The organism is Ruegeria sp. BH8 (genome assembly GCF_056538065.1).
Map to the genome: position 1 here is coordinate 339,051 of NZ_JBQFSP010000001.1, position 57,671 is coordinate 396,721.

Below are 57,671 nucleotides of genomic sequence, written 5' to 3' on the forward strand. Positions count from 1 at the left end.
CGACGATCCTTGTGGTTCTGTCGATTGCGTTACTGACCACGGTTGAGTTGCTGCGTCGTCGGTCCGAACGTTTGCGGGGGCTTTCACCCGCTTGACGGAGCATTCTGTCTGATCTAACGATTCTCGTGTTCATCTCCGCTGCGATGGCGTCGCGGCGTTTAAGGGGATGATCGGCTCTCGGACCCCGAGACCGCCTGTCCTGAACGCCGGGACATGTGGCCGGGATTTGTCGCCCGGCAAAGATGAGAGACCAAGTGATGACCGACACAACAAAACGCCCCGAATTCTTTACCTGTCACAATGGTGACAAAGCGCCTTTGCCGTTCAGCAAGGGTGAGTATGATCGCCGTCTCAGCAGGCTTCGCAGCATTATGGCCGCACGTGATATTCCTGCGGTTCTGCTGACATCAATGCAAAATATCGCCTACTACTCGGGCTTTCTGTATTGTTCCTTTGGCCGTCCGTATGGCTGCGTGGTCACCCAAGAGGCCTGCACCACCGTTTCGGCCAACATCGACGCCGGGCAACCGTGGCGCCGGTCAGTCGAAGACAACGTGATTTATACTGACTGGAAGCGCGACAACTATTGGCGTGCGGTTGCAAGTCTGATCGGCAACGCCAAGCGGATCGGCATTGAAGGCGACCACATGACGCTGGCCGCCCGCGACACCGCCCTGCGGATGCTGGGTACCCCCGAGCTGGTTGACATCGCGCCGGATACAATGACCGCGCGCATGGTCAAATCCGCTGAAGAGATTGAATTGATCAAGGGTGGGGCTCGCACCGCGGATGTTGGCGGGGCGGCGATCCATGCCGCCATCCGTGAAGGCGCAACTGAGATCGAGATTGCCATGGCGGGCCGTGACGCAATGGAAGAGGAAATCGCGCGCGCTTATCCAGACGCCGAATATCGCGACACCTGGGTTTGGTTCCAGTCCGGGCTGAACACCGATGGCGCACATAACCCGGTTACAAAACGCGCTCTGCAAAAAGGCGATATCCTGTCGCTGAACACTTTCCCGATGATCTCAGGCTATTACACCGCGCTGGAACGTACCCTGTTTCTGGGCGAGCCGGACGCTGACAACCTGCGCCTTTGGAAGGCCAATGTGGCGGCCCATGAACTGGGCCTGAGCCTGATCAAACCCGGTGCGACCTGTTCAGGCATCACCGCCGAGATCAACCGTTTCTTTGCCGATGAGGGGCTGCTGCAATACCGCTCGTTCGGGTATGGCCACTCGTTCGGCATTCTCAGCCACTATTACGGGCGCGAGGCCGGTCTGGAACTGCGCGAGGATATCGACACCGTGCTGGAACCTGGCATGGTCGTTTCAATCGAGCCCATGCTGTGGATCCCCGAAGGGCAACCCGGTGCAGGGGGCTACCGCGAGCATGATATTCTGGTGGTTGGCGAAGATGGGGCCGAAAACATTACCGGCTTCCCATATGGGCCCGGCCACAACATCATCGGTGCCTGATACAAAGAAAGGGGAATATACGTTCCCCCTTCATTTTTCGCGACCGGCGCGTTCGTGAAAGATGAAACCCAGGAAATTCAACAATAGCTGCGCAGCCAGAATCTGCGTGCTTTCGCTGGGGTCATAGGCTGGTGCCACTTCGACAAGGTCGATGCCGACGACATTGCCGCGTTTAGCGAGGCCTTGAAGGATTTCCAGTACGTCATAATACAGAAATCCGCCATGGCTGGGTGTCCCGGTCCCCGCCGCGATAGAGGGGCAAAAGGCGTCGATATCTATTGTCACATAGTACCGAGCACCTTCAGGAATGCGTTCAAGAACGCCCCCGGTTCCCAGCTTTCTCACCTGACGCACGGACAGGATGTCTGATCCACGTGCGCGTGCGTCCTCGTATCCTTCCTTGGCGGTTGACGAGACGTTCCGAATGCCCAACTGGGTCATCCCCGAGACATAGTCTTTCTCGATCGCCCGTCGCATGGGGTTGCCGTGGCCATTGGTGACACCGTGACGCTCGTCCACGAAATCCAGATGCGCATCGATTTGAACCACGTGGATCGGGCCATTTTGTGCACAATCATATTCAAACGCGGAAATGCAGGGAATATTGACAGAGTGATCGCCGCCGATCACAAGCGGCAGCGCCCCGGCGAACAGAATTTTGCGAACACCATAGGCGATGTTTTCGTGGCTGACCTCGGTCTTTGTGTGGACGATATCTGCATCCCCCAAATCCACGATGCGCACGGAACTGTCCAGATAGGTAGCATCGTCTTCGTGGTCATAAGCACCGGCATGTCCAAAACTGAACAGGGTCGAAGCCTCGCGCACGGCCCGAGGGCCGAATCTTGCCCCGGCGCGCCATTGGGTGCCGAAATCAAAGGGGGCACCTAGGACACAAACATCCGCATCAATTTTGTCCCAATCCTCGACATACGGAGATTTTCCAAAGGTCGATATTCCAACGAAAGGTAGGTTCAGTCGTCCTGACGCATATCCATGATCCTGCATTATCAATCCTTTCGTTGGTCATGCCGCCTTGCGTGCAATTGAACATGAGAAGGCGGTGCAATGAAATTAATTTTCTTCGATCAAACCATGTCTGGCGTTCAGACAGGTCTGATCCGGTGCATTCTTTCCGTTTAGCTGTTGGTCGTTTCGCCACAAACGAAAATTCAGAGGGGCAAGCTGTGGTCCCGCAAAATCGTTCACGGCAGCGCGTGATTTTGCGAGCGATACACAGGCCCGGCGAAACGCTGTTGTCATGGGCGCAGGTGTTCTATTTCCGACGGCTCATACATTACACCTGCCGCACAAGTTGCGAGCCGGGCGCAATCGTTGGCGGTGCACTGTTCAGGGCGTCACGCGCGAAACCGGCGGCAGCTTTGTATTTGGCCATGAAACTGGCCCTTTCAGCCAAGGGAATGACCGTTTCAATATCGTCGAACACACCGGCACAGCGGTCGTTGACCAAATTCAACAGGCCAAAAGGCCCGGCACCCCGATTGCGAAGGACAAGGTCTGACACCGGACCGCACAGCGTGTCATCATAAGCCACCAGCGCGGTTGAACCCACGCCATGCTTGAGCAAGCTGGCCCCCAAAACGCGGGCGTCCATGATCGCCTGGCTGGCCCCATTCGAACCGGTGGGGTACATCGGATGGGCGGCGTCTCCGATCAAGGCAACCGGCCCGTCAACCCACGTTTCAACCGGATCGCGGTCGATCATCGGGTTTTCGTATGTCACACCCGCACCGCGGATCAGAGCTGGAACATCCAGCCAGTCATAGGTCCATCCGTCAAAATGGTGCGCAAAATCCTTGGCCTCAACCTGCCGGAACCATCCGGTTGCCGCATGCGCGGCCGGGTCATCGTGGGTGACTTCGGCAATCCAGTTTATCAGCGCCAAGCCGGTTTCGGGGTCGGGGTGCGAGATCGGGTAGATCACCATTCGTTTCTTATGCGTACCCAGTCCGACAAAGGAGGAACCCGTGCGCACAGGCTTTGCCAGTGTTGTGCCGCGCCACATGACGGCACCTCCCCAATGGATCGGAGGTTGGCTTGGATGCATTTGGGCGCGGATGGCTGAATGGATACCGTCGGCACCGATCAGAATGGCACCGGTTTCGCGGTTAGCCCCCTCGTCAGTTTGCAGCCGCACTGTAACCGTCCCGTCCGCATTGATCTGGTACCCAGTGGCCCGAGCGCCAAGGCGTACGGCATCCGGGCCTGCGCGTTCGACAAACCGCTTGTAAAGCGCCATGTGAAACGCGCCGCGATGCACCGCGTATTGCGGCCAGTTGTAACCGGCAAAAGTTCCGCGCGGTTCCGAATAAATCTCATGCCCATTCAAACCAACAAGCGCCCATTCCCGCGCTGGGACGCCGAACCCGTCCAAGTCCCGAGCCGTGAAACCCAGATCGTACAACTCACGCACTGCGTTGGGTTGCAGGTTTATCCCAACACCCAGCGGGCGCGGGTGCCGAACGCTTTCAAAGACGGTGCAGTCGATGCCAATCTGATGCAGTGTCAGCGCCAGCGACAACCCGGCAATACCACCGCCCGCGATCAGCACTTTTGGATCTGTCATGTTGCCTGCCTTTCTGTCCGACTGGCGATGGGTATTGGTTGTCGATAATCCGTGCGTGTGGATCAAGCCTCAACCGCAAATGCGTTTGATCCGTTCCGGAGATGGGTGGAGGCTCGCGGCGTTGCGCAGCCGCGCCCGCAAGCAGATCAGAGCGGTATCAATCGTCGTTTGCATGAACCCATGCGCCATCGCCGCGCTGTCACCATGTTTCAGCTTTCTGCGAGCGGATTGCCAAGTGTCCAGTGCGTCCGAAATCGCATTGCATGTCCAATGCTCGGCTTCTTGTGAAACAAATTCGGCAAAGGCGTCGCCCGCAGGCCCTGCGGCCAGACGTGTTGCCAGCATACGCGCGTGTATGCCGTTGGCCCCTTCGTAAATCGAGGTAATTCGGGCGTCACGATAGGTCTGCTCCAGCCGGTATTCGCGCAAATAGCCATAGCCGCCCAGAACCTGCATACCCAATTCGGCGGCCTTGATACCGGCGTCGGAGCAATAGACCTTGGCGACCGGGGTCAGAAAATCGACCAGGTCAGGCGATGTGCCCCGTTCCATGGTGACAAATGCAAGATGTGCAAGACTGCGGCTACTGACCGCCAGCCAATCGATTTGATCCAGCATGCGGCGGATGTCGGCATGTTGATCCAGTGTTGCCGGTTGACCGTCGGGATTGCGTCCCTGTACCCTTTCACTGGCATAAGTACTGGCAATGTCATAAGCCCGCGCGGCGTGCGCGACGCCCTGTAGGGCGACATCAAGCCGGGCGTGGTTCATCATGGTGAACATGGCCATCAGACCTTCACCCTCGGCCCCAATCAATTCGGCTTTGGCACCATCAAATGCCAGCTGGCACGTGGGCGAGGCATGCAGGCCCATCTTTTCCTCGATGCGCGTTACGGTAGCTTGGTTGCGGCTGCCGTCTGTGCAGGAGCTGGGGCATAGAAACAGCGATAAACCTCTGACGCCGTCATCGGACGTGCGCGCAAGCACAAGATGCAGGATGTGATCGCTCATGTCCTGGTCACCGCCAGAGATAAAGATTTTTCCGCCCGTGACCTTCCAGCCATCCTCGGCAGGTTCCGCCCGGCAGCGCACGCGTGAAAGGTCAGATCCGGCCCCGGGTTCGGTCAGGCACATGGTGGCCAGAGTTTCACCCGAGGCCAGAGACGGAATGTACCGGTATTGCTGATCCTCTGTGCCAAAGCGCAACAAGGTACGCACCGCGCCCGGAACCAACCCCGTAACCATCTGAAGGCTGTGGTTTGCGCCCGAAAAAACCTCGGACGTGATGGCCAGCATCAAGGCTCCAAGCCCTTGACCGCCATATTCCTCAGGCACGGTGAGAGAGGGCCAGCCCTGTTCCGAATACGTGGCATAAACTTGGGCAAAGCCAGCCGGCATGGATACGCGACCGTTTTCCAGCGTGCATCCCTGCCTGTCTCCCGGCTCGTCCAGCGGGGCAATTTCACCTTGTGCGAAGGCGGCAAAATGTTCGCCGATCTCACCAGCCAGGTCAGCGTCCCAGTCTGGAAGCTCGGTAGCCCGGGCTACGTGGTTCAACGTGAATAAGATGTCCGTAAGCGGGGCTTCGAATGGCTTCATGATCATATCACCCGACAGCTGGTAAGTTCGGCGGTCACGACACGGCCCGGTTCTGGCGGTTTGGCACTGTCGAATCTCAAAGTGACTGGGTAGGGACGCGATGGGGCAGGGGGCAGCATCACGGGGTCAGTCCCAGCAGGCGCGCGGCATTGCCTTTGATGATGTCCGGGCGCAGTTCGTCCTTGATATTGATCTTCTCGAAATCCGACAGCCAGCGTTCAGGAGTGATCATTGGCCAGTCGGACCCAAACAGAACCTTTTTCCTGAGGATCGAGTTGCAGTATTTCACCAGGATCTCGGGGAAGTACTTTGGTGACCAACCGGACAGGTCGATATAGACGTTGGGCTTGTGCTGCGCCACGGACAGAGCCTCTTCCTGCCAGGGAAATGACGGGTGGGCGAGGATAATCTTCATATCCGGAAAATCGACGGCGACGTCATCCATGAACATCGGGTTCGAGTATTTAAGCCGCATTCCGTTACCGCCGCGCATGCCCGAACCGACACCGGTCTGGCCCGTGTGAAACAGGGCGATGCAGCCTTCCTCGGCGATTGCCTCGTAAAGGTCATAAGCCATACGGTCATTGGGGTAGAACCCCTGCATCGTCGGATGAAACTTGAACCCTTTGATACCAAATTCGCGGATCAGGCGGCGCGCCTCGCGTGCGCCCATCTTGCCCTTGTGCGGATCGATTGACGCAAACGGGATGAGCACATCGTCATTTTCCGCCGCCAAAGCGGCAACTTCTTCGTTCTTGTAGCGCCGATAGCCGGTCTCCCGCTCGGCATCGACCGGGAAGATCACCGCGGCTATGTTTTGCTCACGATAGTGCTGTGCAGTTTCGGGAACCGTAGGCGGGTGGCTCCACGGAGCGCCAAAGTAGTTGGCCATGGTTGCCTGCAGGTCGTCATAGCCATCATCCGAGTGGCACCCGCAGGGTTCTTCAGCGTGGGTGTGAATGTCGATTGCGCGAACCTTGGAGATATCGACCATCTGTTCGTTCCTTTCTCAGATCTTTACGATTGCCGGGTCGGCGTCGTCATAAAGACGCACAAGTAAATTTTGCCGCCGTGTCAGTATTTTGCGGAAATTGAGGTTCCCCTTGGCGGTCATTTCGCCCTCGGGCATCGAGGCGGGCTCGCTAAGGACAATGGCGCGCCCGATCCGTGTGGAACTGCCCGATAACTCGCGTGCGCGCTCTGTCAGGCGGCGGTGGATTTCGCCTTGCAACAGTGCGCAGCGGTAGGCGCCACTGTCGTCGCTCAGGTCAAATCCTTCCCGCTTCAACTCGGCGACATCGGGAAAGACCAGGACGCCGATCTCATTTCGGTCGGCACCTGTAATGACCAGATCTGAAGCAAGAGGCGCAAGACAGGTCAACAAGTCCATCCGCAATTGCGCGGCACGCACCCATGTACCGGTCAGCAACTTGAAATCTTCAGAAATCCGGCCATCGAATTTCATACCTTTGTTTACGTCCTGCGGGTCGATGAACCGCATGGCGTCGCCGGTAATGAAAAACCCTTCTTCATCGAAAACACTGGCCGTCTTTTCGGGTTCGTTGAAATACCCGGGCATCACGTTTGGCCCTTTGATGCGCATTTCGCACCGCATGTCTTCATCCGGTATCAGCTTGAGTGTCACGCCGTTCATCGAAACGCCAACAACCCCGGAACGATCAATGGGCTCGGACTGCATCATTGTGGCGGGCGCTGTCTCGGTCAGTCCCCAGGATGAGGTCATCAGCGGTATCTCACCTTTGACATCCAGCACCATCTGTTCAAATCCAGACCAGATGTCCTGTGGCAGTGAAGCGCCCGCATAAAAGATCAGATCAAGTTCTTCGAAGAACCGCTGACGCAATTCGCCATCCCGCTGCAATGCGCCCAGCAGCATGCCGTAACCTACGGGAACATTGAAGCTGAGCGTGCCGGTGACCATGGACAGGTTTTCCAGCGTCCGCTCAAACAGACCAGCTACCGGTTTGCCGTCGTCGATGTAGAAGCTTCCGCCGTTGGCGAGCATCATGTTGAAATTATGTGATCCGCCAAAGACGTGGTTCCATGGCAGCCAATCGACCACACGGGGCGGACGCGTGCGCAGAAATGGCAACGCGTCGGCCAGCATGGTCTGGTTCACACACATCATGCGTTGGGTCGTGATGACCCCCTTCGGGGCCGAGGTTGAACCGCTGGTCATCAGGATCTTGGCGACGGAATCGGGGCCAACCAGTTCATAGGCGGCCGCAAGATCGACACTGACATCCCCTTTGAGAAGTTCGTCGAACGCTGTGACCTGACTGTTCCTGCCTTGTCGGCTGGCTACGATTTCGACCCCTTGAAGCGCATCCAGTTCCAGCGCCTCTCGGTATTGATCCCCATCGACGACATAGGCCATCTTCGGGCGCACCAGTTCGATGGCATGGCGCAGGCGGCCGTGCGCGCCATGGATCAACGCGTACTGCTCAGCCACGGGGGCTGTTGGTATGCCGATATACTGAGCAGCAAGGCTTAGCAGACCGTGATCGACACCGTTACCGCTCATGATCAGGATCGGTGTGTCAGGCCCCATCCCACGCCCCAATAGCGAGCTTGCGATGGCTCGCACCTTTTCAAGCGTGGTCGCATAGCTTTCCTTGCGCCATCCCGCGCCGCTGCGTTCAGCAATGAACGTGCGGTCAGGCGCGTCCGAGGCCCAGGCGTGCAGCCAGACACCGGTTTTGTCGACGACAGGACCAAGAGTGTGGTTCGATTTTAGCAGGATGGAGCCGTCGGCCCGATCTTCGCGCGAAACAGAATGCACCAGGTATTCCGATGTGCGTTGCATGATCAGCCCCTTTCCCTCGCTTTTTCGATCGTCCTGAGGGCATCGAAAACGGTGGTGATGGTTGCGTCATCCAAACCGGCCAGCAGCTTGCCTTCGTGGGCGGTAACCGCGGCGACGGCCTTTTCATATAATTGCCTTCCCGCCAATGTCGTCCTGAGGGCATAGGCGCGCCGGTCGGTGGGTACCCGGTCGCGGACGATCAGTTCCCTGCGCTCCAGTTCATCAATGATAACGACAAGGTTCGGGCGCTCGATATCCATTGCATCAGCCAGTTGGGACTGCCGCAATCCGGGGTTATCGACGATGAGAACCAGTGCCGTATACGTCAGCATTCGCAGATCAAAGGGGCGCAGAGTTGTTGTCAGATCTTCCTGCACCACATTGAAGGCCCGTTTCATGCGATACCCGACAAACCCCCGCAGCGTAGCATCGCTAATCGTGTTTGGCGCGCCGTCTTCTGGCGTGTGTTCATGTTTCCTTTTCATGTGTTCACCTGAAGTTCGGGGCGCGCTTTTCAAGAAAGGCCCGCAGCCCCTCCTGCGCATCGGGTGTTGTTTGCGACAGGGCCGCAGCCAGAGATTCAGTAAACAGCCCGTCGTTTTGCGACATTTCATTGATCCGTGCGACCGCCTGAATCATCAGATAGTTTGACAGTGGCGCGTTTCGGGAAATCTTACCTGCCAGCGTTTGGGCCAGCGCCAAAGCCTCGCCTTCACCAACGCTATAATGTGCCAGCCCCAGCGATACCCCTTCATCGGCACCAAATTTGCGGCCGGTCAGCATCATCTCGGTCATCCGATCGGCCCCCAGCAGGCGACCGACCCGCGCGGTCGCACCGCCGCCGACAAATATTCCGCGGCGGCCTTCGGGAAGCTGAAAGATCGTCGAAGGTTCAGCGATGCGAACATGTGTTGCCGCTGCAAGCTCCAGCCCGCCGCCGATCACGGCACCAAACATGGCCGAGACAACCGCAAGCCCACCAAACTGGATCTTGTCCATGACGCTGTGCCAGTGACGGGAATGATGCAGGTTTTCCTCGGCTGTACGATGAACATGCTCGGACAGGTCCAACCCGGAACAATAGTGCCCTTCAGTTCCGGTCAGGATCACCACACGCACATTTTTGGGTGGTGCAGAAAAGAAATCATCCAGCGCGCCCAACAGTTCCTCGCACATCGCGTTTCGCTTGTCTGGGCGGTTCATGGTCAGGGTCGCGATGGATCCGTTGACCTCAATGTTCAGGATTTGGCTGTCCATGGGGAACTCCTTACCGGGGCGGCAGACGAACGGCGCCGTCAAGTCGAATAGTGGTGCCATTCAAAAACGGGTTTTCAACGATCTGTTCGGCGAGCATTGCGAACTCGCGCGCTTCGCCAAGGCGGGCAGGGAAAGGAATGTTCGCAGTGATCTTGGCAGTGACCTCTTCCGGCAAGCCTTCCATCATTGGCGTGTGGAACAGGCCGGGTGCGATGGCCATCACCCGAATACCCGACTGTGCGAGTTCCCGCGCGGCAGGCAGGCACATCGAAGCGATTGCCCCTTTGGACGCGGCATAAGCGGCTTGACCCAATTGACCGTCCTGCCACGCAACCGACGCCGTGTTGATGATCACACCGCGTTCACCGTCAGCCAACGGGTCGAGACCGGCCATGTGTCTCGCCGCGTGGCTCATCACGTTGTAGGTGCCAAAAAGGTTCACGCGCAGAGTTTTCTCGAACACGTCGAATGACAGCTTGCCTTCGCGCCCAACGATCCTGGCCGCCATGCCGACGCCTGCACAACTGATGGCGATTCTGGGCGCCGACCCGAAATGGGATACTGCCGTCTCAAACGCGGCACTGACGGAGGCCTCGTCACTGACATCGGCTTGCAGGGCAAGGCCACCAATTTCGTCAGCGACTGCCTTCGCACCGTCAGCATTGAAATCCAAAACGGCAACCTTTGCTCCGCTGGCGGCGAAATGCCTTGCCGTTGCAGCGCCCAGTCCGCTTCCACCGCCGGTGACCAGGGCGATACATCCACTTAGCTGCATGGTGCTCTCTCCAATTTATTATGCTCAATCATTGTTGTATCTCATACCTATTTTCGGATGGGCCTGCTCCGGACCGCTGTTGGTGTCTAAGCTAGGGGATCAGGAACAGGGTAATGGCTGGAAACAGCACTAGGATCATGACCCGAATGATGTCAGAGGTGACAAACCACATCACTGCCTTGTAAGTTTGGGTCATCGGGGTTGAACGATCCATAGCGTTGATAATGAACAGATTCATTCCGACCGGAGGGGTGATCAGCCCGACCTCGACAACGATCAGAACCAGAATACCGAACCAGATGGCCACATGTTCGGGGCTCATGCCGAAATCCAGTGCGCTGATGACCGGAAAGAAGATCGGGATTGTCAGCAGGATCATTGACAGGCTGTCCATCAGACACCCGAAGATCAGATAGAACACCAGGATCAGGCACAACACCATCCACGGGCTGAGCCCAAGTCCAACGACCCAGCCAGACAGTTCCTGCGGTACCTGAGTGAGCGCTAGGAAACTGTTATACAGCCCTGCGCCCAACACGATGAAGAAGATCATCGCCGTGCTTGAGGCCGTGGCAATGATGCTTTCGACGAAGACCTGCCAGTTCAGATTGCCCGAGATCAGAGCGATCAACCCGGTTCCCGCCGCCCCCACGGCTGCGCCTTCGGTTGGGGTGAACCAGCCAAGATAGATGCCACCAACAACAAGGCCAAAAACCAGCAGGACAGGCCAGACATCCAGCAGTGCCCGTACGCGTTCAGGATATGGGATCGCTTCGCGGGTGCCGGCGGCGTCAGGATACATGCGCACATAGATCGAAATCGTGATGATATAGCCGAGCGCTGCCAGAATGCCGGGGACAAAGGCCGCGAGAAACAGCTTGGCGATATTCTGTTCCGTCAGGATCGCATAGATCACAAGGATCACCGAAGGCGGGATCAGAATGCCCAATGTGCCGCCAGCAGCAAGCGTTGCGGTCGAAAACCCGCCGGAATAGCCGTAGCGGCGCAGTTCGGGCAGCGCGACACGGCTCATCGTCGCGGCGGTGGCCAGGGAGGACCCGCATATTGCGCCAAATCCGGCACAAGCGCCAACTGCCGCCATGGCGACGCCTCCTTTGCGGTGGCCCAACCAGCTTTCAGCCGCTTTGAACAAGGCCGAAGACATGCCCGACAATGTCGCGAACTGCCCCATCAGCAGGAACATCGGAATGATCGTCAGCGAATAGCTGGAGAAGGTAGAGTAGGTTTCGGTTTTAAGCTTGGCCATGAACATGCTGGTGCCACCCATGGCAAAATACAGCCCGCCAATCCCGCACAGCAACATGGCAAGGCCAATCGGTGCGCGCAGGAAAATCATTATAAGAAGTACGGGAAAGGACACGTAGCCCAGTTCGAGCATGGTCAATGTGCGGCCTCCCCGCGATAGGGCAGGATATGACGCCCGGTGACAAGCTCGATGACCTGCGCGACGGCGCAATAGACAGCAACAAGTGATGCGACAAGGGCGGCAACAAAGCTTAGCCCATAGGCCCACCAAACAGGAAATTGCAGCAGAAAGGTCGTTTCACCATAGTCCAGCTTGTTTTGCATGCCGACAAACAGGCGCCATGTAATCAAAAGGATGACAAGCGACAGGACGATTTCCCAGAACGTGATGATCACCTTGTTCACCTTAGCCGGAAGGGCGTTTGTGAATACATCGACCGTGGCGTGAGAGCCGTAGAGCTGGCAGATCGGCAGGAACGAGAATATGGCGAATGCAACGCCGGCTTCGACCAGTTCAAAATCGCCATTCACCGGCCCGACGCCCGATGCAATCAGCGCATTTGCCGCTGCTTCCGACAGTGACGTCAGAATGTCCGAGTGACCCAGCGTGTTCAAGCCGCGCCCCAGCACGCTGACACAGGTCAGCAGGACCAGCGCAGTCAGAACCACACCGCCGAGAACGGCCATGAAGCGCGCGATGCGCTCAACCAGTTTCTGCATGATCAACTCCAAAGGGATTGCTCTCCCAGCGGGAAATAGCGCCGGAAGAGCGACCGGATCAGTTGCCGGAGTATTGCGAAATCAGTTCGAGCGCGCGGGCGCGCAAGCCGGTTCCGTCCAGACCTTTTTCATCCATCTCGGCGATCCAGGCGTCAGTGGTCGGCTGTGATGCTGCCTTCCATTCCGCAACCTGTTCCGGGCTCAGGGTGATGATGTTGTTGCCGCGTTCCATCGCCTGCTTGTGTGGCCCGTCATCATCGGCCTGCATCTGCTTGCCTGCGAAGGCCGAGAATTCAGCGCCCGAGTTGGCGTCGATGACGGCCTTCAGATCATCCGGCAATGCATCCCAGCGGTCCTTGTTCATCGCGAAGATGAAGGTGGTGGTATATAGCGTGTCATCGCCAAAGGTCGTGTGGTTTCCGACCAGTTCGTTGACCTTCAGGGCGCCGGTCACTTCCCAGGGAATCACAGTTGCGTCGATCACGCCTTTAGACAGCGCTTCAGGTACCGCGGGAACAGGCATGCCAACCGGGGTCGCCCCAAGCGAGCTGAAAAGGCCGTTCGTTACGCGTGTCGGTGCGCGCAGCTTTACACCGTTCAGATCTTCGATGCTTTCGATCGGCTCCTTTGAATGGATCAGACCGGGCCCGTGCACCCAGAGCCCGAGAACTTTGAATTGCTTGAAGTCATCGTCCATCATAGTTTCTTCGGCCAGATCCCAATAGGCGCGTGAGACGGCTTCTGCATTCGTCATGGTGAACGGCAGTTCGAACACTTCGGTCCGGGGAAAGCGGCCCGGTGTATATCCGGACACCGTCCAGACAATGTCGGCCACACCATCAATGGCCTGGTCGATCAGTTCGGGGGGTTTACCCCCAAGCTGCATGGACGGAAACCTTTGAATTTCGATCCGGCCATCCGAGTCCGCTTCGACCTTGTCGGCCCAGACATCCAGAACGTTCTTGGGTACGTTGGCTTGTGCTGGCAGGAACTGGTGCATCCGCAGTGTCACTTCGGCCGCAATGGCAGTGGTTGACATGGCGCCAAAAGCAATCGCCGCCACTGCAGATTTGAGTATGGTTCTGCGCAAGTTGGTCATGGTCTCCTCCCTAGATGACCTATGAGTATCATCCCCTGTTCATGATTGCTCATATTAGTTATGTTTTATAACGATTTTGATCCACTTTCTTAGTGTTTGGTTTCAGGTCCTTTTCGGAAAACAGAATGCTCACACATGTGAACCTTTTCGTCGAAACGCTACGCAACAGACAGGTTATGCGCGGACGCCAAGTTATCCTCTCAGGATTACATTGCCCTCGGTTGGCTCAAAGGTAAATTGAGATTTCTTAGATTTTAGTTTCTGTTTTCGGTAACTAAAGCGCGAAAACGGTGGATTTGCTTTCCCTGTTTCAATTGGACCAGCGCCCGCGGTGGAATTCAAGACCGTGTGTTATCGTCGGTGACAGCTTCAACTGCCTTGCCTGCGAGCTTCAGGAAAGTTTCGCGTTCATTCGGAGTTAGCCCTTCGAGGATCTCATTTTGCAGGTCAATTACGACTGGCGCAGCTGCCGCTAGGATGTCTTTTCCTTTTTCGGATAAGGTGACCTCTCGCGCGCGTCTGTCACGTTGACTGACCGAGCGTTTGACGTAGTTTTTCTGCTCCAGCCGGTCGATAACCCCGCCGATTGTTGCGCGGTCATAGGCGATTTTCGCTGCGACTGTCGCCTGATCAATGCCGGGTTCGGCGCGAATTGTTTCAAGTGCTGCGTACTGAACGGATGTAAGGTCGATCCCGGCCTCCTGCATCCGGACCGAGAACACGTGGGTTGAAATCTGATTGAGCCTGCGGATGAGGTGACCCGCCATTCCGTAAATACTCATTCAAAACCTCCGAAATCACTTTACGCCGTCACTTTTTCAGAACTACCGCGGCAATTAGTGAGTGTACATATCTTTGTTGACAGGAATTAGTAAGTATAGTTATTAAACTTGCGTGAACCTGCGGAGGAGGGGACAATGCAATATTACGTTGATGGATTTCGTCCGGGTGATCCGGATATCAAACCGGCTGCGTTCGGTCACCACAACCACCCCACAACCCTCCCCGAAAAGGTTGATGTTCTGATCGCGGGTTGTGGACCGGCCGGGCTTTGCCTTGCGGCGCAACTGGCCGGGTTCGCCGAAGTTTCGACAATGATCGTGGATCAAAAGCCGGGTCCGATGGAGAAAGGCCAGGCGGACGGTGTCAACGTCCGTTCGATGGAGATGTTTCAGGCGTTTGGTTTCGCTGAGAGAGTGAAGCGCGAAGCGTATTGGGTCAACCAAACGGCATTCTGGACGCCCAATCCCGCATACCCGGACCACATCCGCCGGGCGGGCACGGTGCAGGACGTGGCCGACGATCAATCCGAGATGCCACATACCTTGATGAATCAGGCCCGGATTCATGAGCTGTTTCTGGACGTGATGAGAAACGCTCCAACGCGGCTGCAACCCCATTACGGGCTTCGTGTCAGCGATTTGACGATTGATACCGGTTCCACGGATCACCCTGTCAGGGCAGAGCTTGAACGCCTGGGCGAAAATGGCGACGTGGTTGAACGGCTTACAGTACGTGCGAACTATGTCGTAGGCTGTGACGGTGCACGCAGCAAAGTGCGCAGGGCTATCGGGGGTAAGCTGCAAGGCGACGCAGCACACCAGGCGTGGGGCGTTATGGACATATTGGCGAATTCCGATTTTCCCGATTTGCGGCGGAAATGCCTTGTTCAATCGGCTTCGGAAGGAAACGTTCTGATCCTTCCGCGCGAGGGCGGATACTTGTTCCGAATGTATGTCGAGCTTGACAAGCTGAACCCGGATGAGCGGGTCGCCAACCGCAATCTGACGGCTGACCATATCATCGCTGCCGCGAACCGGATCATGCGTCCTTTTTCCATCGACGTAAAAGAAGTCGTTTGGTGGTCGGTCTACGAGATTGGGCATAGGTTGACCGACAAGTTCGACGATGTCCCGCAGCATGAAATTGCAACACGCACCCCGCGCGTGTTCACGGCGGGCGACGCCTGCCACACGCATAGTCCCAAGGCAGGTCAGGGGATGAACGTGTCGATGGGCGATACTTTCAACCTGGGCTGGAAACTGGTGCATGTGCTGACGGGAAGGTCAAAGCCTGACCTTCTTCACAGCTACTCGGCCGAGCGTTTGCAAGAGGCCAAAAGACTGGTCGAAACCGACCATAGATGGGCCCGGATCATGAGTGCGCCACCGGGCGAGTCAGAGCTTGACGGCACCGACATGCCCCGATTTCAAAACCAGTTTATTGAAAATCTGGAATTCACTGGCGGGCTTTCGGTTCACTATGGGCCTTCGGACTTGGTCGCCGAACCGGTTCACCAGCATCTGGCGCGTGGGCTGGTTATAGGCAAGCGATTTCATTCCGCACCAGTTGTCCGGCTTGCGGATGCCATGCCTATGCAATTGGGACATGTGGCCGAAGCGGATGCGCGTTGGAGGCTCTATGCCTTCGCTGGACAGGGAGACGCAGGTACGCAAGGCGGATCGATCCATCACCTTTGCGAGGCTTTGCATAGCGATCCGAACTCTCCTCTGCGACGGTTTGCGCGCCCATACGAAGACATCGACGGTTTGATAGACCTTCGGGCCATCTTCCCGCAGGATTTCAAATCGCTGAATTATGAAGATATGCCGTCTCTTTTGAAACCCGAGAAGGGCAGGTACCGCCTGCGCGACTTCGAAAAGGTTTTTTGTGTTGATCACAAGAGGCGCGAAGACATCTACGAAATGCGCGGAATTGACCGGATAAAGGGCTGTATGGTCGTCGTCAGGCCGGACCAATATGTGGCGCATATCCTGCCATTAGAGTGTCACGCTGACCTGTTTGACTTCTTCTCCAGGCTGTTTGTTTCGGGCGGCGGTTGATAAGTGCGACGTCTTAGACCGCAATGGAAAGAGGCTCCGGGGGGAGAATGGATTGTTGCATCGGTGCATGGTTCGGCAAGATTACCGCCTGGGCAAATCTGGATTGGCGCTTGAAGCCGCCCGTGTCGCAGGAAGGCTCTCTAGCCAGTCAGCTAAGCGCGGGTATTTCAGGACGCGTTTAACGCGGCCAGAACCTCGGTGCTCACCACAACACCGTCAGCCTCGGCTGCCGCCCGTTTGGCCAGACGCCCATCACCCGGAACACGGGCGTTCCCATTGCCGACAATTTCTGCGCAAATGCGCGCGATATATTGATTGAAGTCCGCGTTGCCGAACCGCGTCGGATCAATCGCTATCAGTGTCGCACCGCCTTTGATGTTAAGGGCTCCGAACGTCTCGCGTTCTTGATTGTCCACGGAAAGGGTTCCACCAGCCAGGGCGGCACCCAACACCTCAACCATGAAAGCGATTGCGGCGCCCTTGTGCTCGCCAAAAGGTAACAGGCTGCGGGTTTCCAGGATGGCGTTCGGGTCCGTACTGGGTTGGCCGTCAGGATCCAGCCCGGAGGGGCGGGGCAGGTCGTGCCCCTCGGCTGCGGCCATGCGGATATCCATCAAAGCAACCATTGAAGACGCCTGATCCCAGACTATCGGCGCACCGTCCTCGCGCGGGCAGGCAAAAGACATCGGGTTGGTGCCAAAAACCGGGCGCACCCCGCCTTGCGGCACCACCATGGACAATGAGTTGATCACGGCGAAAGCTACCAGACCAGCCTCGGCCAGCGGTTCGGTGTCAAACCGCAACGCGCCCAGATGGTGGCAATTTGCGCAGGTGAACGCGGCAATGCCGTATTCCTGCGCCATTTCGATCAACGTGTCGCGGGCTTCTGCTGCGGCGACCTGATAATATCCGTTATCGGCATCACCGCGCAGAACGCCCGGGGCAGCCTTTTCTATCTTGGGTTTCGCATTGCCGTTTGCATAGCCCGAGGTGAAGCTTTGGACATAGACCGGTAGCATACGCAATCCGTGGCTGCGCGGTCCGTCCCGCTCGGACCGGGTAACAATGTCGGCCAGAATATCGCTGCCCTGTGCGGCTACACCAGCAGAAGCTAGTACGGATTTCGCCAGCGCCCGAACCTCGGCAAGAGAAAGCGTTTTGGTCGATTGTTCGGTCATCATTTCAAATCCAGTCTTTTTACTTCAGGGGTTAGGCACGCGCACGCGCGTTGGTGGGATCAACGGCGCAAGTATCGATCACCTCGGCATCGCGCATTTCGTTATGGACCAACACCTGCATCCTTGTACCCGGCGCGGTCATATCGTTTGGTACAAGTGCCATCGCTATGTCGTGGTTGCAATAATAAGAGAACCCACCCGACGTAACGCGCCCGATCAGTTCACCGTTTGCATAAACACCCTCATCGAACATCACCGAAGTTTCGCCAAAGGGAAGTTTCAACGTGACCAGCCGTTTGTGATTGCCCTCGCTTCTCTGCTTCTCCAGCGCCGCTTTTCCGATGAACTCGCGCCCCTCGGTGACGACAAACCGATCAAGGCTGGCCTCATACGGTGTCATGTCCTTGCAAATCTCGCGGTTGATGGCGCGATAGGATTTTTCAAGGCGCATGGACTCCAAAGCCTCAAGACCGAAGGGTTTTACACCGGCTTTCAAAAGCAGGTCGACAAGATGGCGGTTATACCCGACAGGATGGTGCAGTTCCCAACCCAGCTCGCCTGTGTAAGATACCCGAAGCAGGTGTACGTCTTTGGCATAGCCCACTTCACCCTTTTGCGCATAGAGCCAGGGAAAAGCAGGATTCGACAAATCGTTGTCGGTCAATGGTTGCAAAATCTCGCGCGCCTTGGGACCGGCCAGAGCGATCACACCCAACTGTTCCGAAACGTCTTCAAGGATAACCGATTGATCTTGTGGTAACAGACGTTGCAGCTGATCCCAGTTATAGGCGCGCCAATTCGGGGTCGAGACCAGATAGAAATCATTCTCGGCATAGCGGACAACTGTGTATTCCGCATCCATGCCACCTTTTGGGTTCAACAAGAGCGACAGGCTCATCCGACCCACCTTGGGCATTTTGTTTGCCATCAGACCGTCCAGCCACCGCGCTGCGCCGGGTCCGCGTACAGTAAACTTGGTCATCGGCGACATCTCGATGAACCCGGCCTCTTCGCGGGTGGTACGTACTTCCTCCTGAACGCGTTCCATGTGGTTGGTGCGGCGGAAAGAATGTTCGGGGATCGCCTCTTGCGGCGGTTTGGCGAACCAGCGCGGGAATTCATAGCCGTTGAAGCTGGTCCAGACTGCGCCATGCGCCGTCAGCAGATCGTAAGACCCCACGGTTTTCATTGGGCGCGCGTCCGGGAAATCTTCGCCGGGGATGTGCGCGTTCATATGTGTGCCCCAGGTTTCGCGAACCTTGTCCATGGTCCAGCGTTTGGAGGCGTAGTCAGAGAAACGACGCGGATCCAGCTCCGACATGTCCATGCCCGGATCACCGTCGACGATCCAGCGAGCCAGCCGTTCGCCCACGGTGCCGCCCCACAGAATGCCACCGGGCATCCCTTCGGCCAGCCACAGGTTTTTGTACCCCGGCGCTGGCCCGGCAAGTGGCAATTCGTCTGGCGTCATTTGGAAGGGGCCGCGCGTGTTGGCCTTGATGCCCACCTCGCCAAGAACTGGCACCCGTTCGATTGCCCGTTCCCATTGGGTTTCCACGGCATCGAAATCCTCGGGCAAGAGGTCTGCGCCAAAGTCAGGTGGCACTCGGTCTTCGGCAAACAGCTTCAGGTCCTTAGTGAATTCATAGGGCCCGAACTGAATGCCGCCCACATCTTCGCGCAGGTATGCGCCGTAATCCTCATCCCGCAAGATCGGGAACTCGGGCAGCCCCTGCGCGCGACGTTCCTTGAGCAGTGGAACGGTTTCCGTGGTCCAGTATTGGTGAACGATGGGAATGCAGGGCAGGTCCAGCCCAACGCGCCGGGCATTTTCGCGGGCATAGTTTCCGGTGGCAAAAACCAGGTGCTCGCACGTGATCTCTCCCTGATTGGTGGTCACTTTCCAATGTCCGCTTTCCAGCTTTTCATACGCCCGTGCTTCGGTGTTTTGAAAGACCTTGGCACCTGCGTCCCGCGCCAGCTTTGCCATTGCCATGGTGATGTCGGCCGGGTTCACATAGCCGTCCTCGGTATGCAGAATACCGCCACGAATATGCTCGGACTGGTTCAGAAGGGGATGAACATCGGCAATTTCCGCCGGCGTCAAAAGTTTGCAGGGCACACCGGCGGCCTCGGCAATCGAGATATATGACTGGAATTCATCCCAACGTTCCTGGGTGTTGGCAACGCGCAGCTGACCCACTTTGCGCAAGCCTACCGATGCACCCATCTTCTGTTCGACTTCGGAATAGATGCGGATGGTTTCCATCGTCATCTTCGACACGTTATGGGACCGCACGAAGGTGACCAGCAGACCTGCGGCATGCCAGGTCGAGCCTGAGGTCAGCGTGGTCCGTTCCAGCATCACCGCATCGCTACAGCCGTGCTGTGTCAGCCCATACAGAATGGACGCGCCCACACATCCGCCGCCAACGACAACAACTTTGGCATGTGACTTCATTTGCCGATTTCCTTCTTGCGACTGATCATGGTGTCAGACGCTCTGCCTGCCCGAAATCAGTAAGATGAGAACGTTCCGAAGTTTTTACGGAAACATGGCGCCAGACAATCGCAAAAAATCTCTCCTGCGGCTTAGTTCAGGTCACCTCTCACCGGGTGCCTTCGCATTGGTCGCTGTCTGGGTCCCGGTCATTCGGTGCTGTCCAGCACGGCATCAATTTTTATGTGCCTTGTGTTGTTTCACCTTGTTATGTTAGCGCAAACTGTGCCAGTGAAGCCTGATACCTTTGCAAAACTGGGTTTCTGTTGCCTACGTATTGCGGCTTACAAGTGGGAGGAACAGGTGTATCTCGGTCTTGATTTGGGGACGTCAGGTCTTCGGGGAATTGTGGTCAGTGAAGACGGCGACGTCGTTGCCGAGGCCGAAGCAAGCGTGAATACATCGACACCGCATCCGGGCTGGTCAGAGCAAGAACCTGCGGATTGGGTTGAAGCGTGTCAAAAGGTCGTTGCCCAGTTGCGCGGGCAAAACAACGCTGCGGTTTCGGCAGTGCGTGGCATTGGTCTTAGCGGGCATATGCATGGCGCGACGCTTCTGGACCGAAATGGTAGCGTCTTGAGGCCCTGTATCCTTTGGAACGACACCAGGTCTGCCCGTGAAGCTGCCGAACTGGATGCGCTTTCCGCGATGCGATCAATCACCGGAAACATCGTTTTTCCCGGCTTCACTGCGCCTAAACTGGAATGGGTGCGCAGGCATGAACCTGACGTTTTTGAAAAGACTGCCAAAGTGTTGCTCCCCAAAGATTATTTGCGCTTCTGGTTGACCGGAGAATACATCAGCGACATGTCTGACAGCGCGGGTACAGCGTGGTTAGACGTCGGACGTCGGGAATGGTCAGAAAAAGCGCTTGAGCTCAGCCATATGCGTCGGGATCAGATGCCCGAACTGGTCGAAGGCAGCGCTGCCGGGGGCGAGCTGAGGGCGGAGATTTTGCAGCACTGGGGCCTGACCGGACCCGTTGTTGTTGCCGGCGGGGCAGGCGACAACGCGGCGGCGGCCTGTGGTATTGGAAGCATCGCCGAAGGCAGCGGTTTTCTATCGCTGGGAACGTCGGGTGTGCTGCTGGTTGCCAAGGACAGTTACGCGCCCGCACCGGAAACGGCGGTTCATTGCTTCTGCCACGCGGTGCCGGAGCGCTGGATTCAAATGGGCGTCATCCTGTCGGCGACCAACAGCCTGAACTGGCTGTCCCGGAATCTCGGCCAATCCGTTGGTGCACTCGCATCGGCTTTGCCGGATACCGTCACCGGGCCGTCGAAGACCAAGTTCCTGCCATACCTGTCGGGGGAACGTACCCCTCATAATGACAGCGCCATCCGGGGGGCGTTTATGGGGCTGGATATTGCGTCGGATCCAGCGGATCTTGCACAGTCCGTGATGGAGGGTGTCTCATTCGCGCTGCGTGATTGCCTTGAAGCCCTCAGGAGCACGGGAACAAAACCTGAAAGCCTGATGGTTGTCGGCGGGGGCGTACGATCCCGGTTCTGGGTCGAGACGCTGGCAACTGTTCTGAGCGTCCCGCTTGCCTTGCCCAAAGGCAGTGAATTCGGAGCCGCCATCGGCGCGGCGCGCCTTGCTGCCTGTGCAGTAAACGGCGCAGACCCGGTGGAGCTCATGACATCGCCAGAAATCTCTGAAATTGTTCAGCCCCGCGCGGGATTATTCGATGCCTATGAGGCTGAATATCAAAGGTACCGCCAGTTTTATGCGGCACTATCCCCCTTGTCTGCGCCATGATGAAGGGCGTCACTTCCCTACCCATCGAACAGGTTGTTCTGGAAGATGGTGCGATGTCGGTTTCCCTGCTGAGCTATGGGGCGATCACACAAGGGTGGTGGATCGGTGAAACGCCCTTGATCCTGGGCTATCTAAACCCGCAGGAATACTTGGCGGACCCGTATTACATAGGTGCAATCGTGGGTCGCGTCGCCAATCGGATCGGTGGCGCAAAGTTTAATATGCAGGATGCCGCTTATCGCTTGACGGCGAATGAGGGGGAAAACACGCTGCATGGCGGTGTGGTCGGGCTGTCACGCAGCCACTGGATTATCAGGAAGACCAAGTCGAACCGTGCGGTTCTGTCCTTGACGTCACCTGACGGCGCTGACGGTTTTCCCGGAGAAATCAGGTTCGAGATTCATGTCGAGCTGGCTTTTCCACGGCTGACTTACACGATCACCGCATGGCCGGACCGGCCTACGCCGATCAGCATTGCGCAGCACAATTACTATACTCTTGGGCGCCAAAGCGGTATTCTTGACAGCCGATTGACACTGAATTCCAAGCGGGTACTGGAGTTGGACGACAGCTCCATTCCGACAGGCGTCGTGAATGAGATCGAAAACCAAGGGCTGGATTTCTCATCCGTGCGCGTTATCGGTAATGAGGGGCGTGGCCTTGACCACTACTTCGTGTTTGAAGAGGCGGGCAAATTAAATCGACCGGTTGCAACGGTTGAAACACCGTCAGGTTTGCGCATGAATGTTTACTCTGATCAGCCCGGCGCGCAGGTCTATTCCGCGTCGTACCTGTCTGATCCTTTCACACCATGCGCAGGGCTTTGCATTGAGCCTTCCGGTTACACGGACGCTGTGAACCACCCCTTGTTTCCGTCCGTCATCTATTCTCCGGACCGTCCGTATAAACAAGTTCTGACGTTGGAAATCCCAGAGGATCAGGTATGAAAGTTGCGATATCGGTATACGCTCTAGCCCTTTGCGTGACACTACAGGCGGCGCAGGCGCAAGACCTCGGGCCGCTTCCTCAATTTGTAGAACCGGATCTTGCCAAGGTCGAACTGGGGCAGTTGCTGTTTTACGACCCGATCCTGTCGGGGAACAAAAACATCAGCTGCGCCACTTGCCATCATCCTAAACTGGGAACGTCAGATGCGCTGTCTCTGGGTATCGGCGAGGGCGGTGTGGGGCTGGGGGCCGCGCGCAGGCTTGATCAGGAAAACAGGCCCGAGCAGCGCATTCCCCGAAATGCACCAGGGCTGTGGAACCTTGGGGCGCTGGAATTCACCACCTTCTTTCATGACGGGCGTCTTGAGGCAGACCCGTCCCAGCCTGACGGGTTCCGAACGCCCTTGGGCACAGATATGAGGCCGGGCTTCCAATCTGCACTGGCCGCGCAAGCAATGTTCCCGGTCTTGTCGGCTGACGAAATGGCCGGCCACTATTCGGAAAACGAAGTGAGCAAAGCCGTACGTCTTGGTTTGCTGACCCAAAAGGACGGCGCATGGGACCTTATCGCGGCGCGTGTTGCCGCAATCCCGGAATACAGGGCGCGCTTTGACCAGCTCGCGCCCGGAGAAGAGATTACTTTTACCGCAATCGCCAATATCATTGCCGATTTCATCGCCTTTGAATGGCGCGCTGACAACAGCCTGTTTGATCGCGCGATGCAGGGGAAAGAAGCGCTGCCCGAGCAGGCACAGATGGGGCTCGACCTTTTTTACGGCAAAGCCGGGTGCAGCACCTGCCATTCCGGCTGGTTCCAGACGGATCATGGATTTCATTCTATCGCCATGCCGCAAATCGGGCCGGGAAAAGCCGCCCGGTTCGAGAACCATGTTCGCGATGACGGGCGATTGCGTGTGACGGGCAATGCGGATGACGCCTTCACATTTCGCACGCCATCCTTGCGCAATGTGACCCTTACGGCACCCTATGGTCACAACGGAGCTTACGCGCGGCTTGAAGATGTTGTCCGTCATCATCTGGATCCGGTCGCAGCTTTGCGCAGCTATTCGGTCGAAAAAGCAGCGTTGCCAGAGTTTCCGGGCGCGGAAGATCAAAAAGCCTTGCTCGACCCCACGCTGACCGAGGCGATTGCAGTGTCGAATGATCTGGCCCCAATCAGCCTGAGTAATGATGAAGTAAACGCCATTTTGAGCTTTCTCAGCACATTGCTAGACCCGGCGGTCCGGCTGGGTGTGCCAGCGCATGTTCCCAGCGGTTTGCCCGTTGATCAATGATCAGCGGTCGATGCGAAGCACTTGGTTGCTTCTGAAGGTCTGCCAATCACCAACCGTGCCGTCTGGCCAGATAACCCGCAGCTCCAGTTCGTCCGCGTTGCCCAGACCAAAGTGGTGAAGCCCAGAGATGCCACTTGCGTGACCACCGCCAATGGTCACTTCCCGCGTTTGGACTCTGTCGGAGGTTTTGACTTCGATGAAGCTGCCGACAGCTGCGCGGTTGGGACGATCCTGGCCAAGATCAACCTGAACCCAGTTTCCAAGCTGTTGTTCGTTCTGAAATATCTCAAGCTCTGACCCGCGATTGACCACCACCAGATCAAGTGATCCATCCCCATTCAGGTCGGCCAAGGCCCCACCGCGGGACTTGCCCATGGAGGCGACACCCGCCGCTGAGGCAGCTTCGAAAAACTGGCCATTTGCGGATTGCAGCAACAGGTTGTTGGGGTCGGTTTGCGCCGCATCGGGCATCTGTTCGACATTGCCCTTGGCGACAAATATGTCGTCGCGCCCGTCGTTATTGACGTCGCCGAACTGCGCATGCCAGCCGGTTGAGGGGCGACCATCGCCACCAACATGCGGCCTGTGCGCCGTTGTCCCCCGGTCATAAGTCGCGTCGCGCCATGTCGGTCCCTCGGCCGTGGGATCAAAGATCTGAAACTTCTGGTCCCCCATCGAGGTCAGGTAAACATCAGGAAAGCCGTCCCCTGATACATCCCTTGATGCAATCCCCATGCCCCAAATCGAATAGGGCAGCCACCCATCTTCCGGCGCGTAAAGGCGTGGCGTGTCTTCCATAGCCCAAAGCTGCTCTTGCCCGCCGCGCACATAGTAATGGCGGTCGTTACTGACACGCAGGTCCGCGCGCCCGGTGCGCGCCCAGTCGGAAAACAGAATGGACAAGGAACAATGGCCCGGCACCAGGTGGAGAGGCGGGCCATAGGCCGTCCCTTCGGGGCGATACAAAAGCGTCGGCCCGCAGGCTTCAAACGGGCCATCGGGATTGGTTCGGTCGACATATGTTCCAAAAGCCAGTGTCGGCAGGGATTGACCGCTTTCCCAAGTGGCGGAAAAACCGGTGGTCCAGTGTTCCTGAGACTGGAAATTCAACGAGGTGAACGGTTCGAATGCGCAATTCGCCTTGCCACGCAACAAAACGTCTTCGCCAACGCGTAAAACCGCCAAGTCCACAAATCCGTCCCCGTCGATATCCACTGGGTAGGCGCCGGTCACGCCGGTCAGGGATAGCGCGCTTGGCGTTTCTGGCCGAAAACTGACATTGGGTCCTGATGTGTTGACAAACAATTGCGCCGGGTTGGTTCCCCCTGCGGCAAACAGTTCGGGCCGATCATCGCCATTGCAGTCGAAAACGGCGATGCCTCCGCCCACGAAGTGCTCCCATCCGCCGTCGTAAACATGGCTGGGGACGTCGATGCTGTGAAACTGCGGAAGGTTGATGTCGGCCGTGGCGGCAGACGCTGTCGCTAGCAGGATCGTCAGTTCAACTCGCATTTTCCGCCAGTTCCCTGACTTTCAGGATCGAGACTTGTTCGATCCCATAGGCTGCTGCCCCTTTTGCCCACATTGAATCCCCCCAATGGTTTACGTTGATTTCAGGCAGTGGCGCGTCAACGCTGACGACACCGTTTTTGATACGGGTCATCACTGCCTCAGAATGCAGGTATTCAAAGCTCCCTCGGGTGCCGGACAGGATGATACATTCCGGATCGAACAGATTGATCAAGTTGGAAAGCCCCATTCCAAACATCTGTCCAGCGCGGGACAGAACTGAAATGGACCGGGCATCACCGGATTGGGCGGCGGCGTGAATATCAGCAAGAGTGTGCGGGTCAGTAGCCTGGCTGGCAATGGTTGCCTCGCGGATCAGGGCATATTCCCCAACATAAGCTTCAAGGCATCCGCGTTGCCCGCACTGACATAACGCGCCATCCAGTTGAACTTTGACATGCCCGAATTCCGCGCCGCAACCGCGCTCGCCGCGATATAGCTTGCCATCCAACACAATGCCCAGACCAATGCCGTGTTCTATCGTGACAACCAGAAAGTTCTTCAGCCCTTTGCCAAGCCCGAAAAGCTGTTCGGCCTTTGCAACCAGATTGGCGTCATTCTCGATAAACGCAGGGCAGGGGAGCACTTGGGACAGAAGCGGGCTCAGATCTACGTTGCGCTCTGTCAGCGAAGATGACCAATGTACAAAATTCCGCTCCGCGTCGACCAGTCCGGCAATCCCGATGCAGACGCCGGAAACCTCTGTCAGGGACCTGCTTGCAGAGGCGCAGGCCTGTTCCAGCGCCGTGCAAATCTTTTTTGCAAACGCTTCCGGGGCCATCCGGGCCTCTTCCAACGGATGAGTGTAAGAGGTGATCTCAGTGCCTTCAAAATCGACCAGGATGACTGAAATCTGGTGCCGGGCCACTTTTACACCGGCAATCAGGTGACATCCGCCATGCAGTTTCAGCAGCACACGTGGTCTGCCGCGGCGCGCGGATTTTGACGGTGTTTCGCTTTCGATTTCCTGAATCAAACCAGCTGAAAGCAGGTCTGACGTTGCTGTTGTCACTGTCGCCGGGCTGGTCTCAAGCGCGCTTGCAATGTCGATCCGCGATATCGCTCCGGTCGACCGGATTTGTTCCAGCACGCGCAAACGGGTGATGTTTCGTTGATCCGTAGCGTTTGAAGAAACCTTGCTTTTCAGCATTCTGCCCTCGCGAATCTGGTGATTTCCCAAACGTAAGCGGTTTTTCTTCTTTCGGGTAGCATAAATATTTTACTGACTGAAATAAATATGCTACTCAGAATTGTGAGAGCCACGAATCATGAAGCGATGGCTCGATAAACCGGGAGGAAATCATGAAACGAATTCTCAGCGCTTCTGCTGTGGCCGTCCTGATGGGGACGGTTGCGTTTGCAGAAACCACGGTCGGTGTCAGCTGGTCGAACTTCCAGGAAGAGCGCTGGAAAACCGACGAAGCGGCAATCAAAGCCGCGCTTGAGGCAGGCGGTGCCGAGTATATTTCGGCAGATGCGCAATCGTCGTCGGCCAAACAATTGTCGGATATTGAAAGCCTGATCGCCCAGGGCGTTGATGCGCTGATCATTCTGGCGCAGGATTCCCAGGCCATCGGACCGGCTGTTCAGGCAGCGGCCGACGAAGGTATCCCAGTCATCGCATATGACCGTCTGATCGAAGATGATCGGGCCTTCTACCTGACTTTCGACAATGTCGAAGTCGGTCGTATGCAGGCGCGTGCGGTGTTCGACGCCATGCCCAAAGGCAACTATGTGATGATCAAGGGCTCGCCCACCGACCCGAACGCGGATTTCCTGCGCGGTGGTCAACAGGAGATCATTCAGGGCGCTGTTGACAGTGGTGACATTGTGATCGTTGGCGAAGCCTATACCGACGGCTGGCTGCCTGCGAACGCGCAGCGCAACATGGAACAGATCCTGACCGCCAACGAAAACAAAGTTGATGCTGTGGTCGCGTCAAATGACGGAACCGCAGGCGGTGTAGTTGCTGCACTGACCGCACAAGGTATGGACGGCATTCCGGTGTCGGGTCAGGATGGCGACCATGCGGCGCTGAACCGGGTGGCCAAAGGCACACAAACCGTTTCGGTCTGGAAAGACGCACGCGAACTGGGCAAAGCCGCAGGTGAAATCGCGGTCGCGCTGAGCGGTGGAACGGCTGCGGCGGACGTCGAAGGCGCGGTCAGCTGGACTTCGCCCGGTGGGACTGAGATGACGTCAGTCTTCCTGGCGCCTGTGCCGATCACAAAAGACAACCTGTCCGTTGTGGTCGATGCTGGCTGGATTCCGCTGGAAGACCTGTGCCAGGGCGTCGAGAACGGCCCTGCACCCTGCAACTAAGTCAAGTCTCCAAACCATAACGTCTCTGGCCCGCAAGGCCGGGCCAGAGACCATAGCTGAACATGAAAGATCGGATATGACCGAAACTTCGTCTCAGCCGGTACCCCAAAAAGCAAAGGCCAACCTGTTCCAGAAACTGGAACTGGACATGCGGCTATTGGGCATGATCGGCGCCTTTATCATCCTTTGCATCGGCTTCAACATCGTAACGGATGGCCGTTTTCTGACGCCCAGAAACCTGTTCAACCTGTCGATCCAGACCGTCTCGGTCGCGATAATGGCCTGCGGCATGGTGTTCATTATCGTGATGCGCCACATTGATCTTTCGGTCGGCGCGCTGCTGGCGACCACATCCGCCGTCATGGCGATGACACAAACCGAGCTTTTGCCGAACGTGCTGGGGTTAGGTTTAAATCACCCGGCGACTTGGGCAATCACCCTTGTTGTCGGTCTCGCAGTCGGAACCTTGATCGGCGCATTCCACGGTTGGATGGTAGGCTATCTGACGATACCGGCCTTTATCGTGACGCTTGGCGGTTTTCTGGTCTGGCGCAACGTCGCCTGGTACATGACAGACGGCCAGACAATCGGCCCGCTGGACAGCACGTTCCTGATATTTGGCGGAACCAACGGGACGTTGGGAACAACGGTCAGCCTTCTGTTCGGCCTTGCCGCCACCGCTATTGCGGTCTGGGCGTTGTGGAGCGGACGCCGCTCCAAGGCTGCCCATGGGTTCCCTGTGAAACCGGTTTGGGCCGAAACAACTTTGGCGGGGATCATTGGCATCGCCATTATGGGCTATGTCTTGATCGTCAACAGTTACTCGATCCCCACACGCAGGCTGGAACGTATGTTCGAAGCGCGGGGCGAGACCATGCCTGAAGGGCTTGTTGTGGGTTACGGTATCCCGATCTCGGTTCTGATCCTGATCCTTGTTGCAGTAACCTTGACTGTTGTGGCCCGCAAAACCCGATTTGGCCGCTATATCTTTGCCACGGGGGGCAACCCGGATGCGGCGGAACTGTCGGGCATCAATACCCGCATGATGACCGTCAAGATCTTTGCGCTGATGGGGTTCCTGTGTGCGCTGTCGGCGGTCGTGGCCTCGGCCCGTCTGGCCAACCACTCGAACGATATCGGCACATTGGATGAGCTTCGCGTGATTGCTGCGGCCGTGATCGGCGGCACCGCCTTGTCCGGCGGTATTGGTACGATCTACGGCGCGATCCTAGGCGCGCTGATCATGCAGGCGCTGCAATCGGGCATGGCCATGGTTGGCGTGGACGCACCCTTTCAGAACATCGTCGTGGGCACCGTTCTGGTTTTGGCCGTCTATATCGACATCGTCTATCGCAAACGTCTGGGAGCGAAATGATGCAAGCACAAGAAACACAGAACCAAACTTCGGGCCGTGGGTCCGGCCAGCCTCCGCTTGTCGAAATGCGCGATATCTCGATTTCGTTCGGCGGCATCAAGGCGGTGGACCGTGTCTCGGTCGACTTGTACCCGGGCGAGGTTGTGGGCCTTCTGGGCCACAACGGGGCCGGTAAATCTACGCTGATCAAGGTGCTTTCGGGTGCCTATCAGAAGGACCACGGAGAGATCCTGATCGACGGCAAGAGGGTTGAGATCAACAACCCCCGCGATGCGCGTGCAAACAATATCGAGACGATCTATCAGACGCTGGCCTTGGCGGACAATCTGGATGCAAGTTCGAACCTTTTCCTGGGGCGGGAGATGGTCACGCCCTTCGGGTTGGTCAACGATGCCGCGATGGAGGCCGAATGCCGCAAGATCATGGCACAGTTGAACCCGAACTTTCAGAAGTTCAATGACCCGGTCTCGGCGCTGTCCGGCGGTCAGCGGCAGTCGGTGGCCATCGCGCGTGCGGTGTACTTCAACGCGCGTATCCTGATCATGGACGAGCCCACAGCCGCGCTTGGCCCACACGAAACACAGATGGTGGCGGACCTGATCCAGCAGCTCAAGGCGCAGGGGATCGGGATTTTCCTGATCGACCACGACGTGCATGCAGTGATGGAGTTGTGCGACCGGGCTTCGGTCATGAAAAACGGGCAACTGGTTGGCACTGTCGACATCGCCGATGTCACGGATGACGATCTGTTGTCGATGATCATTTTGGGCAAGAAGCCCGGCGAAAAGACGGAATGAGGTAAACGAGATGACGAGCGGTTTCTTTCAGGGGATCGAGCAGGTCCAGTTCGAGGGCGAGAACAGTAAGAACCCGCTCGCATTCCGTCACTACAACCCGGACGAGATCGTGATGGGTAAGCGCATGGAGGATCACCTGCGTTTTGCCGTGGCGTGGTGGCACTCGTTTGCCTGGGAAGGCGGGGATCCGTTTGGTGGCTCGACTTTTGAACGTCCATGGCATCCGCAAGATGACATGGGCCGCGCTAAAATGAAGGCCGATGTTGCCTTTGAGATGTTCGAGATCATTGGTCAGCCCTATTTCTGCTGGCATGACGCGGATATCCGTCCCGAACAGGGCAATTTTGCAGAAAACCTGCGAACGCTGAATGAGATCACTGACTATATCGGTGAAAAGATGCAGGTTTCCGGAACCAAGCTGTTGTGGGGCACAGCCAACATGTTCAGCCACCGTCGCTGGATGGGGGGTGCCAGCACCAACCCCGACCCTGATGTCTTTGCATTTGCCGCCGCAACGGTGAAATCCTGTTTGGACGCGACCCACAAGCTGGGCGGCGAGAACTATGTGCTTTGGGGCGGGCGCGAGGGCTACGAGACGCTGCTCAATACCGACATGAAGGCTGAACTGGATCATATGGGCCGGTTCCTGAACATGGTGGTCGAGTACAAGCACAAGATCGGCTTCAAAGGCACGATCCTTGTAGAACCCAAACCGCAGGAGCCGTCCAAGCATCAATATGATTTCGATGCGGCAACCTGCATCGGTTTCCTGCGCAAGTACGGCCTTGAGGATGAGGTCAAGCTGAACCTGGAACAAGGGCACGCAATCCTGGCAGGACACAGCTTTGAACATGAGATCGCTGTTGCCTCGGCCGAAGGTATGCTTGGATCCATCGACATGAACCGGAACGACTACCAGTCCGGGTGGGATACGGATCAGTTCCCCAACAACACGCCCGAGGTTGCGTTGGCCTATTATCACATCCTGAAAGCGGGCGGGTTTACCACGGGTGGTACCAATTTCGATGCCAAGCTTCGCAGGCAATCCATCGATGCCGAAGACCTGATCGCGGCGCATGTGGGCGGGATGGATATCTGCGCCCGGGGCCTGAAGGCGGCAGCTGCGATGCTTGAAGATGGTGGTCTGGAACAGGCGCTGGCCGACCGGTATGCAGGCTGGAAAACGCCTAAAGCTCTGGCGATGCTAACCTCTGGCCTCGACGAGATTGCAGCGCGGGTACTTGCCGAAGACCTCAATCCTCAGCCACGCTCGGGGCGTCAGGAAGTGCTTGAGAACTACGTGAACCGCTTTGTGTAATTCCGGTCGGCTGAGCCTGAACTGAAATATTCGGTGTACAAAGCCCCGGAAACGCGTGAGTTTACTTAGGCGTTGTCCGGGGCTTTCCCTTGTCGAACGCAGTGGCATCATGGGCCCGTCCGGGTCGCGCAGGTGGGACGACCAAAGACTTGGTGGAAAAATCGGCAGGTAAGGCAATCTTTCTAAGTGGCAACCTGATGCTACATGTGACGCGCATGTCGCTGACCACGAGCATTGGATTGATGGCGATATTTGCTGTCGATTTTGTCGATATGGTCTTTATCTCGATGCTGGGCAACGACGCGCTGGCCGCAGCGGTAGGTTATGCCGGGACGCTGCTGTTTTTCACCAACGCAATCAATATCGGTCTGTCGATTTCTGCCGGGGCGCTGGTCGCGCGTGAGTTGGGCGGCGGGCGGGCCGAACAGGCAAGGCAATACGCATCCAGTGTCGCCGTTCTGGGGCTGATCGTCGGGTTGGTTACCTCTGTTCTGGTGTTGCTGAACGTCAGCTTTCTGTTGTCGCTGCTTGGCGCAGAAGGCGAGGTTTTGCGGCTGGCGACGCGCTATGTGTCGATCATTCTGCCGACCATGTGGGTGATGTCGATTGCGATGGCGGCGATGGCTGTGCTGCGCGCGCACGGCGATGCGCGCCGATCAATGATGGCAACGATTTACGGCGGCGTTGTGAATGCAGTTCTTGACCCGATTTTGATCTTTGCCGTCGGGCTGGGGTTGGATGGGGCCGCGATAGCCTCGGTCCTGGCGCGGCTATGTATGTTAGGCGCAGCATTGTGGCCCGCGCTGCGGGTGCATCAGGGATTTGCACGCCCATCGCTGAAACAGGTGGCACAGGATTTTCGGCCCGTGCGGGCCATCGCAATCCCTGCCGTTCTGACGAATGTCGCCACGCCGATCGGGAATGCCATCGTAGTGCGGGAAATTGCACAGTTTGGAACGGATGCGGTTGCGGGCATGGCGGTGATTGGGCGGCTGTTGCCGGTGGCGTTTTCGGTCATCTTTGCGCTGTCCGGCGCGATAGGGCCAATCATCGGGCAGAATTTCGGGGCAGAAAAATTTGATCGCGTGCGTGCCGCGTTTTTGGCCGGGATCAAGTTCACCGCAATCTACGTTCTTTGCATGTCGGCCATTTTGTTTTTACTGCGTTCGCCAATTGCGAATTTGTTCGCAGCCCAGGGGGAAACGCGCGTACTGATTTATCTGTTCTGCGGCCCGCTGGCATTGGCTTCGTTCTTCAACGGTGTGATTTTTGTGACAAATGCCAGTTTCAACAATCTGGGCCATCCGGTCTATTCCACATGGATAAACTGGGGTCGTCACACTATTGGCACATGGGTGTTTGCCATGATTGGCTCACAAATCGCCGGGGCCTCGGGCGTTCTGCTGGGTCAGGCTTTTGGGGGCGTCATCTTTGCTGTCATAGGATGGGTTCTTGTCGCGCGCGTAGTGGCACGGCTGGAACGCGTGCAAACGCCCGAGCCTTTTGCCGATCAGGGGCGGCTTCACTCGCTGTTCGGGCGTCGCGGCTGGTAAGCGATCAGGTCAGTTCCCCTGATTGCGCGCTTCCAGCCGTTCTAGGTTGACCACTGTCGACAGCATCAGGCGGTCATGGCTCCAATCCCGTGTCTGCTGGATTGAGGCCGACCCCAGAGCCAAAAGCGCACCAAAGATCAGCGTCATTCCAAGGAACACTGCCGGTAGGGCAGGTACCGATGGCTGAACATCGGTCAGCGCGATTACACGTTGCCGCAACACGCGTTTTGCCTTGCCGCCTGTCACAAAGGCAACATTCAGAACGCGTGGGCTGTTGGTTGAGATTGTCCGGGCGCAATAGTCCAGCAGGCACGCCGTGTATTCCCGCGCATCAATCCGTTTGCGCGCAACAACCGACTGGTCGCAGGCCAACTCGCGCAGCCGGCCGAACTGATACTTGAGCATCAGATAGGCGGGGTTCCAGAACAACAGCGGACGCAGCAGCTCAAACCCCAGTTCCCATTCGACGTCACCCGTACGGATATGCTGAAACTCGTGGGCAAGTGCAAAACGCAACTCGCGCGGGGTGTCCAGCAGATGGCTGGGTAGAACGACGTGGCGGCGGCGAAGTCCTCGCACGGCAAAGGGCACAGTGATGCGATCGGAAAGTCGAATATCCACCTTGGCGGACCGCCGCCAAAGAAAACTGGAATTGACAGTCTGACGGATCGTCATTGCGTCCCGCAAGGCACGCGCAGCGTACACGGCTGCGATACAGGCAAGTATGGCGGCAACGAGGGTGATCACAGGCTGCTGTCCGGACAATGCCAGATCAACCCACCTTTCGCGGGTGTTCAGCAGTGCTTCGAACTGCGTGGCAGGCATTGCGATGTCACCGCGCAGATAGGCTGCAACGGCGATATCACCAAGGGCCACGACACTGCCCGGCCAAGCGTATGTCGCCAGCGACGACACGCAAACCGCGAGAAACGGACTGGCAAGAACACAGATGCACAAGGTCTTGAGCGCCCGCAACTGTGCGACATAGCCATTGCGCAGGGCGGTGCGGCTTAGGGCCGTGCGGGTCACCAGCCAGATCACCGCCGAAAAGGCCAGCACGATGTTGAGTTCGATGAATGCGTCGAGAACCGGTCTAACCGCTGTCATTTTGCAGTCTCCTCTCTACCAGTGCTCGAATTTCCTCCAGGTCGGCTTCGCTCAGCCCCGCGTCGTCGACCAGCCGCGCCACCAGTGTGGCGGGGGTGTCGTCGAAAAGCGTGCGCGACAGATTTTGAAGCGAACGGGCCTGATATCTGTCCTTTTCCAGAAGCGGCGTATAGATCAGGGTCTTTCCCGACTTGTGGCTTTCCACAAAACCCTTCTCGTCCAGAATGCGCAGGATCGTGGCCCCGGATGTATAGGCCAGGTTGCGTTCTGACGGCAGGCGGTCCAGGACATCACGCACCGAGCCTTGCCCGAGGGCCCAGAGCTCGTTCATGAACTCCAGTTCGACCTCGGTCAGCAGATTTGTTGTCTTTTTCTTTCGCATTGGTCTCGGTGTCGTCATGGTTAGTATGCCTGACAGACAAGCATCCTTTCGCGATTTCTCAAAGTCTAAACTTTCCAGAAAACAAAAACGCCCCAGCCAATGGACAGGAACAGCGGTGTCCAGACGGGTTGCCCGACCAGCCCAAGCCACGCCAGGAAAATATATGCGGACCCCAGAAGGGTGATGAACAGGCGATCCCCCAGTGTGGTTGTCAGCCCCAGAACCCCGCGCCGTTCAATTCCGTCGCGGAATTTGAAGCCTTCCAGCAAGCCAATGCATGCTATGGCCGAGAAGATACCGACAAACACGGCCAGCGTGGCAGGTGTCCATGCCATCCAGAAATCGGGCCACAGGGGGTCCGTCCACGAGAACCCTTTTTCGGCCTCCTGTCCGACATTGCCCCATCCGGCCTTGGCCTGGGCAAAGGCTGCTGAGGGCAAGAAGGGCAGGGTGAGAAGCAGTTTTCGCATGTTGAACCTCACACACGTCCCATCGCGAAGCCACGCGCGATGTAGTTGCGAACAAACCAGATGACGATGGCACCGGGGATGATGGTCAGGGTGCCCGCGGCGGCCAGCAGCCCCAATTCGTACCCGGCACTGGATGCTGTGCGGGTCATCACGGCAGCGATGGGTTTGGCCTCAACCGCGGTCAGGGTCTTGGCCAGCAGCATTTCTACCCATGAGAACATGAAGCAGAAGAACGCCGCGACACCGACACCTGCCTTGATGTTGGGCAGAAAGATCGTCACGAAGAAACGCGGGAACGAATATCCATCCACATAGGCGGTTTCATCCAGCTCCTTTGGGATGCCACGCATGAAGCCTTCCAGGATCCACACCGCCAGTGGCACGTTGAACAGAGTATGGGCCAAAGCCACGGCCAGATACGTGTCGAAAAGGTGGATCGACGAATAAAGCTGGAAGAATGGCAGGGCGAACACGGCCGCCGGAGCCATACGGTTGGTCAACAGCCAGAAGAACAGCTGCTTGTCACCGAGGAACCGATAGCGTGAGAACGCATAAGCCGCAGGCAGGGCAACGCAGACGGAAAGCACTGTGTTCAGAGTCACATAGGTAATCGAGTTGATGTAACCCCAGTACCAGGTTGGGTCTGTGAAGATGGTGATATAGTTTTCCAGCGTAAAAGTCTGGGGAAACAGGGAAAAGCCCGACAGGATCTCGTTCGTTGTCTTGAAGGACATCGCCACCAGCCAATAGATCGGCAGCATCAGGAACGCGATATAGAGGATCGGGATGATGGACCGCTTTTTCATTCTGCGTCGTCCTTTGTCATCAGAGTGTAGAAGAGCCACGACACCAGCAGAGTGATGGCGAAGTAGATCAGGCTCATCGCTGCCGCCGGGCCAAGGTCGAACTGTCCCAGCGCGATTTTCACAAGGTCAATCGACAGCAGGGTGGTCGAGTTGCCGGGACCACCCCCGGTCAGAACAAAGGGCTCGGTATAGATGTTGAAACTGTCCATAAACCGCAGCAAAACCGCGATGGTCAGAACCGTCTTCATCTTGGGCAACTGGATGTAACGAAACACCGACCATGGGCTGGCGCCGTCGATCTTGGCGGCCTGATAATAGGCGTCGGGGATCGAGACGAGGCCGGCATAGCACAGCAGCACGACCAGCGAGGTCCAGTGCCAGACGTCCATGACGATAACGGTTATCCAAGCCGACAGCGGCTGTTGCGTCATGTCATAGTTGATGCCCAGCACGTCATTCAGGAAATATCCCAGCAATCCGATCTTGGGCAGGGTGAAGATGTTCCACATCGAGCCAACCACATTCCAAGGGATCAGCATCGGCAGAGCCATAAGCACCAGACAGACCGGCACCCAGAACCCTTTGCGCGGCATCGACAGGGCGACGATGATGCCCAGCGGAACCTCGATCAGCAGGATAAGGAAGGTGAATAGGAATTGCCGACCAAGTGCTGCCTGAAACCGGTCGGATCGCAGGATCTGTTCGAACCAGCCCAAACCTTCCCAGAAGAACTGGTTGTTGCCGAAGGTTTCCTGCACCGAGTAGTTGACCACCGTCATCATGGGCACCAGCGCGTTGAACGCCACCAGTGCAAGAACGGGCAGGACAAAGAACCATGCTTTTTGGTTTTCCGTTCTCATTGCGCCCGCTCCTGAGTTGCGATCCAGCCGTCGCGGTAGACGCGGGATTGTTCGGGTTTGAATTGCAAGAAGACCTGTGATCCCGGTTCCGGTACACTGTGTTCGGTCACAACCTTGAGGGCGGTGTTGCCGACCACGGCGCTAACCACATAGTGGCGGCCGATATCGGCGACCTTGGTCACATGTGCCGGAATGCCGGTGTCGCCGAAACCTACATATTCCGGGCGGATACCCAGATCGGTGCGGCCGCCGTCACCATGTGTGGGACCTTCCAGCATGACCTCGTGCCCTTCAAAAACGGCGCGGTCGCCTTTGGCTTCACATGGAAGGACGTTCATGCCCGGCGAGCCGATGAAATGGCCGACAAATGTGTGCTGTGGCCGTTCGAAAAGTTCGACCGGCGTTCCGATCTGAACCACTTCACCGTCCTGCATTACCACCACTTCGTCGGCGAAGGTCAGCGCCTCGGTCTGGTCGTGTGTCACGTAGATCATGGTTGCCTGCACGCGCTGATGCAGCTCTTTCAGCTTGGAGCGCAGTTTCCATTTCAGGTGCGGGTCGATCACGGTCAGCGGTTCATCAAACATCACCGCATTCACGTCGTCGCGAACAAGGCCGCGACCCATCGAGATCTTCTGTTTGTTGTCCGGGCTCAGACCTGACGCGCGGGTGTTCAGCATGTCCGTGACGTCCAGCATCTCGGCGATTTCCAGAACGCGACGCTTGATGGTTTCGGCGTCGACACCCCGGTTCTTCAACGGGAAGGCCAGGTTTTCGCCCACGGTCATCGTGTCGTAGATCACCGGGAACTGAAAGACCTGCGCGATGTTGCGTTGGTCCGGGGGCAGGGCGGTGACGTCCTGATCATCGAACATTATCCGACCTTCCGAGGGGGTAAGAAGACCGGATATGATGTTCAGCAGCGTGGACTTGCCACAACCTGACGGCCCCAACAGCGCATAGGCCCCGCCATCGCGCCACGTGACGTCGATTTCCTTCAGCGCATAGTCCTCGGGGCCTTTTGGTGACGGCATATAGCTGTGTCGAAGGTTTGAAAGCTTGATCTGTGCCATGTCAGGCCACCCTTTTGCCGTCATGGCTGAAATACCGGCAATGCGCCGGGTTCATATAGAAACTGTGATCTTCGCCGACCTGATAGGGATGCACACCAGCGGCGAGTGAAACCCAGGCTTCGTCACCATGCTGGAAATGCGCGCTGGAATCCGAACCTGACAGTTCGGTCACGATCACACGTCCGGTCAGTTCGACATCGGCGTCAGACGTACGAAATGGCGTCACGCGATGAGGGCGAACGGCGATCATATATTCCCCGTCGGCCATGCCCGAGGCTGCCCAGCCGACATTGCCTGCCAATTGCGCCCGGGCGCTGGAAACAGTGATACGGGCCACATTGATAGGCGGGTCCGAGAATACACGCGCCGCGGCGATGTTTTCCGGATTGCGATAGATGTCGGTGGTTGGGCCGAACTGGGTCACGCGGCCGTCTTCCATCAGCGAGGTGTAGCCTCCCAGCAGCAATGCCTCTTCAGGCTCCGAGGTGGCGTAGACAACGACGGCCCCGCGACCAGCGAACAGATCGGGCAGTTGTTCGCGCAACTCTTCGCGCAGTTTATAATCAAGGTTCGCCAGCGGCTCATCCAGGAAGACGGCGCGGCTTTCTTTTGCGATGGCACGCGCCAGCGCGGTTCGTTGTTGTTGCCCGCCCGACAGCTCGTGTGGGCGGCGGTGCAGCATGGGGCGCAGTTGCAGCAGATCGGCGGCCTCTTCCACGCGGCCATCGATCTCCGATTTAGCCATGCCAGCCACGCGCAGGGGCGAGGCGATATTGTCGAATACAGTCATATGCGGGTAGTTCACGAAGAACTGGTGCACCAGACTGATCTGCCGCTTTTGCGTGTTCAACCGTGTCACGTCCTGCCCGTCCATCAGGACCTTGCCTGAGGCGATCGGGTCCAACCCGGCCATCATTTTGATCAGTGACGTTTTTCCGGAACCTGTCGCGCCCAATAGCACGTTGAAATGGCCGGTTTGCAGCGTCAGGTTGGTTGGCTTGATATGGATGACGTTGCCGACCCGTTTGGTCGCGTCTTGAAGTTCAATCATCTGGGAAACTCGCGGGGCATTCAGGGGTAGGCCGGGCTTAAGCCCGGCCTACGATGTTGCTTTTACTGGGACTGCCAGCGCTTAACCAGTTCGTCATAGTTGACGGTCTGGCCCTGCGGCTTTTCGTTCTCCAGCTTGGCCTTGGGCGAGCCCGCTTTTTCCAGCCAGAAAGATGGGTCCTGCGGCTCGTTCAGGCGTGGACCGCAGCCGCCGTAGACACCGGCGCTTTCATCCGCGGCCTGCATACGGGCCATGGTGATGTCCATCTCTTCGGCCAGACGGTCCATCGCCTCTTGCGGGGTGAAGGCGCCCGAGTTCACGTCACCGATCTGCTGCCACCAGATCTGGGCCAGCTTTGGATAGTCCGGTACGTTGATGCCGGTTGGCGACCATGCCACGCGGTCAGGCGAGCGATAGAATTCGACCAGGCCACCCAGCTTGGATGCGCGTTCGGTGAACGACTCGTGGTTGACCGAGCTGTCGCGGATGAAGGTCAGACCCACATGGGACTTCTTCACATCAACAGTCTTGGACGTCACGAACTGGGCATAAAGCCAGGCTGCCTGCGCACGATCCGAGGGGGTCGATTTCAGGAACGTCCAGGAACCCACGTCCTGATAGCCAACCTTCTGGCCTTCTTCCCAGTAGGGGCCGTGCGGGCTGGGCGCCATCCGCCACAGCGGCGTGCCTTCGTCATCCACGGTGTTGTTGCCTTCGGACTTCGGCTTCACCATGTCGGCGGTAAAGGCGGTGTACCAGAAAATCTGCTGGGCCACGTTGCCCTGGCTCAGTGCCGGCAGCGACTGATAGAAGTCATAAGACGCCGCACCCGGAGGCGCGTAGGCCCGCAGCCATTCGTCCCATTTGCGGATCGCATAGACCGCAGCCGGACCGTTTGCAGCACCACCGCGCGACACCGAGGCGCCGACCGGGTTACAGGTGCCCGCTTCCATGCGGATGCCCCATTCGTCAACCGGAATACCGTTCGGCTCGCCCTTGTCACCAGCACCGGCCATCGAAAGCCAGGCGTCGGTCATGCGCCAGCCAAGGTCGGGCGCGCGCTTGCCGTAATCCATGTGGCCGTAGATCGCCACGCCGTCGACTTCTTTCACGTCATTGGTGAAGAACTCGGCGATGTCTTCATAGGCCGACCAGTTGACCGGAACGCCCAGATCATAGCCGTATTTCTCTTTGAACGCGGCCTTGTTGGCCTCGTCATCGAACCAGTCCTTGCGGAACCAGTAAAGGTTCGCAAACTGCTGGTCGGGCAGCTGATACAGCTTGCCGTCCGGCCCGGTGGTGAACTGAATGCCCATGAAGTCATCCAGATCGATTGTCGGCGAGGTTGTCGCCGCCCAGTCGCCGCCCATCATGTCGGTCAGCGGATAGGCCAGTTGCAGACGCGAGTGGGTACCAATCAGGTCACTGTCGTTGACATAGCCGTCATACAGGTTCCGACCTGTCTGCATCTGGGTCTGAACAGCCTGGACCACTTCGCCTTCGCCAAGGATCTGGTGATTGACCTTGATGCCGGTGATTTCTTCAAACGCCTTGGTCAGAACCTCCGACTCGTAGGAATGCGTCGGAATACCTTCGGACAGGACGTTGATTTCCATGCCAGCGTAGGGCTGTGCAGCTTGGATAAACCATTGCATCTCGGCCATCTGTTCGTCTTTCGACAAGGTCGATGGCTGGAATTCGTCGTCGATCCAACGTTGTGCTGCGGCTTCGTCGGCCCAAGCGGACCCGTGCCCCGCAATGACGGCAGCCGCCGCCACTGCGGAAAGTAGATGTCTCCGCATCTGTCTCCTCCCAAAAATTATGGTTCTCCGGCGGGAACCGGATGCAGAACAGCATCAGCGATTTTTTGCGTATGTGTCAAACTAAATTTTTAGTAATTGACGTTCAGGTATTCTGGAGCCGCGTGAAATGAATTTGTATCCAACGCTGTAAACGGTTGTAACTACCTAATTCTGTTATCGAAATTTCAAAATTTCTCCGCGAGGGAAATAGGGAACTCCACTGAGACCCATTGCAAGCAAGAGATGACAGAGGGTGCGTTGAATTGCATTCGCGTTGCGAGAGGCATGGACACTGATCCGGCACTCGTGAGAAGTCAGGCAAACCAGCTTCCCGGATCACTACTGCTGAAACTCAGTGCTCACATGGCACCAATCCGTTCCGACAAAAGGCCAGTTGTGGCAATGCGGATGTAGCACTGCCTTGCCGTTCACGGTATTCCGTGTCCATATAAAGAAAATCTCCGGAGCCGGTTCGTGAAGAAGAATACCCTCAACACCCATCGTGAGCTGGAATTGCTTGATGCCCTCAGACGTTTGGGTGGAACGGCCCGGAATTCGGATTTGGCGAATATGCTCGGCGTATCCGAAGAGACGGTGCGCCGAACGATCAAAGCCTTGTCAAAGGCGGGTACAGTCGAACGCGTTCATGGCGGAGCTTACCTTGCCGGAGTGCAGGGCGCCCCCAACTTCTTTCACCGGATATCACAAGACGCTGATGAAAAGCGTTTGATCGCCGGGCATACCGCGAAACTGGTTCGCGATCAGATGACCGTTTTCCTGGATGTGGGATCGACAACCGCCTTCGTCGCAGAAGAGCTGCGACAGGTCAGCAACCTCACGGTTGTCAGCAACTCCATCGGTGTCGTTCAGACCTTGGCCGGGGTCAACGGAAACCGGGTGCACCTTTTGGGGGGTGAGTTGCAGATCGATGAAAGGGGGACGTTTGGTCACGTCACCCACAAGCAGCTGCAACGCTATGCCTTTGACATCGTGATCCTGAGCACGGACGCGATTTCAGACAGCAAAGGGTTTCTGTATCACAGCGCGGTCGAAGCGGATCTTGCATCGGTGGTGGTCAGGTGTGCGGACCAGGTTGTCATGGCTGCAGCACATTCCAAGTTTGGTGAAAGGGCACCTTATGTGGGGCCGGATCCTCGGCTGGTGCATTCGCTGGTCACGGATGCTGTGCCAAAGGGTGGGGTGGCCAGATTCCTTGACCGTTGGGGCATCGAAATTCAGATCGCTGATGACAGCTAGGTTGCTGTTTCCAGGCGCGGCCCGGATGATCTTGCTGCTTTGGGATGGAAGAAGCTAAGGAAGAGTGGCAGCCCGTAGGGGAATCGAACCCCTCTTTCCAGGTTGAAAACCTGGCGTCCTAACCGATAGACGAACGGGCCACTTGGTATAAGGTCACAAGCGCAAATGGCAGCCCGTAGGGGAATCGAACCCCTCTTTCCAGGTTGAAAACCTGGCGTCCTAACCGATAGACGAACGGGCCACGCTGGCTTGTGGAGGGCCTTTTACGGTTTCGCCGTGACCCCCGCAAGCGTAAAAACGCAGGGACGGGAAAGTTTTTTAGCACACCAAAGCCGCGTGTTAACGGGCTTCTGCCGCGTCCTCCAGCCTGAGCTGCACAGATTGGCGCCCGCCCCAGGTGTTGACCTCAAGCCGACCCGCAAAATGAAAGCGCGCACCGCCGTGATTTGACAGTTTTTCGCCCATCGGCCCGTCAAAAGCACCAAAGGCAATCGCATCCAGCCCGCCGCCCATTCCATCGGTCAGCGACAGTTTCAGATGCGATTCACCGACCCGCTTGGCAAAGCGAACCTGCAGGTCAGGCAACGCATAGCGCGGGGCCGGGGCACCGGCGCCAAACGGTCCGGCCTGTTCGATCTGCTCGATCAGTTCCACGGTTGCCGCGCCGGGCATCAACGCGCCATCCAATTTCAGATCCGCAGGCCCACCCTGGCCCGCCCCTTGTCTGGCCAGCAACTCGCTCAGGCGTTCCATTGCGGGTTCCAACTGATTGCGCATGACGGTCAAACCTGCGGCCATCTTGTGGCCACCTCCTTTGACCAGCAACCCTTCGGCCGCCAGACGCTGGATCGAAGCCCCAAGATCGACGCCGGAAACCGAGCGGCCCGAACCTTTGCCCTCATCCCCGTCAAAGCCAATCACAATCGCCGGTCGATCGGCTGTCTCCTTCAGCCGAGAGGCCACGATACCAACGACACCGGGGTGCCAGCCTTCGCCTGCTGCCCAGACCAAAGGGGCGTCCAAGCCACGCGCCTCGGCTTGCTCCAGCGCGGCGGCACGTACCGTGTTTTCAATGTCACGGCGCTCAGTGTTCAAGGCATCCAGACGTTCGGACAACGCCTGCGCCTCATGCAGAGAATCGGTGCTCAGCAAGCGCGCACCCAGATCGGCCTGACCGATCCGTCCACCGGCATTCACGCGGGGCCCAAGCAGAAACCCGAGGTGATAACTGTTCGGCGCGGTATCCATGCGCGAGATATCGGACAGCGCGACAAGGCCGGGGCGCTGCCGCTGTGCCATCACTTTCAGCCCCTGTCGCACCAGGGCGCGGTTGGCCTCGATCAGTGGTGCCACATCGGCAACGGTCGCCAGGGCCACCAGATCCAGAAGGGCCATCAGGTCCGGTCCCCTTGCGCCCGCGTCACGCAGCTGCCGACCGGCCTCGACCAGCATCAGGAACACAACGCCCGCCGCGCAAAGATAACCAAGATCGCCGCTTTCATCCTGTCGATTTGGGTTCACCACTGCGACGCAATCGGGCAGCGTCTCGCCCCCCAGATGGTGGTCCAGAACGATCACATCCGCCCCCGTAGCCGCCGCAATCGGATCATGGCTGAGCGTGCCGCAATCAACACAGATGATCAGATCATGCGTAGCCGCAAGCCCCTGCATCGCGGGAACGTTGGGGCCATACCCTTCGTCGATCCGGTCCGGCACATAAAGCGTCGCCTGCACGCCCATCTGCCGCAGCCAGACCAGCAGCAACGCGGCAGAGCTGCCGCCATCGACATCGTAATCCGCAAACACCGCAATTTTTTGACGATTGCGGACGGCTTCCAGAAAGCGCGTGGCGGCAACTTCCATATCCTTGATGGCCCGCGGATCAGGCAGCAATTCCTTCAGCTTTGGGTCAAGAAAGCCGGGCGCCTCCGATACCGGCACGCCGCGCCGGGCCAGAACCTGGCAAACGGCACGGGGCAGGTCGGTTTGCTGCGCCATCATCTCGGCCGCCCGCTCAATCTCCGGGCTGGGTCCAACCCAAAGCCGTCCCGTCAGTGATTGCTCGACTCCAAGAAAACTCATTGCTCGCCTCTCATGCGCCAAGGCCGGACCCTTGCGGACCCGGCCTCTTCACCTTTTCAGAAATACTCTCGCCGAAGGCAACGGCGCAAGCCGTTACGTGTTGTCATGCGGCCATGTCGGCGTGCGGTAGGACATGCGGCGCACCGACCCGGTCTTGGACCGCATCAGCAGCGTCGTGGTTTCCACCCAGCCGGGCTCGCGCTTGATCCGGGGCAACAAAGAGCCACCGGTCACACCGGTGGCGGCAAAGATCACATCCGCCGTCACCATCTCATCGCGTGCATAAACACGGTCCAGATCGGTGATGCCTGCCTTTGCGGCCCGGCCACGTTCGTCATCGTTACGGAACAACAAGCGACCAAAGATCTGCCCACCCATACATTTCAGCGCAGCGGCGGCCAGCACACCCTCGGGCGCGCCACCCTGACCCATATACATGTCGATGCCGGTTACTTCGCTTTCAGCGCAATGCATGACACCCGCCACGTCACCATCAGTGATCAGACGGATCGCGGCACCGGTTTCGCGCACTTCGGCAATCATCGCTTCGTGGCGCGGGCGTTCCAGAATGCAGACGGTGATGTCAGCGGCTTTACATCCCTTGGCCTTGGCCAGCGCTTCGACACGCTCGCGTGGCGACATGTCCAGGTTGACGACACCTTCAGGCAGCCCCGGGCCAACCGCCAGTTTGTCCATATACACATCCGGCGCGTGCAGCATCGAGCCGCGCGGGCCCATGGCGATGACGGTCAGTGCGTTCGGCATGTCCTTGGCAGTCAGCGTGGTGCCTTCCAGCGGATCCAGTGCAATATCCACACCGGGGCCATTGCCGGTGCCAACCTCTTCGCCGATATACAGCATCGGCGCCTCATCGCGCTCGCCTTCACCGATGACAACGACACCTGCGATATCCAGCAGGTTCAGCTGTTCGCGCATTGCGTTCACAGCGGCCTGATCCGCGGCTTTCTCATCGCCCCGGCCTACCAGCGAAGCCGAGGCCAGTGCAGCCTGTTCCGCCACCCTGGCCAGCCCCAGAGACAGCAGGCGGTCATTGAAATCGGTCTTGGCAGCACTCATGTTTCTGTATCCTCTGGTCAGTATAGCCGTGTCTTCCGGCATAGCTTGCGTTTCATGCAGGCCGCAAGGTCAAACCGCTTCAATCCGCAATGCAACTGGGTCGCCTGCAACCACATCGGTTTCGCGGAAACCCTCCAATGCGACGTCCAGCGCCGTTCGGGTGGTCTTATGGGTGACGATCAGCACAGGCGCTGTGCTTTCGGCATGTGCATATTGGCGCATCCGGTCGATTGACACCCCGGCATTGCCCAGAATGGCCGCAACCTTGGCCAATGCACCAGGTTTATCCAGCAGGCCCAGCCGCAGATAATACGGCGCAGGTCGACCGGTGACGGCGGGAACTGCGGTTTCAAGCGTGGTGGCTGGGCGGCCAAAGGTCGGGATCTGCAATCCACGCGCCAGATCGCAGACATCGCCCATCACAGCGCTGGCTGTCGGACCTTCGCCTGCGCCGGGGCCGCGCAGAACAACCTGCTCAACCGCGTCGCCTTCGATCACGACCATATTGGTGCCGCCTTCCAGCTGGCCCAGTGGCGAGTCGCTGGGTACCAGGCAAGGCTGCATGCGTTGCTCCAGCCCGCGCGCGGTGCGCTGCGCCACGCCAAGCAATTTAATGCGAAAGCCCATGTCTTCGGCCTGATCAATGTCGTCCAGGCTGATCTGCTGAATACCCTCAATCTCGATCCCGTCGAAATTCGGCTTGGTCCCAAACGCAATCGAGGATAGCAGAGCCAGCTTGTGCGCAGCGTCGATACCTCCGACATCCAGATTGGGGTCGGCCTCAAGGTATCCCAATTCGGCGCATTCATCGAAAAGGGCATTGTAGCCCTGACGCTGCGATTGCATCCGGGTCAGGATGTAGTTGCACGTTCCGTTCATGACACCCATCACGCGGGTGATCTCGTTGCCCGCCAGACCTTCGGTCAGGGACTTGATCACCGGGATACCACCAGCGACAGCGGCCTCAAACCGGATCACACGACCGGCGGCCTCGGCCTTTTCAGCCAGTTCCTGCCCGTGGATGGCCAGCAACGCCTTGTTGGCGGTGACCACATCCTTGCCACTGGCCAATGCTGCTTCGACCGAGGCTTTGGCAGGACCGTTCTCGCCACCCATCAATTCGACGTAAACGTCTATGTCGTCGCGTTTTGCCAGTGCAACCGGATCGGTTTCCCAGGCATAATCCGACAGATTCACGCCACGGTCCTTGTTCGGGTCGCGCGCGGATACAGCCACGATTTCAATCGAACGGCCTGTGCGGGCCTGCAACAATTCTGCATGGCGGCGGACGATCTTGACGACACCCACGCCGACCGTTCCCAAGCCCGCAATTCCCAGCCGCAGTGCCTGTGTCATGTCGTGGGTCCTTTTCCGCTCGAATTTTTCTGGTGTCGGATGCTAGTCCAATCAGCGCTGCCTTAGCGGGTTCAGGCCAAGGGTGCAATCCGTCACCGGGGGATAGTGGGGGTGATTTATGACGCGTCAGTTGGTTTGCGCGTTTTGTAGCGCCTGCGCCTTTTGGGCTAAAGCATTGCTGCGTTGGGTCAGATCGTCTTCGACTGCTGCTGCCTGATGGATCGGGTCCACCGGTGGCCCTAAGGTTTCCTGCAACGGAATAAGGCGCGGGTAGGGGGCGGATCTGACTGCAGCCGGTTCGCTGCCTTCCAACTCGGGAATGTCCGCACAGGCGGCGCAAAATAGAATAAGGGGCAAAACAGGCAGCAGTTTCATGTCGCAGGCTTTTCGGTCTTTGTTGCCCCATCGTGATGCACGTTTTGACGACATCGTTCAAGCGGGGTTCTATATGAACATCTGTTCATATACTGTAGACCCATGGCACGCACTCAAGGCTCACATTCCGACATAACCGGCCCACGTATCCGCAAGGCCGCGCTGCACCTGTTTGCGCGCTATGGGTATGCCGCTGTCTCGATGCGGCAGATCGCAAAAGAGGTCGGCGTACAGGCAGGCGCGCTTTATAACTATACGCCCGACAAACAGAGCCTTTTGCACCGGTTGATGCGCGAACACATGCAGGACCTGCTTGAGGCGCTTGATGCAATGGGCCGTTGCGACGATGCTGAAGACGCCTTGCGCCAGTTTATCGGCTTTCACATCCGCTTCCATTTGCAGCGCCCGGACGAAGTTTTCATCGCCTATATGGAGTTGCGCAATCTTTCGCCCGAAAACTTTGCTGAAATCGAAGACTTGCGGCGCCAATACGAAAACGTGCTGGAAAGCATCCTGGATTCAGGGCAGCAGGCCGGACAATTCGCAATTTCGGACACGAAGATTGCAACGCTGGCCGTGATTGCCATGCTTAACGGCGTGATGACCTGGTACCGTTCGGGCGGTCGCCTGTCACTGGACGAAGTCGAAGAGATCTATTGGAACATGGTGCACAAGGCCGTGACGGCCTGACAGGGTCAAACCGTCACGCTGTTAGTGCGCGGGGTGAATGAACGTGCCATTGCGCAGCTCGCGAAATGCCTGTTCCAGTTCGGCCCGCGTGTTCATCACGATGGGGCCATGCCACGCGACGGGTTCGTTGATCGGAGCCCCAGAGATCAGCAGGAACCGCACACCTTGGGGGCCAGCCTGAACGGTGATTTCATCGCCCGTGCCAAAACGGACAAGCGTGCGATCCCCTGACATGTCGCGGATATTGACCTCTTGCCCGGCGATTTCCTTTTCCAACAGCACACCTGTCGGCTGCGAGGCATCGGCAAAGGCGGCCTGACCCTGAAACACATAGGCGAAGGCACGGCGGTACGTATCGATCCGGAGGGTTTTCTTCACACCTGCCGGGACAGAGATATCCAGATACTGCGGGTCAGCAGCTATCCCGTCAACGGGTCCGGTCTTACCCCAGAACTCACCTACGATCACCCGCACTGTGGTGCCATCGTCATCGGTGATTTCGGGGATGTCCTTGCTTTGAACGTCCTGATAGCGCGGGGCGGTCATCTTCTGATCCGAGGGCAGGTTGCCCCACAACTGGAAGCCGTGCATCTGGCCCGAGATGTTGCCGCTTGGCATTTCCTGATGCAAGATACCGGATCCTGCGGTCATCCATTGCACATCACCGGCGCCAAGCGTGCCGGTGTTACCCAGCGAATCCGAATGCTCGACTGAGCCGGTCAGAACGTAAGTGATCGTTTCAATTCCCCGGTGCGGGTGCCAGGGAAACCCGGCCTGGTAATCCTGCGGGCGTTCATTTCTGAAATCATCGAACAGCAGAAAAGGATCCAGTTCGAACGGATCCTGAAACCCGAATGCACGGTGAAGTTTGACACCAGCCCCTTCCATTGTGGGGATGGCTTTGCGTGTTTCCAACGTCGGTCTAAGGGACATGTTCGCCTCCGTTTCATCCGGGCAGCATGTAATCTCTGCGCCACGGCAGTCAATTCGCATGAAATAACCGGACCTGTGCGAAATTGTTTTGCGGCCAAGCCTCTGTTGTTTCCGGCGCAAAATGGCTAGATCGAAGCGGATCAGACAGGAGACATCCATGCAGGACGACGTGTTGGCAACGATTCAGGCCTCATCCCCCAGACGATGGACCGGGGTAGGGATGCTGACAACGGTTGGAATGCTGGTTACCTATGTCGCGCTGGCATCGCCACCCGCACCGGTTTGGCAGGTGTTTCTGTTTTTCGTTGGCGGTGCATCGCTTTGGCTGGCGCTTCGCGTTTGGCGCGCCACAGAAGACTGTATCGAACTGACGCGGACCGAGTTGCGAACGGGGTCGGGTCAGATCATCGCAGAAGTGGCCGACATTGAAACGGTAGATCGGGGTGTGTTCGCCTTCAAACCGTCAAACGGCTTTCTGGTCCGTACGCGAAACAAGGCGGCGAACCGCTGGGCTCCGGGATTGTGGTGGCGGGTTGGTCACCGGGTTGGCGTGGGCGGCATGACATCTGCCGCCGAAGCCAAGTTCATGTCCGAAATTCTATCCGCTATTTGTGCAGACGAACGGGGTCTGGGTTAAGTTACAAGCAACTTCGTTTGTAAAGCGGGGACGGGTAAAGATGAAGTTCTCAAAGGTGATACCTGTCGCAAAATCCCAGCCCGGTCGGAACGTGGGGATGTATTCATTGGACGTTTCAACCAGAATAACGGTGTCCTGATTGGGCATTGGCGGCAGGCGGTCTTCGATTTCATCGATCCTGTTGTCATCCCATTCCTGATCAAAGCCGCGTACGGTCGACCAGCGCACATAATGGCGTTTATCGTCCTCATCGTAAACGATAAGAGAAACCCGCATTTTCACGTCTGACCGGTTATTGATCATCTTGCCCGCCAAATCGTGCAACGAGTCGATATACACATCGGTCACGGCCTGCGTTTCACGCGAAATCAGGTCGCTGATCGTATAAGCTGCCTTCAGATTGGATGCGCTTTGACGAAACCCCTCGAATGCTGTGAACGTGAACGTAATCGTCCATAACATCAGCGGAAAAATCATGAGGGCTTCTACGGTCAGAATGCCACTTTCGTCTTTCTTGAAGACTTTGAAGCGCTTCTTCAGGTTTCGGAATACAGACATGATCTTACAGTGGCTCCTGTACGAATGCTGTTGTTGCGGTCACCGCGTAGTGACCGGTAGCGTCCGGGACAAGCTTGGCAATGGCTGAGGTCTCAAGAACCGGATCTATGCGCAAACAGGCCCGCAAGATCATCAACTCGTTGGATTGCCCGCTTTTGAAATCCAGAACCGGTTTGGGATCTTCGGAACTGTCCGTGCAGGGGATGCTGTCTGAAAGCACGATACCAGCGAACGCGTCCTGCTTGACCATTTGCAGTCGCAAATTCCCTGTACAATCCTTGATTCCGGACACTTCGCAAATCCGATTTCTGATTACGTCGTGATCCCAGTTCGTACCGGTGCCCAGCCGAATATCCCTTACGATCAGGTCCACCCCACGCTCCAAAGCAGCATGCCGCATCGTGATGATGGACAGTTCGGCTCCTGCCACGAGAAGCGCCAGGAAGAAGGGTACGAGCATGATGAACTCGATTGTCGCATTGCCTGCCTCGGATTGTCGAAATAGGCGGAGCATCGACAGCTTTCTGCTGATCATTGGGTTAGCCTCAGCTTGCGGATCGACGATGCGATGGATTCAAAGGCTTTCTCAAGGTTCAGGCCACTTACGTCATAGACGTGGCTGTCAGAGCTGGCACAGTCTTTGAGGGTCCTGTACCCGCTTCTGGGCGCCTCGAACGCGATACCGTAAACGATGATGCCCTGATCCTTGGCCGCATCACAAATGTGCTTGGTGCGCTGGTTCTTGGCCGACGTTTCAACTTTCGCGTAGGCCTTTGAATACCATTCCGCCCAACCGCTGGACTGCCAGTAATAGTTGTACCGTGCGTTCCATGCCAATGATACTCGGTTAAACAGTTCAGGATATGACAACCGAACGGCTGTTCCAGGTTCTTCGTTCAGCTGCGTCTCAGGTTCCGGGTTTCCGTAGGGATGATCCGCCCAAACGTCTTGCTGAGGCCAGAAAAAATTCGGACGACCCTGAGAATGGTACACGGTGTATTCATCAGCTTCCGGGTTGTACCAAACGTCTGACATACCTTCGCGCAGCGATGGGTTAAGCATGTATTGATCGGTGTTCTGACCATCGGTCATAACAATGGCGATCTTCAGAACGTCGGTGCCATAGTCCGAGGGACGGACCGAGAATTTTGATGGCACAATTGTTGTACCTGCATAGGATGGATCCTGTTCCAGCGACAGGTCGCGAACAATTCCGCGCATGCTCGGGTCCAGCAGGGCAGTTCCCCACTTCATCCCAATATCGATCGACGTGTTCCCACCGGGGGTGAGGGACGCAATCTGAGCAAGCAGTTTGTTCATATTGTCGGTGACAGGGGTGATTGCACTTCCTGCGCGGACCGGACAAACGGGCAGGTCGATTGACCCTTCAGAATAGGTGAAAGGATCGAAATGGGCGGTGCGCTCCAACGTGTCATCGCGTTCCAGATCAGAATCGCTGTACTGTTCCGGAATGAAGTTTACGCAGTGCGAATAGCTGTGCTCCTGCGTGACATTTGTGAACTTGTCCAGGATTGGCGCACCCGCGTTGACCTGCGTTGCATAAGGAACAATCGAGATTGAAATCTGTGTTTCGTCAGGTTTGTCCAGCATGAGCCTTACAAATTCCGACGCAGCTTCTCTCAACACTGCGATTTTTGTTTTCGATGGTGTGGCAGACGAGCGCGACATAGAGCCGGAAATGTCGAGAACCAACGAGATTTCTACAGCGCCAATGGATTCTTCAGCCGCACTGCTGGCAACAAGGCCCAGTTCAGTGACTTTGCCGAACCTCAGATAGCGGGTCGGAACAACCGCTTCGGCTGTAGCACTTACTTTTTTAGAGCCGAACCCTTCAACAACCGTCGTAATGGCGTTCAGATTGCCCAGCCCGGCCTTGTCCATGTAAGAATCGACAACCGCCTTGGCAGGAAGATCCTGGTCAAGGTCAGCGGCAGCAAGCACAGCGCGGTCCAGGGTGGATTGCAGGCTGGCGCGGTCACGCTCATACTTCATGACATCCATGGCCATGCCGGTAATTGCCAGCATCAGGACCACCATGAACAATACGAAGATAGTGAAGACGCCATCTTCGTTCCGAGCGAACTGCTCTAACTTGAACGTTTTGCGCTTCGGTTTCGAGCCGTCGTTACAAAGCAAGGAATTTAGCATTCTGGTTACTCCGCCTCACACGTCGAATTCGTGCGTCAAAGAAAAAGAGATTTGGGACAAAGTTAATTTTCAAACGTGGCGTGAATTGGGCGAAAAAGGCTTGGTTTTGGCCTTTTTACGTGCCGAAGGGGTATAATTTGGACCGTTTCAGGTGATCTGTCGATGAAATGAAAACAATTCGTTAAGGAGTTGGCCGATCTGAGCGACTCACCCTAGGGCAACTAAGCGTGCGTTCATAAAATGATTAAAAAAAGTGCATTGTTTGATTGCAGCAGGCCGCCAGTGGTGCGACAAAACGTCGTGACGCATCGTCATGTACCGCTACGGAGGATTTTATGACCGGCATCAAAGAACCCAGCTTTCGTGAAAGTGTTGACCTGATGTTCAACAGGGCAGCCGCCCTTATGGAGCTGCCGCCGGGGTTGGAGCAAAAGATCCGTGTCTGCAACGCAACCTACACAGTTCGATTTGGCGTGCGGCTGCGTGGTGAAATCCATACCTTCACTGGTTACAGGTCTGTCCACTCGGAGCATATGGAACCGGTCAAGGGCGGTATTCGATATGCCACTGCGGTTAACCAGGACGAAGTCGAAGCTCTGGCTGCGCTGATGACGTATAAGTGCGCACTTGTCGAAACACCGTTTGGTGGCTCCAAGGGTGGGCTTTGCATTGATCCACGAGAATATGAAGAGCATGAGCTGGAACAGATCACGCGGCGCTTTGCGTATGAGCTTGCAAAGCGAGACCTGATAAACCCATCGCAAAACGTGCCTGCGCCCGATATGGGCACTGGGGAGCGTGAAATGGCTTGGATGGCTGACCAATACGCGCGGATGAACACAACGGACATCAATGCGCGCGCCTGTGTGACAGGAAAGCCGCTGAATGCCGGTGGTATCGCGGGGCGGGTCGAAGCGACTGGGCGCGGTGTTCAATACGCGTTGCGCGAGTTTTTCCGCCACCCTGAAGACATCCAGAAAGCAGGCTTGTCAGGTAAACTGGATGGTAAGCGCATTATCGTGCAGGGGCTTGGTAATGTAGGTTATCACGCTGCAAAGTTCCTCAGCGAGGAAGATGGCGCGCGCATCACCGGAATCATCGAATGGGATGGTGCGCTATTTAATCCCGACGGGATTGACGTCGAAGCCGTGCGTCAGTGGATTGTCAAACATGGCGGCGTAAAAGACTATCCCGACGCGACCCATTCCGCTGAAGGCGCGGCAGTGCTGGAGGCTGAATGCGACATTCTGATCCCGGCGGCTTTGGAAGGTGTCATCAACCTGTCGAACGCCGATCGGATCAAGGCACCGCTGATTATCGAAGCTGCCAATGGTCCGGTAACCGCTGGCGCGGATGAAGTCCTGCGTAAGAAGGGCACAGTGATCATCCCCGACATGTATGCCAACGCAGGCGGTGTGACAGTATCCTATTTCGAATGGGTCAAGAACCTTAGCCATATCCGCTTTGGCCGGATGCAGCGTCGTCAGGAAGAGTCGCGTCACGAACTGATCGTCAGCGAGCTGGAACGGCTGGACCGGTACCTGGGGGATGCGTGGTCGATGTCGCCGGACTTCAAGGCCAAATACCTCAAAGGCGCGGATGAGCTTGAGTTGGTGCGCTCGGGTCTCGATGACACAATGCGTATTGCTTATCAGTCGATGCGTGAGGTTTGGCACAGTCGTGATGATGTCGAGGACCTGCGTACGGCGGCTTATATCGTGGCGATTGACCGCGTTGCGAAAAGCTACCGCGCCAAAGGTCTCTGAAACGGACAGGCGGGGTGATCAATTCGCCCCGCCAGCATGTGCTGCGGCTTGAATGTCCCTGACAGCCCGTTAGGTTGACGGGCAATCTACTTCAAAGAAACGAATCTCCGGAGAATTCCATGTTGCGTATCGCTTTTGTCGCGGCTCTGTTGGCCACCCCTTTGGCCGCTCAGGAAACCAAGGAACAAAGCTGCAAGTACCAAGCTGATGTGGTGGCTGCGGTTCAAAAGGCGCGACTGGACCGTGTAAAAGAACGTGACGTTGTACAAGCGGTGGCGGATAGCGGCCCGACATGGCCCGAAAACTACAATGCTGCAATCCCGCTGATCACACCTTGGGTTTATGAGCAAAAGATGCGGGACGTGCGCAAGAAAGACCTGGGCGCGGCGTGGCTTGAACTGTGCCTGCAACAATAATCCACAACTCGGACATTTCCTTGTGGACAACCGCGCGCCTTCCTCTTGGCGCGCGTTTTCATTTCTGGCAGGTTTAGCAGATGTCATTGCCCCCCGGATTTCTGGACGAATTGCGCACGCGGCTCAGCCTGTCTCAGGTTGTCGGGCGCAAAGTCATGTGGGACCAGCGCAAGTCCAATCAGGGCAAAGGGGACATGTGGGCGCCTTGCCCGTTCCATCATGAAAAGACGGCCTCGTTCCACGTGGATGATCAGAAGGGGTTTTATTACTGCTTTGGCTGTCACGCCAAAGGCGACGCGATCAGTTTTGTGAAAGAGACCGAGAATGTCTCGTTCATCGAAGCAGTCGAGATTCTGGCCCGCGAAGCCGGGATGCCGATGCCTGCGCGCGATCCGAAGGCGCAGGAAAAACAGGACCACCGCACACAGCTGGCTGAAGTGATGGAGCAGGCAGCGCAGTTCTTCCGCCTGCAGCTCAAGACCGGGGCAGGAGCCGCCGCACGAGACTACCTCACGCGCCGCGGGTTGAACGCGCAAGCGCTGGACCGGTGGGAGATTGGATTTGCCCCGGACGATTGGCAGGCGCTGTGGGACCATCTGCGCGGCAAGAACGTGGCCGAGGACCTGATCCTTGGGGCCGGGCTGGCCAAGCCGTCAAACAAGGGCAAAAAGCCTTATGACACCTTCCGCAACCGCATCATGTACCCGATCCGCGACCCGCGCGGACGTTGCATCGCGTTTGGCGGGCGGGCGATGGACCCCAATGACAACGCGAAATACCTGAACTCGCCCGAGACCGAGCTGTTCGACAAAGGGCGCAGTCTTTACAATCAAGGCCCGGCTCGACAGGCGGCAGGTAAGGGGCAGCCGCTGATCGTGGCCGAAGGTTATATGGATGTGATCGCGCTGGCCGAAGCAGGCTTTGGCGCGTCGGTTGCCCCATTGGGTACCGCCATAACCGAACATCAGCTGCAACTGCTCTGGCGGATATCGGACGAGCCGATCATTGCGCTGGACGGCGACACAGCAGGTCTGCGCGCTGCGATGCGGGTGGTTGATCTGGCTTTGCCGATGCTCGAAGCTGGAAAGTCGCTGCGGTTTGCCCTGATGCCCGAGGGCAAAGACCCCGACGACCTGCTGCGCGCCGAAGGGGCAGGCGCTGTGAAGGCCGTGCTGGATGGTGCCATTCCGATGGTCAAGCTGCTGTGGCAGCGCGAGACCGACGGCAAGGTGTTCGACAGTCCTGAACGCAAGGCGGCTTTGGACAAGTCCCTGCGCGAGAAAATCAAGCTGATCCGCGACCCATCGATACGGGCGCATTATGGGCAAGAAATCAAGGACCTGCGCTGGCAGTTGTTCCGTCCGCAACGGCAGCCGCAATCCCGGCAATGGCAACCGCGCGGCAAATGGGTGCCGCCAAAACAACCCGCCACGCCCGGCGCGCGGTCCTCGTTTCTGGCCTCGTCCGAGAATGCCGAGATTCAACTGCGCGAAGCGGCCATTCTGGCTATTGCCGCGCTTAACCCCCAAGTCGTCGTGCAGTTCGAACACCAACTGGAAGAGATGGAATGCCGCGATGTTGATCACGCCGCATTGCGAACTGCAATTCTGCGCCACGCGATCGATGACCCGGACAATCTGAAGGACCACATTGCCGAAACTTTAGGGCCTGAGGCCCTTGAAAACCTGCTGGCCCTTCGCCATGTCGCCGTAATCCCCTGTGTGTTCAAACCGGGCGACGTTGAAAAGGCCGAGATGACTCTGGCCGAAGAACTCGCGAAAATCAAAGCGCTCCGGGGGTTGGATGCTGAGATTGCCGAAGCCGCAGAGGAGTTGTCCGATCTGGCCGATGAGGCGCTGACATATCGGCTGGCGCAAGCGGCAGAAGAACGCAACCGGACAAACCGAAGCCAGAATGAAGACAGGGCCATATTCGACATCGCCGACAACGGGGCGCGAATCAACCGCGACGAGAAAGACGCGTTCGAGGCAATCATGTCCGGCATCAAATTCGAGCGGAAACGCCGATAAAATGGTGTTTTCGTAAGGCACTGGAAAAGAAAAACGGGTAAACGGGTGGCCGAATCACTTCTACGCGCTAATGATTCGGATCAAACGAATCACCCATCCCTGCAGGAGCATTGAATGGCCGCCAAAGACACGACCGAAGATCGCAAATCCGACGAGCAGGACCAGGAAATCTCGCTGGACATGAGCCAGGCCAACGTCAAGAAGATGATCGCCGAGGCCCGCGAGAAAGGTTACATCACCTACGATCAGCTCAATCAGGTTTTGCCGCCCGATCAGGTCAGCTCGGAACAGATCGAAGACGTTATGTCTATGCTGTCCGAGATGGGCATCAACATCATCGAAGATGAAGAGGCTGAAGAAGAAGAGAACAAGGGCTCGACCGAACTGACGACTACCGAAAGCAACCGCGAGGTTGCGTTGGCCGGGGCTGCCACCGAAAAGCTGGACCGCACCGACGACCCCGTTCGCATGTATTTGCGCGAGATGGGTTCGGTTGAACTGCTGAGCCGTGAGGGCGAGATTGCCATCGCCAAGCGGATCGAAGCAGGGCGCAACACCATGATCGCTGGTCTGTGCGAAAGCCCGCTGACCTTTCAGGCGATCACCATCTGGCACGACGAATTGCTGTCCGAGGACATTCTGCTGAGGGATGTCATCGATCTGGAAACCACGTTCGGCAACCAGTTGGACGAAGACGGCGACGCGCCAGTTGTAGACGCGTCGGCGGTGCAGGCTGCGAAACCCGCGAAAGAGGCCGGGCCGGAACTGGATGCCGATGGCAACCCGATCACCAGCGACGACGACGATGACGAAGACGATCAGGCCAACATGTCGCTGGCCGCGATGGAAGCGGCATTGAAGGATCAGGTTCTGACCACGCTGGAGCGGATCTCAACCGATTTCGCGATGCTGTCCGAAATGCAGGACAGCCGCATTTCGGCCACCTTGAACGAGGATGGCACGTTCAGCGAAAAAGACGAAGAGACTTATCAGAAGTTGCGGGCCGAGATTGTGCAGCTGGTGAATGGTCTTCACCTGCACAACAACCGGATCGAAGCGCTGATCGATCAACTTTACGGTATCAACCGTCGCGTCATGTCGCTGGACAGTTCGATGGTGAAGCTGGCCGATCAGGCAAGGATCAACCGTCGCGAGTTCATCGACGAATACCGCGGCCGTGAACTGGACCCCAACTGGCTGGCCGAAATGGCGGAAAAGCCGGGCCGGGGCTGGCAGATGTTCATCGAACGCTCGACCGCGAAGGTCGAAGAGCTGCGCAACGACATGGCTCAGGTCGGCCAATATGTGGGTCTGGACATCAGCGAATTCCGCCGCATCGTTCAGCAGGTCCAGAAGGGCGAAAAAGAGGCGCGTCAGGCCAAGAAGGAAATGGTCGAAGCCAACCTGCGTCTGGTGATCTCGATCGCCAAGAAATACACGAACCGCGGCCTGCAATTCCTTGATCTTATTCAGGAAGGTAACATCGGCCTAATGAAGGCGGTAGACAAGTTCGAATACCGCCGCGGCTATAAATTCTCGACCTATGCAACGTGGTGGATTCGTCAGGCTATCACGCGTTCAATCGCGGATCAGGCGCGCACAATCCGTATTCCGGTTCATATGATCGAAACGATCAACAAGCTGGTCCGGACCGGTCGCCAGATGTTGCACGAGATCGGCCGCGAACCGACGCCAGAAGAACTGGCCG

50 protein-coding genes and 2 tRNA genes (2 of these 52 cut by a window edge) are annotated in these 57,671 nt (G+C 57.4%); 18 read left to right on the plus strand and 34 right to left on the minus strand.

Translation table 11 applies throughout. From position 1 onward, the window contains the following. On the plus strand, positions 1-95 hold the end of the coding sequence (locus ACR0AD_RS01680; protein WP_480486133.1) for an ABC transporter permease. It extends 1,117 nt beyond the left edge of the window; only the last 95 of its 1,212 coding nucleotides appear in the window; its start codon lies beyond the left edge, outside the window; the stop codon is at positions 93-95. Between the two features lie 162 nt (positions 96-257). After that, the gene (locus ACR0AD_RS01685; RefSeq protein WP_480486131.1) at positions 258-1,478 is read left to right on the plus strand and encodes an aminopeptidase P family protein; all 1,221 of its coding nucleotides are present in this window, start codon (positions 258-260) and stop codon (positions 1,476-1,478) included. 30 nt (positions 1,479-1,508) lie between these two features. On the opposite strand, the gene speB is transcribed toward ACR0AD_RS01685, so the two are convergent. From speB to ACR0AD_RS01745, 12 genes are all read right to left on the minus strand, one after another. Further along, the gene (gene speB, locus ACR0AD_RS01690) at positions 1,509-2,486 is read right to left on the minus strand and encodes an agmatinase (RefSeq protein WP_480486129.1); all 978 of its coding nucleotides are present in this window, start codon (positions 2,484-2,486) and stop codon (positions 1,509-1,511) included. 289 nt (positions 2,487-2,775) lie between these two features. After that, complete coding sequence (locus tag ACR0AD_RS01695) at positions 2,776-4,065, minus strand: flavin-dependent oxidoreductase (RefSeq protein ID WP_480486127.1); 1,290 nt, start codon at positions 4,063-4,065, stop codon at positions 2,776-2,778. A gap of 69 nt (positions 4,066-4,134) precedes the next feature. After that, positions 4,135-5,664: an acyl-CoA dehydrogenase family protein gene (locus tag ACR0AD_RS01700; protein WP_480486125.1), complete on the minus strand. Its 1,530-nt coding sequence runs from the start codon at positions 5,662-5,664 to the stop codon at positions 4,135-4,137. A 118-nt stretch (positions 5,665-5,782) separates the two neighbouring features. Further along, positions 5,783-6,658 carry an amidohydrolase family protein gene (locus tag ACR0AD_RS01705; RefSeq protein ID WP_480486123.1) on the minus strand — a complete coding sequence of 292 codons (876 nt, stop codon included), beginning with the start codon at positions 6,656-6,658 and terminating at the stop codon, positions 5,783-5,785. 15 nt (positions 6,659-6,673) lie between these two features. Next, positions 6,674-8,491 carry a feruloyl-CoA synthase gene (locus tag ACR0AD_RS01710; RefSeq protein WP_480486121.1) on the minus strand — a complete coding sequence of 606 codons (1,818 nt, stop codon included), beginning with the start codon at positions 8,489-8,491 and terminating at the stop codon, positions 6,674-6,676. A gap of 2 nt (positions 8,492-8,493) precedes the next feature. Then, on the minus strand, positions 8,494-8,976 hold the full coding sequence (locus ACR0AD_RS01715; RefSeq protein ID WP_480486120.1) for a MarR family winged helix-turn-helix transcriptional regulator: 483 nt from the start codon (positions 8,974-8,976) through the stop codon (positions 8,494-8,496). 4 nt (positions 8,977-8,980) lie between these two features. Next, the gene (locus ACR0AD_RS01720) at positions 8,981-9,748 is read right to left on the minus strand and encodes a crotonase/enoyl-CoA hydratase family protein (protein ID WP_480486118.1); all 768 of its coding nucleotides are present in this window, start codon (positions 9,746-9,748) and stop codon (positions 8,981-8,983) included. A 10-nt stretch (positions 9,749-9,758) separates the two neighbouring features. Continuing rightward, positions 9,759-10,523 carry an SDR family NAD(P)-dependent oxidoreductase gene (locus tag ACR0AD_RS01725; protein ID WP_480486116.1) on the minus strand — a complete coding sequence of 255 codons (765 nt, stop codon included), beginning with the start codon at positions 10,521-10,523 and terminating at the stop codon, positions 9,759-9,761. Positions 10,524-10,614: 91 nt separating this feature from the next. Further along, the gene (locus tag ACR0AD_RS01730) at positions 10,615-11,928 is read right to left on the minus strand and encodes a TRAP transporter large permease (RefSeq protein ID WP_209504353.1); all 1,314 of its coding nucleotides are present in this window, start codon (positions 11,926-11,928) and stop codon (positions 10,615-10,617) included. Then, on the minus strand, positions 11,925-12,509 hold the full coding sequence (locus tag ACR0AD_RS01735; RefSeq protein ID WP_480486114.1) for a TRAP transporter small permease: 585 nt from the start codon (positions 12,507-12,509) through the stop codon (positions 11,925-11,927). Before ACR0AD_RS01735 ends, ACR0AD_RS01730 begins: the two co-directional genes overlap by 4 nt. 58 nt (positions 12,510-12,567) lie before the next feature. Beyond that, positions 12,568-13,608: a TRAP transporter substrate-binding protein gene (locus ACR0AD_RS01740; RefSeq protein WP_480476338.1), complete on the minus strand. Its 1,041-nt coding sequence runs from the start codon at positions 13,606-13,608 to the stop codon at positions 12,568-12,570. Between the two features lie 338 nt (positions 13,609-13,946). Further along, positions 13,947-14,390, minus strand: a complete 444-nt coding sequence (locus ACR0AD_RS01745; protein WP_480486113.1) for a MarR family winged helix-turn-helix transcriptional regulator — start codon at positions 14,388-14,390, stop codon at positions 13,947-13,949. 135 nt (positions 14,391-14,525) lie between these two features. Here ACR0AD_RS01745 and ACR0AD_RS01750 point away from each other — a divergent pair, with 135 nt between their 5' ends. Beyond that, positions 14,526-16,451, plus strand: coding sequence for an FAD-dependent monooxygenase (locus ACR0AD_RS01750; RefSeq protein WP_480486111.1), 1,926 nt, complete (start codon positions 14,526-14,528; stop codon positions 16,449-16,451). A gap of 167 nt (positions 16,452-16,618) precedes the next feature. Here the strand turns inward: ACR0AD_RS01750 and ACR0AD_RS01755 are convergent, their stop codons facing one another. Both ACR0AD_RS01755 and ACR0AD_RS01760 read right to left on the minus strand, forming a co-directional pair. Further along, complete coding sequence (locus tag ACR0AD_RS01755; protein ID WP_480638802.1) at positions 16,619-17,632, minus strand: Ldh family oxidoreductase; 1,014 nt, start codon at positions 17,630-17,632, stop codon at positions 16,619-16,621. Between the two features lie 28 nt (positions 17,633-17,660). Beyond that, positions 17,661-20,090, minus strand: a complete 2,430-nt coding sequence (locus ACR0AD_RS01760; protein WP_480486107.1) for a GcvT family protein — start codon at positions 20,088-20,090, stop codon at positions 17,661-17,663. 342 nt (positions 20,091-20,432) lie between these two features. Between ACR0AD_RS01760 and xylB the strand changes: the two genes are divergently transcribed. The 3 genes from xylB to ACR0AD_RS01775 are packed head-to-tail and all read left to right on the plus strand — an operon-like array spanning position 20,433 to position 24,132. Beyond that, complete coding sequence (xylB, locus tag ACR0AD_RS01765; protein ID WP_480486105.1) at positions 20,433-21,890, plus strand: xylulokinase; 1,458 nt, start codon at positions 20,433-20,435, stop codon at positions 21,888-21,890. Then, complete coding sequence (locus ACR0AD_RS01770) at positions 21,887-22,837, plus strand: aldose epimerase family protein (protein WP_480486103.1); 951 nt, start codon at positions 21,887-21,889, stop codon at positions 22,835-22,837. Before xylB ends, ACR0AD_RS01770 begins: the two co-directional genes overlap by 4 nt. Next, on the plus strand, positions 22,834-24,132 hold the full coding sequence (locus ACR0AD_RS01775; RefSeq protein WP_480486101.1) for a cytochrome-c peroxidase: 1,299 nt from the start codon (positions 22,834-22,836) through the stop codon (positions 24,130-24,132). The genes ACR0AD_RS01770 and ACR0AD_RS01775 overlap by 4 nt, the downstream gene beginning before the upstream one ends. On the opposite strand, the gene ACR0AD_RS01780 is transcribed toward ACR0AD_RS01775, so the two are convergent. Continuing rightward, positions 24,133-25,644: a CRTAC1 family protein gene (locus tag ACR0AD_RS01780; RefSeq protein WP_480486099.1), complete on the minus strand. Its 1,512-nt coding sequence runs from the start codon at positions 25,642-25,644 to the stop codon at positions 24,133-24,135. It lies immediately after the preceding gene. Then, entirely contained in the window at positions 25,634-26,851 is a 1,218-nt protein-coding gene (locus ACR0AD_RS01785) for an ROK family transcriptional regulator (RefSeq protein ID WP_480486098.1), read from the minus strand. The genes ACR0AD_RS01780 and ACR0AD_RS01785 overlap by 11 nt, the downstream gene beginning before the upstream one ends. A 152-nt stretch (positions 26,852-27,003) precedes the next feature. On the opposite strand from ACR0AD_RS01785, the gene xylF reads away from it, so the two are divergent. The 5 genes from xylF to ACR0AD_RS01810 all read left to right on the plus strand — a co-directional run bounded on the left by xylF (position 27,004) and on the right by ACR0AD_RS01810 (position 33,066). Next, entirely contained in the window at positions 27,004-28,023 is a 1,020-nt protein-coding gene (xylF, locus tag ACR0AD_RS01790; protein WP_267364640.1) for a D-xylose ABC transporter substrate-binding protein, read from the plus strand. Between the two features lie 76 nt (positions 28,024-28,099). After that, entirely contained in the window at positions 28,100-29,398 is a 1,299-nt protein-coding gene (locus tag ACR0AD_RS01795) for a sugar ABC transporter permease (RefSeq protein ID WP_480486096.1), read from the plus strand. Then, complete coding sequence (locus ACR0AD_RS01800; protein ID WP_480481611.1) at positions 29,398-30,195, plus strand: ATP-binding cassette domain-containing protein; 798 nt, start codon at positions 29,398-29,400, stop codon at positions 30,193-30,195. Before ACR0AD_RS01795 ends, ACR0AD_RS01800 begins: the two co-directional genes overlap by 1 nt. Before the next feature lie 10 nt (positions 30,196-30,205). Continuing rightward, positions 30,206-31,513: a xylose isomerase gene (gene xylA, locus ACR0AD_RS01805; protein WP_480486094.1), complete on the plus strand. Its 1,308-nt coding sequence runs from the start codon at positions 30,206-30,208 to the stop codon at positions 31,511-31,513. Between the two features lie 197 nt (positions 31,514-31,710). Further along, the gene (locus ACR0AD_RS01810; RefSeq protein WP_480481692.1) at positions 31,711-33,066 is read left to right on the plus strand and encodes an MATE family efflux transporter; all 1,356 of its coding nucleotides are present in this window, start codon (positions 31,711-31,713) and stop codon (positions 33,064-33,066) included. A 9-nt stretch (positions 33,067-33,075) separates the two neighbouring features. Here ACR0AD_RS01810 and ACR0AD_RS01815 read toward each other — a convergent pair whose 3' ends face one another. The 8 genes from ACR0AD_RS01815 to ACR0AD_RS01850 all read right to left on the minus strand — a co-directional run bounded on the left by ACR0AD_RS01815 (position 33,076) and on the right by ACR0AD_RS01850 (position 40,617). After that, positions 33,076-34,173 carry a M56 family metallopeptidase gene (locus ACR0AD_RS01815; RefSeq protein WP_480486090.1) on the minus strand — a complete coding sequence of 366 codons (1,098 nt, stop codon included), beginning with the start codon at positions 34,171-34,173 and terminating at the stop codon, positions 33,076-33,078. Continuing rightward, positions 34,160-34,555, minus strand: coding sequence for a BlaI/MecI/CopY family transcriptional regulator (locus ACR0AD_RS01820; RefSeq protein ID WP_209504337.1), 396 nt, complete (start codon positions 34,553-34,555; stop codon positions 34,160-34,162). The genes ACR0AD_RS01815 and ACR0AD_RS01820 overlap by 14 nt, the downstream gene beginning before the upstream one ends. Before the next feature lie 65 nt (positions 34,556-34,620). Next, on the minus strand, positions 34,621-35,025 hold the full coding sequence (locus ACR0AD_RS01825; protein ID WP_480486089.1) for a DUF2160 domain-containing protein: 405 nt from the start codon (positions 35,023-35,025) through the stop codon (positions 34,621-34,623). An 8-nt stretch (positions 35,026-35,033) separates the two neighbouring features. After that, on the minus strand, positions 35,034-35,831 hold the full coding sequence (locus ACR0AD_RS01830) for a carbohydrate ABC transporter permease (protein WP_155139158.1): 798 nt from the start codon (positions 35,829-35,831) through the stop codon (positions 35,034-35,036). Further along, the gene (locus tag ACR0AD_RS01835; RefSeq protein WP_209595792.1) at positions 35,828-36,691 is read right to left on the minus strand and encodes a carbohydrate ABC transporter permease; all 864 of its coding nucleotides are present in this window, start codon (positions 36,689-36,691) and stop codon (positions 35,828-35,830) included. The genes ACR0AD_RS01830 and ACR0AD_RS01835 overlap by 4 nt, the downstream gene beginning before the upstream one ends. Continuing rightward, positions 36,688-37,764 carry an ABC transporter ATP-binding protein gene (locus ACR0AD_RS01840; protein WP_480486087.1) on the minus strand — a complete coding sequence of 359 codons (1,077 nt, stop codon included), beginning with the start codon at positions 37,762-37,764 and terminating at the stop codon, positions 36,688-36,690. Before ACR0AD_RS01840 ends, ACR0AD_RS01835 begins: the two co-directional genes overlap by 4 nt. A 1-nt stretch (position 37,765) precedes the next feature. Then, positions 37,766-38,815: an ABC transporter ATP-binding protein gene (locus tag ACR0AD_RS01845; protein WP_480486085.1), complete on the minus strand. Its 1,050-nt coding sequence runs from the start codon at positions 38,813-38,815 to the stop codon at positions 37,766-37,768. 62 nt (positions 38,816-38,877) lie between these two features. Continuing rightward, a complete protein-coding gene (locus tag ACR0AD_RS01850) occupies positions 38,878-40,617 on the minus strand; it encodes an ABC transporter substrate-binding protein (RefSeq protein WP_480481601.1) in 1,740 nt (579 codons plus the stop codon). 474 nt (positions 40,618-41,091) lie between these two features. On the opposite strand from ACR0AD_RS01850, the gene ACR0AD_RS01855 reads away from it, so the two are divergent. Next, complete coding sequence (locus tag ACR0AD_RS01855; protein ID WP_480476380.1) at positions 41,092-41,874, plus strand: DeoR/GlpR family DNA-binding transcription regulator; 783 nt, start codon at positions 41,092-41,094, stop codon at positions 41,872-41,874. Between the two features lie 65 nt (positions 41,875-41,939). Here ACR0AD_RS01855 and ACR0AD_RS01860 read toward each other — a convergent pair. The 6 genes from ACR0AD_RS01860 to ACR0AD_RS01885 form a co-directional block, all read right to left on the minus strand. Further along, positions 41,940-42,014, minus strand: a tRNA-Glu gene (locus ACR0AD_RS01860). A 26-nt stretch (positions 42,015-42,040) separates the two neighbouring features. Beyond that, positions 42,041-42,115: transfer RNA gene (locus ACR0AD_RS01865), tRNA-Glu, on the minus strand. Positions 42,116-42,213: 98 nt separating this feature from the next. Next, complete coding sequence (gene recJ, locus ACR0AD_RS01870; protein ID WP_480486083.1) at positions 42,214-43,956, minus strand: single-stranded-DNA-specific exonuclease RecJ; 1,743 nt, start codon at positions 43,954-43,956, stop codon at positions 42,214-42,216. Positions 43,957-44,049: 93 nt separating this feature from the next. Continuing rightward, positions 44,050-45,033, minus strand: coding sequence for a class II fructose-bisphosphatase (gene glpX / locus ACR0AD_RS01875; RefSeq protein WP_267366140.1), 984 nt, complete (start codon positions 45,031-45,033; stop codon positions 44,050-44,052). 69 nt (positions 45,034-45,102) lie between these two features. Continuing rightward, positions 45,103-46,389 (minus strand): homoserine dehydrogenase, encoded by a 1,287-nt coding sequence (locus tag ACR0AD_RS01880; protein ID WP_267366139.1) that lies wholly within the window; start codon positions 46,387-46,389, stop codon positions 45,103-45,105. A gap of 126 nt (positions 46,390-46,515) precedes the next feature. Next, positions 46,516-46,764: a hypothetical protein gene (locus ACR0AD_RS01885; protein WP_480481597.1), complete on the minus strand. Its 249-nt coding sequence runs from the start codon at positions 46,762-46,764 to the stop codon at positions 46,516-46,518. 102 nt (positions 46,765-46,866) lie between these two features. On the opposite strand from ACR0AD_RS01885, the gene ACR0AD_RS01890 reads away from it, so the two are divergent. After that, a complete protein-coding gene (locus ACR0AD_RS01890; RefSeq protein WP_267366137.1) occupies positions 46,867-47,454 on the plus strand; it encodes a TetR/AcrR family transcriptional regulator in 588 nt (195 codons plus the stop codon). 21 nt (positions 47,455-47,475) lie between these two features. Here the strand turns inward: ACR0AD_RS01890 and ACR0AD_RS01895 are convergent, their stop codons facing one another. After that, the gene (locus tag ACR0AD_RS01895) at positions 47,476-48,387 is read right to left on the minus strand and encodes a pirin family protein (RefSeq protein ID WP_480486081.1); all 912 of its coding nucleotides are present in this window, start codon (positions 48,385-48,387) and stop codon (positions 47,476-47,478) included. A gap of 157 nt (positions 48,388-48,544) precedes the next feature. On the opposite strand from ACR0AD_RS01895, the gene ACR0AD_RS01900 reads away from it, so the two are divergent. After that, the gene (locus tag ACR0AD_RS01900) at positions 48,545-49,024 is read left to right on the plus strand and encodes a hypothetical protein (RefSeq protein ID WP_480486079.1); all 480 of its coding nucleotides are present in this window, start codon (positions 48,545-48,547) and stop codon (positions 49,022-49,024) included. Here the strand turns inward: ACR0AD_RS01900 and ACR0AD_RS01905 are convergent. The 3 genes from ACR0AD_RS01905 to ACR0AD_RS01915 are packed head-to-tail and all read right to left on the minus strand — an operon-like array spanning position 48,986 to position 51,751. Further along, positions 48,986-49,582, minus strand: coding sequence for a TadE/TadG family type IV pilus assembly protein (locus ACR0AD_RS01905; protein ID WP_480481591.1), 597 nt, complete (start codon positions 49,580-49,582; stop codon positions 48,986-48,988). The genes ACR0AD_RS01900 and ACR0AD_RS01905 overlap by 39 nt on opposite strands. A 4-nt stretch (positions 49,583-49,586) precedes the next feature. Next, positions 49,587-50,117 (minus strand): TadE/TadG family type IV pilus assembly protein, encoded by a 531-nt coding sequence (locus tag ACR0AD_RS01910; RefSeq protein ID WP_480481589.1) that lies wholly within the window; start codon positions 50,115-50,117, stop codon positions 49,587-49,589. Continuing rightward, complete coding sequence (locus ACR0AD_RS01915; protein WP_480481587.1) at positions 50,114-51,751, minus strand: pilus assembly protein TadG-related protein; 1,638 nt, start codon at positions 51,749-51,751, stop codon at positions 50,114-50,116. Before ACR0AD_RS01915 ends, ACR0AD_RS01910 begins: the two co-directional genes overlap by 4 nt. 335 nt (positions 51,752-52,086) lie before the next feature. Between ACR0AD_RS01915 and ACR0AD_RS01920 the strand changes: the two genes are divergently transcribed. The 4 genes from ACR0AD_RS01920 to rpoD form a co-directional block, all read left to right on the plus strand. Continuing rightward, the gene (locus ACR0AD_RS01920) at positions 52,087-53,517 is read left to right on the plus strand and encodes a Glu/Leu/Phe/Val family dehydrogenase (protein WP_480481585.1); all 1,431 of its coding nucleotides are present in this window, start codon (positions 52,087-52,089) and stop codon (positions 53,515-53,517) included. Between the two features lie 119 nt (positions 53,518-53,636). Next, positions 53,637-53,933 carry a hypothetical protein gene (locus ACR0AD_RS01925; RefSeq protein WP_267366003.1) on the plus strand — a complete coding sequence of 99 codons (297 nt, stop codon included), beginning with the start codon at positions 53,637-53,639 and terminating at the stop codon, positions 53,931-53,933. Positions 53,934-54,013: 80 nt separating this feature from the next. After that, positions 54,014-55,963 (plus strand): DNA primase, encoded by a 1,950-nt coding sequence (gene dnaG / locus ACR0AD_RS01930; RefSeq protein ID WP_480481583.1) that lies wholly within the window; start codon positions 54,014-54,016, stop codon positions 55,961-55,963. A 114-nt stretch (positions 55,964-56,077) separates the two neighbouring features. Continuing rightward, positions 56,078-57,671, plus strand: the 5' portion of a protein-coding gene (rpoD, locus tag ACR0AD_RS01935) for an RNA polymerase sigma factor RpoD (RefSeq protein WP_209504318.1). 389 nt of this gene lie beyond the right edge of the window; the window shows 1,594 of its 1,983 coding nt (coding positions 1-1,594); it begins with the start codon at positions 56,078-56,080; its stop codon lies off the right edge, out of view.

What these genes read in the sequence shown, in the direction of transcription:
- ACR0AD_RS01825 (WP_480486089.1), bottom strand. Translation starts at nt 35,025, where the DNA reads ATGCGAAAACTGCTTCTCACCCTGCCCTTCTTGCCCTCAGCAGCCTTT.
- ACR0AD_RS01725 (WP_480486116.1), bottom strand. Translation starts at nt 10,523, where the DNA reads ATGCAGCTAAGTGGATGTATCGCCCTGGTCACCGGCGGTGGAAGCGGA.
- ACR0AD_RS01880 (WP_267366139.1), bottom strand. Translation starts at nt 46,389, where the DNA reads ATGACACAGGCACTGCGGCTGGGAATTGCGGGCTTGGGAACGGTCGGC.
- ACR0AD_RS01695 (WP_480486127.1), bottom strand. Translation starts at nt 4,065, where the DNA reads ATGACAGATCCAAAAGTGCTGATCGCGGGCGGTGGTATTGCCGGGTTG.
- ACR0AD_RS01795 (WP_480486096.1), top strand. Translation starts at nt 28,100, where the DNA reads ATGACCGAAACTTCGTCTCAGCCGGTACCCCAAAAAGCAAAGGCCAAC.
- ACR0AD_RS01830 (WP_155139158.1), bottom strand. Translation starts at nt 35,831, where the DNA reads ATGAAAAAGCGGTCCATCATCCCGATCCTCTATATCGCGTTCCTGATG.
- ACR0AD_RS01700 (WP_480486125.1), bottom strand. Translation starts at nt 5,664, where the DNA reads ATGAAGCCATTCGAAGCCCCGCTTACGGACATCTTATTCACGTTGAAC.
- ACR0AD_RS01845 (WP_480486085.1), bottom strand. Translation starts at nt 38,815, where the DNA reads ATGATTGAACTTCAAGACGCGACCAAACGGGTCGGCAACGTCATCCAT.
- dnaG (WP_480481583.1), top strand. Translation starts at nt 54,014, where the DNA reads ATGTCATTGCCCCCCGGATTTCTGGACGAATTGCGCACGCGGCTCAGC.
- recJ (WP_480486083.1), bottom strand. Translation starts at nt 43,956, where the DNA reads ATGAGTTTTCTTGGAGTCGAGCAATCACTGACGGGACGGCTTTGGGTT.
- ACR0AD_RS01715 (WP_480486120.1), bottom strand. Translation starts at nt 8,976, where the DNA reads ATGAAAAGGAAACATGAACACACGCCAGAAGACGGCGCGCCAAACACG.
- ACR0AD_RS01785 (WP_480486098.1), bottom strand. Translation starts at nt 26,851, where the DNA reads ATGCTGAAAAGCAAGGTTTCTTCAAACGCTACGGATCAACGAAACATC.
- ACR0AD_RS01840 (WP_480486087.1), bottom strand. Translation starts at nt 37,764, where the DNA reads ATGGCACAGATCAAGCTTTCAAACCTTCGACACAGCTATATGCCGTCA.
- ACR0AD_RS01820 (WP_209504337.1), bottom strand. Translation starts at nt 34,555, where the DNA reads ATGCGAAAGAAAAAGACAACAAATCTGCTGACCGAGGTCGAACTGGAG.
- ACR0AD_RS01710 (WP_480486121.1), bottom strand. Translation starts at nt 8,491, where the DNA reads ATGCAACGCACATCGGAATACCTGGTGCATTCTGTTTCGCGCGAAGAT.
- ACR0AD_RS01745 (WP_480486113.1), bottom strand. Translation starts at nt 14,390, where the DNA reads ATGAGTATTTACGGAATGGCGGGTCACCTCATCCGCAGGCTCAATCAG.
- ACR0AD_RS01755 (WP_480638802.1), bottom strand. Translation starts at nt 17,632, where the DNA reads ATGATGACCGAACAATCGACCAAAACGCTTTCTCTTGCCGAGGTTCGG.
- ACR0AD_RS01850 (WP_480481601.1), bottom strand. Translation starts at nt 40,617, where the DNA reads ATGCGGAGACATCTACTTTCCGCAGTGGCGGCGGCTGCCGTCATTGCG.
- ACR0AD_RS01890 (WP_267366137.1), top strand. Translation starts at nt 46,867, where the DNA reads ATGGCACGCACTCAAGGCTCACATTCCGACATAACCGGCCCACGTATC.
- xylF (WP_267364640.1), top strand. Translation starts at nt 27,004, where the DNA reads ATGAAACGAATTCTCAGCGCTTCTGCTGTGGCCGTCCTGATGGGGACG.
- ACR0AD_RS01885 (WP_480481597.1), bottom strand. Translation starts at nt 46,764, where the DNA reads ATGAAACTGCTGCCTGTTTTGCCCCTTATTCTATTTTGCGCCGCCTGT.
- ACR0AD_RS01905 (WP_480481591.1), bottom strand. Translation starts at nt 49,582, where the DNA reads ATGTCTGTATTCCGAAACCTGAAGAAGCGCTTCAAAGTCTTCAAGAAA.
- xylA (WP_480486094.1), top strand. Translation starts at nt 30,206, where the DNA reads ATGACGAGCGGTTTCTTTCAGGGGATCGAGCAGGTCCAGTTCGAGGGC.
- ACR0AD_RS01900 (WP_480486079.1), top strand. Translation starts at nt 48,545, where the DNA reads ATGCAGGACGACGTGTTGGCAACGATTCAGGCCTCATCCCCCAGACGA.
- ACR0AD_RS01915 (WP_480481587.1), bottom strand. Translation starts at nt 51,751, where the DNA reads ATGCTAAATTCCTTGCTTTGTAACGACGGCTCGAAACCGAAGCGCAAA.
- ACR0AD_RS01775 (WP_480486101.1), top strand. Translation starts at nt 22,834, where the DNA reads ATGAAAGTTGCGATATCGGTATACGCTCTAGCCCTTTGCGTGACACTA.
- ACR0AD_RS01815 (WP_480486090.1), bottom strand. Translation starts at nt 34,173, where the DNA reads ATGACAGCGGTTAGACCGGTTCTCGACGCATTCATCGAACTCAACATC.
- ACR0AD_RS01720 (WP_480486118.1), bottom strand. Translation starts at nt 9,748, where the DNA reads ATGGACAGCCAAATCCTGAACATTGAGGTCAACGGATCCATCGCGACC.
- ACR0AD_RS01770 (WP_480486103.1), top strand. Translation starts at nt 21,887, where the DNA reads ATGATGAAGGGCGTCACTTCCCTACCCATCGAACAGGTTGTTCTGGAA.
- ACR0AD_RS01760 (WP_480486107.1), bottom strand. Translation starts at nt 20,090, where the DNA reads ATGAAGTCACATGCCAAAGTTGTTGTCGTTGGCGGCGGATGTGTGGGC.
- ACR0AD_RS01740 (WP_480476338.1), bottom strand. Translation starts at nt 13,608, where the DNA reads ATGACCAACTTGCGCAGAACCATACTCAAATCTGCAGTGGCGGCGATT.
- ACR0AD_RS01685 (WP_480486131.1), top strand. Translation starts at nt 258, where the DNA reads ATGACCGACACAACAAAACGCCCCGAATTCTTTACCTGTCACAATGGT.
- glpX (WP_267366140.1), bottom strand. Translation starts at nt 45,033, where the DNA reads ATGAGTGCTGCCAAGACCGATTTCAATGACCGCCTGCTGTCTCTGGGG.
- ACR0AD_RS01750 (WP_480486111.1), top strand. Translation starts at nt 14,526, where the DNA reads ATGCAATATTACGTTGATGGATTTCGTCCGGGTGATCCGGATATCAAA.
- ACR0AD_RS01895 (WP_480486081.1), bottom strand. Translation starts at nt 48,387, where the DNA reads ATGTCCCTTAGACCGACGTTGGAAACACGCAAAGCCATCCCCACAATG.
- ACR0AD_RS01920 (WP_480481585.1), top strand. Translation starts at nt 52,087, where the DNA reads ATGACCGGCATCAAAGAACCCAGCTTTCGTGAAAGTGTTGACCTGATG.
- speB (WP_480486129.1), bottom strand. Translation starts at nt 2,486, where the DNA reads ATGCAGGATCATGGATATGCGTCAGGACGACTGAACCTACCTTTCGTT.
- ACR0AD_RS01735 (WP_480486114.1), bottom strand. Translation starts at nt 12,509, where the DNA reads ATGCAGAAACTGGTTGAGCGCATCGCGCGCTTCATGGCCGTTCTCGGC.
- ACR0AD_RS01780 (WP_480486099.1), bottom strand. Translation starts at nt 25,644, where the DNA reads ATGCGAGTTGAACTGACGATCCTGCTAGCGACAGCGTCTGCCGCCACG.
- ACR0AD_RS01910 (WP_480481589.1), bottom strand. Translation starts at nt 50,117, where the DNA reads ATGATCAGCAGAAAGCTGTCGATGCTCCGCCTATTTCGACAATCCGAG.
- ACR0AD_RS01835 (WP_209595792.1), bottom strand. Translation starts at nt 36,691, where the DNA reads ATGAGAACGGAAAACCAAAAAGCATGGTTCTTTGTCCTGCCCGTTCTT.
- ACR0AD_RS01925 (WP_267366003.1), top strand. Translation starts at nt 53,637, where the DNA reads ATGTTGCGTATCGCTTTTGTCGCGGCTCTGTTGGCCACCCCTTTGGCC.
- ACR0AD_RS01800 (WP_480481611.1), top strand. Translation starts at nt 29,398, where the DNA reads ATGCAAGCACAAGAAACACAGAACCAAACTTCGGGCCGTGGGTCCGGC.
- ACR0AD_RS01705 (WP_480486123.1), bottom strand. Translation starts at nt 6,658, where the DNA reads ATGGTCGATATCTCCAAGGTTCGCGCAATCGACATTCACACCCACGCT.
- ACR0AD_RS01810 (WP_480481692.1), top strand. Translation starts at nt 31,711, where the DNA reads ATGCTACATGTGACGCGCATGTCGCTGACCACGAGCATTGGATTGATG.